We start from the raw sequence: 56,587 nt of genomic DNA, 5'->3' as shown, positions 1-56,587 counted from the left end.
TTCCTCGATATGATGCTCCAGCAACTCTTTCATCACCTTGACCCGGCCTGCAAACTCGACCGTGCCGGTGTCTGTGCCTTCAAGGTCAGGCAGCACCAGTGAATCGACGGTACGGTGCTCTTCCTTGGCCTCGTAGTACATCTTTTCCTCTTCCTTGCCGCCAGCCTCTTTAATGGCCGGGTACAGGATTTCCTCCTCCAGCGCGGTATGGATAGTGACTTCCTGCTTGATGCGTTCCAGCAGTTCGGCACGCTTTTTCACCGCGCGCTCCGTTGTCGAAGACAACTCTTCGAGCAGTTTCTTGACCAACTGGTGGTCCTGGGTCAGCAATTCGATGGCGTTCATGGATCACCTCTGCAGGTTGTTGTAATCACGGTTGCCATGGGTTGAGTCGAGCGCCAGGCCATCAGTTCCGCTGCGCAGATGACGTGCCTGGCGTGTACCCTCATCTACACGGTGCGCGGCCACCCAGTGCCAACGCTGCGCGCAGCGCCGCCAGGTGCGTGAGGCCTTGCGGCAGGTTGCCCAGGTACTCTCCCGTGCCAGGGTCGACCATCTCCGAATAGATGCCTGCGCCATGGGCAAGGCCTTGCAAGGCAGCTTCATAGGCGTGCTGCGCGCGTTCGTGTTGGCCGAGCAGTACCCAAGCCTCTACCAGCCAGAACGTGCACGCCAGGAAGCAGCCTTCCTCCTCGACCGCACCGCTGTAGCGGTAGTGGAAGGGGCCTGCCGACAAGCTTTGCTGCACAGCCTCCAGGGTGCTTTGCAGCCTCTCAGGCGCCGGATAGCCGAAGCGCACCGCCAGGGCGATACCTGCGTCCAGCCGGTCGCTGCCTGGGTAGAACACATACGCCTGGCGGCCCTCATGCCAGCAATGGGTTTCGATCCACTCGAAAACACGGTCACGCTCGCGCGCCCAGCGCTGCCGGCAGGTTGTGGGTAGATGGCCGCCGTCGGCCAGTTCGATGGCCCGGCTCAGGGCCTGCCAGCAGCTGATCTTCGACAGGGTGTAGTGCCGCGTTTCTGGTAACTCCCAGATACCGGCATCGGGCTGGCGCCACTGGTCTGCGCATTGATCGGCCAGCCGTGACAGCAGCACTGCACTGCTGCCGTCCAGGATGTTGCCGGTGTCGATGAAACAACGGGCAGTTTCGAAAATGTCGCCGAACACGCCGTGCTGCAACTGGTCGCGGGCGTCGTTGCCCACTACGGGCGGGGATTGCTTGTAGCCCGGCAGGTCGATGGTGCGTGTGCAGTCACCGATGGCCCCGTCCAGGGTGTAGAAGACCTGCGCGCCGTGCTCGGCCAGCCTGCGCAGCAACCAGGTAAACGCAGCCTTGGCTTCAGGCTGAGCGCCAATGCCGAGGAAGGCTTCGATGGTATACCCGGCATCGCGTATCCATGCGAACCGATAGTCATAGTTCTTGGTGCCGCCTATGCGCTCTGGCAACGACGTGGTGGCAGCCGCCATGATCGAACCGCTGGGTGATGACAGCAACAACTTGAGCGCCAGCGCGTTGCGTATCACCACTGACTGATAGGGGCCTTTATAGATGAGGCTTTTCGACCACTGCCGCCATTCACGATCAGAGCCGTCGATGCGTTCATCGATCAGGCTCAGTGGCGGCACCACCAAGGGCTCGTCACGCCCCGCGATCAGGGCCACCACGGTGCGTTGCCCCGGCGAGGTGTCGAGTGTGGCGCGCACGCCTATGTCGTCCTTGCGCCGCACGCTGATCTGTTGATCATGCAGGAACATCCCGAGAATATGGCCTGCGTGAAAAACGCAGCCGTTGTCGTTGGGCGTGAGGTACGGGCTAACCGTGTCGGCCTGGGTACCAAAATCGATGGCGATCTCAAGCGTGACCGACCCTTCGATGCCCTCGATACGGCGAGCCAGTTCCGCCCAGGGTAAGCGCCCGGCAGGCCCGCTGTTTAGCGATTCGGTCAATCGCACGCTGCCGGTAGAGGTGATGTACTCGGTTTCCATCACATTGCTGCCGGGGCGATAGCGACGCTTTGCCTGATAGGGCTGGGTTGGGGTGATGGCAAAGTAACCGCCGGTCCTGGGCGAGAGCAGTCGATCGAACAGAGGGGGGGAGTCCATGTGGGGCACGCACCACCAGTCGATGGAACCGTCCAGGCCCACCAGTGCTACCGAGCGCCCATCCCCAAGGGCCGCATACTGCTCCAGCGCCAGCCAGCCACCGGTATCTCGTTGGGGCTCGGCACATTGCCGCGGGCTTTCAGATACGTCTTCCACATTGCAGCTCCTGCACCTTTTGTACAGGTGTGACTGAAGCGAAGCGACAACAGTTCGGCACAAATGGGCAACGGCAAGACGATGACTGTCGGGTCAAAATAAATGGAATTTTTTGTTACGCCTTTGGCTCCATTAGGCTGAGTTTGATGGAGGAGAGTCCAATGGCAGGACAACAACTGTATGTAATCGAGTACGAGCTACACGGAGAATTCAGGACTTTCATCATTCGACTGGAACGCATGGACAACGCCGAGGCCTGGCACTGGGCGAGTTGCGATGCAGGCGTCGGTATCATCCCGCGGTTCGGTCAGCACAAGATCAAGAAAGTCAGCCGACCCATGGCTGAGCGCTATGGGTTGACCAACGTGCGGTGGCGGGTCTCGGGCAAAGGCCCGGAGTTCGTCGCGCCGGCGGTGGACATGACGAAATTCGCGGTTGCCACTGAGAAGTCCTGAATTAGATTGGCGACACGCCGGTGGCACGGGCCCCGGCGTGTTCGTGTTCAGGCGTGTGTGTTCAGCCGTTCAGGGCTACGGGTACAGGAGTGTCGATAGTCGCACGGCGCTGTTGGCGCCGGCCCGTACGTGACCTGTGACCTGACCAAGTGCTTCATGGCGCACGGTGAGGTGCAACGTGGCCAGCCCTGCTTCGTCTGTCGCCACTTCAACGAGCATTGCCTTCCCTTGGGTTTGAATGCGCAGCGGTTGCGGTTGCACGGTTTCGATGCTCGCCTCCTGAAGCATGCTGCCGCCGAGCTGAACCCAAAGCGGCTTGCTCGGCGCTCCCCTTACTTCAATCGTAAGATCGGCAGGGCTTGCGCTGCGAGTGAGTCGTTTGTATTGCACCTGCACCTTGCCATCGGCGCTGCTCGCCTGGGTATCGATCAGCCAGGTACTGGCCGGCATTGCGGCCATTACCACACCCAGGGGCAGCAAAAGTGCACACCACTTAATGCGTCCGGCGGGCCAAAAAGGGTGGTGCGCATTAGCGCTTTCGGGCGCTGGATAATGCTTGGAAATCATCGGGTGCTCATTCATCGAGATGTGATCAGGCTCGTTCGCCGCGTAGCCAGCGTTGGTGATAATGCGCAAGTTGCGACAACCCATAGACTGCCCCCTGGCGCATCACCTCTTCACGCTCGGCAAAAAAACGTTGGGTGCCGGTAAAAACGGCAAGCGGCTCACCCGCGAATGCCCAGGCAAAACACAGCGTACCTGGCGGAATTTTGCCTTGCGCGGCAGGCCCCGCTACGCCCGTGGTGGCGATGGCGACGGTAGCGTTGCTGTCTTTCAATGCGCCCAATGTCATTTCCCAGGCCACCGCTTCGCTGGTCAGGCCATAGCGCTCGATGGTCGTGGGGCTAACGCCTAGCAGACGCTGCTTGGCAGCGGGGGAGTAGACGACGTAGCCGCTCTCGAGCACCTCGGCTGTTCCTGGCAGGGCGGCCAGTGCCGCTACCATGGCGCCTGCAGTGCAGGACTCGGCAGTGGTCAGAACAAGGTCATGTTTTTTCAAATACTCGAAAACGGACTCAATCGGGTCAGTGACCATACCTGTAACTCGCGCAGCATTTTGCAGTGGACGCGAGCGCAAGGCTTTTGGTTCAGTGCACGTGTGCCCGCCCGTCCATCGCGCAATAATCGAGCTGAACTTAGCAGGACTTTCATGCTTCCTCTTTAAAGAGGTTGAAAAACCGATCAAACCTGGAGAGCGGTTATGAACGAGCCTGTGACGTACTTCTGGATTGCCGTGGCGGTCCTCATTCTACTGGTGGACTTGTGGGCGATCGTCAGCGTGTTTCGTAGTGACAAGACCGATGCCACAAAGGCGGCCTGGGCGCTGTTGCTCCTGGCGCTGCCTGTTGCGGGTCTGGCGATCTGGGGTATTTGGGGGCCGCGTGGCATCAAGCGCGGCACTGGACCTTCTTCCCCTGAACATAGCAAAGGCTGAGGTGTCTTCATGAGCACATCGAATGAGCAGGACGCCAACCGCGTTGAGCAAGCGCGTACCACAGGTGAAGAAGAGCGAGACAATGACGCTCACCGTCCAGACGGGTCTACGGGCACCGAACAGGACACTACGGCGCAGAAGACCGCCAGGGATGTGCCTGCGCACAAGCCGTAAAGCAGTGTTCAGCCAGCTTCGCTACATCGCGCGACGTCAACGGCAGTCAAGCGCTGTTGACTGGCGCGTGGGCATTGTCCCTGCCCGTGAATACTTTCTAGGAGCCGTACTGTGCCACGTATCATCACCCCAGCCACCCCGGAGCACGAAATCCAGGAGCATAATGCCCGCATGTTCGGCTCGCCCAAGGAGCGGCTGGACTTCTACCGACAGGAAATCCAGTACGAGACCAGCATCCTTGCCAATCGTACGGATGCTTATCTGGCTGCCCAGTCATTTCTAGTGATTGCCTACGCATCTGCCATGGGCAACACCAATCAGAGTTGGGGTGAAATGTTCACGTTGGTGGTGCCGCCGTTTCTGGCGCTGCTTGGCGTGCTCAGTTCACTGAACGCCTGGCCAGGTATTCACGCCGCCTACAAGATCATCGAGCATTGGCAGCTCAAACAGAGCCATCTGCTGCGAAGCGAACCCATGATGGGCCTGGCTTATGACGAGTCGCCCTTGTTCAGCGAGACCGAAACCTCCCAGGCCGGTCATCGCAAGTCCTTGCTGTTCTCGCTGCGTACACCCTGGATTTTCCTCGTGTGCTGGGTCTTGCTGGGGTCATACGCCATCTTTATTCAGTTGGCATAAAGACCAGGCCTTTCAACTCTTGGCCGCGGGGCCCATGATAGGCGCCTTTTGCGCAGCGCGACGTGCCCGGTGCCCGTGCTTGTACTCAGGAAGTTCGAGGTCGATCGATGAATCAACGTACCGCTGGTATCGATGCCAGTGGCCAGGATGATGCCGCGTTAACCGCAGAACGGTTGCAGCTTGCGCTGGACGCGGGCGCGATCATCGGCACGTGGGTATGGGATATACCCAATGACAGGGTTACGGCCGATGAGCGTTTTTCGCATTCGTTTGGCTTGCCGCTGTCCAAATGCCTGACAGGGATGCCTCTGGCAGAAGCGTTTGCCTCCATCTATCCCGATGACCGCGAACGCGTCGCGCAAGCCATTCAGGCGGCCACGGCCCTGGGCGGCCCGTTTCGCTGTGAATACCGGGTCCGCCAGGACGATGGCTGTTATCGGTGGGTTGAAGCCAACGGTCGAGTCGAGCTCGATGAGCAGGGCATTGCGGTGCGCTTTCCTGGTGTGCTGATGAACATCGAGTCACGTCGCAAGGCCCAGGCCGAGCGCGACCGCATGTCCACGTTGCTGCGTACCTTCACTGCCGCGGTTCCCGGCGTGGTGTACGCCAAGGACCTGGAGGGGCGCATGCTGGTGGCCAATCATGGCGCCACGCAGCTGATTGGCAAGCCGCCGGAATTCTACCTGGGCAAGACCGACCTTGAGTTCCTCGAGGATAAGGAGCAGGCCAGGCAGGTGATGGAAACCGATCAGCGTGTGATGGCTGGCGGGACGGCCGTGCAGGTCGAAGAGCGGGTGGACATGCCAGACGGGTCGGCCACGTATTGGCTCTCGGTCAAGGCACCGCTGCTCAGTGACGACGGGGAGGTGATCGGCTTGGTAGGATCCTCCATCGACGTCACGGCCCGCAGGCAGGTAGAGGAGCAACTTCTTGAGCTCAACCGAACGCTCGAGGCGCGTGTTGCCCAGGCGGTAGCCGAGCGGGAGGAGGCCGAAGCCGCTTTGCGTCAGGCCCAGAAAATGGAAGCGGTTGGACAATTGACTGGGGGCATTGCCCATGACTTCAACAACTTGTTGGCGGGCATTTCGGGCAGTCTTGACCTGATCAGGTCTCGCCTGGCCCAGGGCCGTCATGAGGACGTTGAACGCTACATGACCGTGGCTTACGGTGCTACACGCAAGGCCGCCGCGCTGACGCACCGACTGTTGGCGTTCGCCAGGCGCCAGACCCTGGTGCCCGTGCAGACGGATGTCCATGCGCTGATCGATAGTATGGCTGAGCTCGTGCGCCGCACGGTAGGCCCTTCCGTGAAGCTGGAGGTCCAGTTGTCCGCTTCGTTGCACACGTGTCTGGTCGATCCCGTCCAGCTTGAGAACGCATTGCTGAACCTTTGCATCAATGCGCGCGATGCCATGGACGGTAACGGCCGGATTTGCATTCGCACGGCAGACAAGCGCATCGATGGGGATGCAGACCCTGAGATCGCTTCGGGCGATTACCTGAGCATCTGCGTCACGGATGAGGGCATTGGTATGGACGCCGCAACCCTCTCGCGGGCGTTCGAGCCATTTTTCACCACCAAGCCGCTAGGTGCAGGTACGGGGCTGGGTCTGTCGATGGTGTACGGTTTTGCCCGCCAGACCGGCGGACATGTGCACATCGAGTCGGCGCCAGGGCAAGGCACTCGGGTGTTTGTGCAATTACCGAGTCACGGTGGGCCTGCCCGTGTGGTCAGCGACAGCGTTGCCCCTGCAGTGAATCACCGGGCGCGGCCGGGTGAAACGGTATTGGTGGTGGACGATGAAGCGTCGGTGCGCCTGTATGTCAGTGAAACGCTCAGTGGAATGGGCTACGTCGTCATCGAAGCAGCCGACAGCCTGGCAGGTTTGCAATTGCTGCGCTCGGACACGCGTATCGACCTGCTGATCACCGATGTCGGACTGCCTGGCGGGTTGGATGGCAGAAAGATGGTCGACGTTGCAAGGGGGATCAGGCCGCGGCTGCCAGTGCTGTTCATCACTGGCTATGCACCGCCCACCCCTGAGCAGCAGACCTGGCCCACCCATGGCGGGATGGTACTGAGCAAGCCATTCGATCATGACACGTTGGTCGGGGCCTTGAGCACCCTGATGCACGCGTGAAGCCGGGCTCGGCCCGCTAACCGCGGGCCAGGCCACAGACAGCGTGGAATGCCCTTAAATCGGTACCTCGGGAGCCAGCGTACCCGCCGCCGCACCAGGCACCAGAATCACCTTGCGGCAGTCATCCTTTTTCTGGTCGAACATCTTGTAGCCCATCGCCGCTTCCTCAAGCGCCAATCGATGCGTCACGATCAATTCAGGTTGCAGCCGGCCAGCCTCGATATGCTCGAGTAATTCTGGCAAGAACTTCTGAACGTGGGTCTGACCCATCTTGAACGTCAGGCCCTTGTCGAACGCGTCGCCGAACAGGAAGCCATGGATGAACCCGGCGTACACACCAGGGACGCTTACCACGCCGCCGCGCCGTACGGCAGCAATGCATTGACGCAGCGCCTTGCCGCTGCTGCCTTCGATCTTCAGGGCTGTCATGACGGTTTCGGTGGTGCTGCCCTTGGCCTCGAAGCCTACTGCATCGATGACGGCATCAACGCCGCGCATGCCCGGGGTTAGCCGAATGATGCTGTCGGCAGGGTCATCGTCCTGCTCGAAATTGATCGGTACTACCCCATAAGCGTCGCGGGCAAACGTCAGGCGGTAGTCGTTGTCGTCGACCAGGAAAATGGTGTGAGCGCCCAGCATGCGAGCGCAGGCTGCGCTCAACAAGCCGACGGGGCCCGCACCGTAGATAGCTACTGTCGAACCCTGGCCCACTTGCGCGTTGGTCACTGCCTGCCAAGCGGTGGGCAGAATATCCGACAGGAACAGCACCTTGTCGTCTGACAGCGAAGTGGGCACCTTGAAGGGGCCTACGTTGGCCTTGGGTACCCGTACATAGTCCGCCTGACCGCCCGGGATCCCACCATACAAATGGCTGTAGCCGAACAGCGCTGCACCTGGTGGAATGATCTTCTTGTTGATGATGGCGCCGCGGCCTGTGTTAGTCGTCTCGCAGGCGGCAAACAAGTCGTGCTGGCAGAAGAAGCAGCTGCCGCAAGCGATCACGAAGGGAATCACGACGCGGTCACCAACTTGCACATTGGTCACCCCGCGGCCGACATCCTCGACGACGCCCATGAACTCGTGGCCAAAAATATCACCCTGTTCGGTTTGTGGAATCTTGCCGTGATACAGGTGCAGGTCAGACCCGCAGATGGCAGTGGCGGTAACCCTCAGAATGATGTCGTCAGCGTCTTGCAGGATAGGGTCCGGAACCGTGTCGACTCTTACATCCTGTGCGCCGTGGTACGTCAATGCTCTCATGGTTCAACTCCTGCGAAGGCGAGTGTGTTATGCAGGGGAAACCACAGGACAAACAAAAGTTCAGGTCAAAAGCTCGGCGGGCATGCGGACACGCGCATACCCGTGCCGTCGTGCTCAGTCTGCCAGTAACGGTAGGCGTATCGTGAAAGTGGTACCGAGCGCCGCATCCGAAGCGACGGTGACATCGCCGCCATGGGCCAAAGTGATTTCGCTGACGATGAACAGCCCTAACCCGACAGAGCGCACCGAGTCGGCACGGTCCGTGCCCCGAGTCATAGGTGCAAACAAGGATGTAAGCAAGGTATCAGGAATGCAGGGGCCATGGTTGTGCACGCTGATGACGGCGCCATGCTCATGAAGATCAGTGGTAACGGTGACGGGATGGGTGAGGTCACCATAGGCCACACTGTTGGCCACCAGATTGCCAATCATTTGTTGCACGCGGTCTGGGTCCAGCGCACGTTGACCCTTGCCTTTGCATAGGTGACGAATGCGCGCCTGGGCGAAGGCGACTCTCAATTCGTTGACGCTTTGATCGACCGTCGAGCACAGGTCTATCGGTTGACGGCAGATGGTGATGCCTTGGCCAATCCTGACCGAGGCAAAGTCGAGCAGATCAGCGATCATGCGCCTGGCGCGCTCCGAAGAATGGCTGATACTGCCCAGCAGACGCCGTTCCTTGTCCCTGTGCTCACCGCGTTCGAGCAACTGCGTCGCCATCTTGATCGCAGTCAGCGGGTTTTTCAGGTCATGACTGGCGATGGCGACCATCTGTTCGGCAAAGGCTGCGCGTCGCTGGGCGCTCTGGTAGGCGTCGGCCAGCTCGGCCTTGGCCTGCTGCAACGCAGCCTCGGCCTCAGTGGTCTGCGCCAGCAATTGCTCGGCGCGGCGCCGGGCGGTGAGCAATTCACGCTCGTAGCGATCCCGCTCGATGGTGCCGAACAGCGCCAGCTCGTGGAACACGCCGTGGGCATATTGACGGCGCACGCCATTGAGCAACATGGTGATGACGTGACCGGTGCGGTGCCGTACTTCGAGCTTAACCTCGGCGACCGAACCCTGCATTCTCATCAGCGGCGCCCAATGGGTCTGGTGGAAAATTCGTCCGCCCATGGTCAACAGCTCCTGAAACCTGCACTGCGTCAGGTCCTCGGGCGCGTAGCCCAACCACTTGCAGAAGGTCTGGTTTGCCCTCACGATCACGCCCGTCTCGGTGGTGACCACCAGGCCGCAGGGTGCCCCTTCGAACAACGCGTCGACAGCCGGTATCTCACCCGCGCCGGTCATGGCCCTGGTGCCCAGGGTTGCAGGAAGGCGTCCATGGCCTGGGAGCAGGCTGTAGGGGCACTCATGTGCGGGCAATGGCCGATGTTGTCGATCAGGCACAGCGTGCTGTTGGGCAGCACGGCATGGAGGTACTGGCCCACGGAAACTGGCGCGATAAGATCGTCGATGGACTGAAGAATCAACACGGGCGTAGGCAGGCCCTGCACATCCAGCCGGTTGTCAGACAGGAACGTGACACGCGCGAACTGCCGAGCGATGTCTGGATCGGTGCGGCAGAAACTGTTGGTCAGCTCCTCGCTCAGCATAGGCTGGCCCGGCGCGCCCATGATCACCGGCGCCATGGTACTCGACCAGCCCAGGTAGTTGCTGTCCAGTGTTTCGAGCAGTTCGTGGATATCCTCCTGCTTGAAACCGCCGATGTAGTCGCCGTCGTCGATATAGCATGGCGATGGGCCGACCATCACATGAGCTGCAATGCGACCAGGTTGCTGTCGATCCGCCAGTGCACCAATCATGGCGCTGACCGAATGACCGACCAGAATCACGGCGCCTTGGCCGTATTCTGTGATTATCTCGTTCAGATCCGCTGCATAACCCGCCAAGGAGTCGTACCGGACGCGATCGTACGCCGATAAGTCCGATTGCCCAGCACCAACCAAGTCGTAGGTCACGATGCGAAAGCGCGCTTGAAAATGCGGCAACAGGTACTTCCACATCGATTGATCGCAGCCAAAACCGTGGGAAAAGATCAACGTGACAGGGCCAGCACCGGTGATGCGCACGTGGTTACGCGTAGATAAGGTCATGGCTTTCCAAGAGGGTGTGCAGCATCCGTGGCAGGGTGGGTGGGGCATGGCTTGGGCAACGTTGGCTGTTGAATCTACCGCTTACAAGCAAGCGTAGGCCGGAGATGACGAATCGACATTGGCCATCGAACAATAGTTTCGTAAGCAGCCGCTATTGGCGGAGCAATTTACCGCTTGGCGTTGTCAAGAAGTGACGAGTTGCACCATTGCCCAACCAGGAGAGTCACGTGACGGAAAAGAAGGCCCGCGTCAGCAATCAGGCGACCGGAGACATATCCAACCTGCCGCACGACATGTTCTTCGCTGCCGTGCAAACGACGCGCATGCCCATGATCGTGACCGATCCCAGCCGCGACGACAATCCTATCATCTTTGCCAACCGCGCGTTTCTGGAAATGACCGGTTATGAATCCGGTGAGATCATGGGGCGAAATTGCCGCTTCCTGCAGGGCCCCGAGACTGAGCGGTCGGTGGTCGACGCTATCCGTGAGGCGATCGAGAAGCGCGTGGATATCGCCACCGAAGTGCTCAATTACCGCAAGGACGGCTCCAGTTTCTGGAATGCGCTGTTCATCTCGCCGATTTTCAACGAGCGTGGCGACCTGATCTACTTCTTCGCCTCGCAGTTGGACGTCAGCCGTCGGCGCGATGCCGAGGATGCATTGCGTCAGGCGCAGAAGATGGAAGCTCTGGGTCAGTTGACGGGCGGCATTGCTCACGACTTCAACAACTTGCTGCAAGTGATGGGCGGTTACATGGGGCTGGTGGCCAGCGAGACCGACAAGGCGCAGCCGGACCTGAGCCGCATTCGCCGAAGCGTCGGGCATGCGCAAACGGCGGTCGATCGTGCCAGTACCCTCACCAAGCAGTTGCTGGCCTTTGCCCGCAAGCAGAAACTGCACGGCCGCGTGCTCAACCTCAATCATCTGCTCGATGACGTGAGCCCTATCATCGAGCGCACCTTCGGCGCCCAGGTGACGGTCGAATACGACTTGGAAGAGCACTTGCGCAACTGTCGCATCGACCCGACCCAGGCCGAAGTGGCACTGCTGAACATCTTCATGAACGCTCGCGACGCTCTGATCGGTCGCAAGCGCCCCCACGTATTCATCGAAACGCGAAACGTGCACGTAAGCGACATCAATCTGTCCTTCGACGGCCTATTGCCGGGCAGTTACGTGAGCATTTCCATTACCGACAACGGCATCGGCATGCCTGCGAGCATTCGTGATCGCGTCATGGACCCTTTCTTCACGACCAAGGAGGAGGGCAAGGGCTCGGGGCTGGGTCTGTCCATGGTGTATGGCTTCGCGCGTCAGTCCGGCGGCGCTGCCAGGATCTATACCGAAGAGGCTGAGGGGACCACGCTGCGCTTGTATTTCCCGGTGGACGAAGCCAGCCCGATTCAGGAAAAGCCCGTGAAGCTGGTCGAGCGCAGTTCCGGTACCGAGAGGATTCTTATCGTCGAAGACCGTCCAGACGTTGCGGAGCTGGCCAAGATGGTGCTGGAAAACTATGGCTACGACGCCGACATGGTGCTCAACGCACGCGAAGCGCTGAAGCTTATCGAAGCGGGTGAGCGCTATGACTTGTTGTTCACCGACCTGATCATGCCTGGCGGCATGAATGGGGTGATGCTGGCGCGCGAGGTGCGTCGCCTGCAGCCGCAGATCAAGGTGCTGCTCACCACCGGCTACGCGGAGAACTCGATCGAACGCACCGACATCGGTGGCTCTGAATTCGATGTGATCTCCAAGCCCTGCCAGCCCCATGATCTGGCACGGCGCGTGCGACAGGTACTGGATGGTCATACGGGTATCGTGTGAGGCCGGCTCGCTCGATTACCAACCGGAGTGAACCATCGGTCACTCCTTGGGTTCGATTGAAAAAGCGAGCACCAGGGAGACCGGCATGACGGCATTCATTGAGCAGCCTTCTACTGACCTGATGTACTTGGAGGCAATCAACCGTTGGTTTTCTACCTTCGATGATCACGTGGCACGCTGCGCCTGCCCCCGTGCCTCCCACCAGCAACTGCTGCGTCAGGCGGACGAGATGAAGCGGCTCGGGGTGATCGCTAGGCAGCAGTGGCGGGACCTTCGACAACTGGCTGACCGGTCGTTGCAGCAGGCACTGGAAGGCGCCCGCTGAAACGGCTCGGCCGCATCGATGCAGACTCACTTCCAAGGATCGGCAGCATGCGGTCGATCCGAACTGGCTGAACCTGGATCAAGCCGCAGGCTGAGCGCGAAGCGAAGCTGAACGCGCGAGCTGATCACTGATCACGCCGATGAAATGATCCAGGGTCCAGGGCTTGGGCAGGAATATAGCGCCAGAGGGGAGGGCACAGCTTGACGGGTCGTGATAACCACTCATGACCACGATGCGAGTGTCAGGCTGCGACTGGCCCACCTGGTAGGCCAGCTCCAGTCCGTTCACCGCACCAGGGGTGCGGACATCGGTGAGGAGCATCGAAAATGCCGAACGCGAGGTTATTTCCAGGCCTTCCTGTGCTGTTTCCACGCTGGTTACCGCTGCGCCCAGGTCCTCAAGGGCAATGGCGATCAGCTCACGGATGATAGGTTCGTCCTCAACCAGCAGAACGGTCGGACAGCTTGGGAATTCGCACGTTTTCATGGCAATACTCTGGCTCTGCGCACGCTGAATAAAGGGAACATCCGATGTAGACTTGCAGCCAGAGGTGCAAGCGATAGCTGTGCGCTACCGTTGTGACCTCGGGCTGTAGCAAAAAATTCCTTTGCGTAGCGTTTGCTGCTTTGCGATGCACAAACCAATGCTCAGGCGCCGGGTTCCTGGGCTAACCGTTTAAGCAATGCCTTGGCAGTTGCTGCTGAGGATGCCGGGTTCTGACCTGTTATCAGATGCCCATCCTCGACCACATGGCTCGCCCAGTCTTCGGCCTTGGCATAGTGTGCGCCATGGCCCCGCAGCATGTCCTCCACCAGAAACGGGACGACGTCGGTCAGACCCACGGCTTGCTCTTCACTGTTGGTGAAGCCCGTGACTTTTTTGCCCTTGACGACAGGGTGACCGTCAGGCGCCTTGACGTTTTTCAACACGCCCGGTGCATGGCATACCGCTGCGATGGGCTTGTTGGCGGCATAAAAGGCCTGCAGCAGAACGATCGAGTCCTGGCTTTCGGCCAGATCCCACAGTGGGCCGTGGCCGCCTGGATAAAAAACGGCGTCGAAATCATAAGGGTCGACTTCGCCAAGGGGGACGGTATCGGCCAGGGCAGCCTGGCCCTCGGTGTCTTTGGCGAAGCGTTGAGTGGCCTCGGTATGTGCATCGTCTTCGTCACTTTTCGGGTCCAGCGGCGGCTGCCCGCCCTTGGGCGAAGCGAGCGTGACGTCGGCGCCGGCATCCACGAATGCGTAATAAGGTGCCGCGAACTCTTCCAGCCAGAACCCGGTTTTCTTGCCGGTGTCACCCAGTTGGTCGTGGGACGTCAACACCATCAGGATCTTCTTCATGCAGGTTTGTCCTCCAGCTCAGGTTGTGCAGGGCCGCTGCCCTGATAAGGGTGGGAGTGCGGTAAACGGTGAGTGTTCCATGGACGTGAGCGTAAGGCATTGAAAAAATGCCGCAGCTCAATGGGGCGCAGGGCAGGGCAGGGCGTGGCGTGGAGAGGAGCGCGGTGCCACGCGGTGGTCACAAAGCTGTAACACAGCTGATGCAAAGTGTGCCGGCCATCACACGGAGCGCTTTCAATGATACGCCTGATGAAGTCTGCTGCACTCGCCGTCGCGGTCTCCCTTTGCGCCACATCGGCTTCGATCGCCGCAGAAAACATTCGCCTGACCGGTTCCGGGGCCAGCTTCCCCGCACCCATCTACCTGACCTGGTTCAAGGACTTCAGCAAGAAGTCCGACGGCGTGACCGTCGACTACCAGTCCAAGGGCAGCGGCGCCGGGGTGCAGGATTTTCTGAACAGGACCGTGGACTTTGCCGCCAGCGACTCGGCCATGAGCGAAGCTGACATGGCCAAGGTGGGCGAGGGCGTACAACTGCTGCCCATGACCGCCGGCGAGATTGTGCTGGCCTACAACCTGCCTGGTAACCCGAAAGGGCTCAAGCTGCCGCGCGAGGTGTACTCCAATATTTTCCTTGGCAACATCACCCGCTGGAACGACCCGCAGATCGCGGCCGCCAACCCGGAGCTCAAGCTGCCCGATACCCCCATCACCGTCGTGGTGCGTGCCGACTCCAGTGGCACGACAGCGGTGTTCACCAAGCACCTCTCGGCTATCAATGCCGACTTCAAGCAAAAGCTGGGTGAGGGCAACACGGTCAACTGGCCGGCTACCGACAAGTTCATCAAGTCACCTAAAAACGATGGTGTAACCGCCACCGTACGCCAGACCCCAGGCGCCATTGGCTACATTGAGTACGGTTTTGCCAAGTTGGCCAAGGTGGACTTCGCCCAACTGCAAAACAAGGCCGGGCAGTACGTGGTGCCCAATGCCGAAAGTGGCGCCGAGGCCCTGGCCGCCGTGAACATGCCGGAAAACCTGGTGGCCTGGCTGCCTGATCCGGACGGCGCCAAGTCCTATCCCATTACCTCCTACACCTGGATGATCTTCCGCAAGGACAATGGCAACCCCGCCAAGGCCAAGGCCATGCGCGACATGGTCGAGTACAGCCTGACCGAAGGGCAGAAGATCGCCGACTCGATGGGCTACATCCCGCTGCCGCCTTCGGTGGTCGAGCAAGTGCGCAAAGCCTCCGCCAACATCAAGTGATACCGGCGTCCCCGGCGTGCGCCTGATACGCCGGGGGTGTCAGCACCCTGTCCCGGAACCTGCCAATGAACACACCCTTCGACCTACCGGATAACCCCGACTCCGCCTGCCGGCCGCCGTCTGCCAGGGACGTGCTGGTGGACCGCACCTTCCGTGCGCTGGCCCGCATTGGGGTTGTGCTGGTCCTGGCACTGGTCTTCGCACTGGTTTACGAGGTAGGCCGCAAGGCTTTGCCCGGCATCGAGAAGCATGGCTTCGACGTGCTGCTGGGCAGTGTCTGGGACGTCAACCAAGGCCAGTACGGCATTCTTCCTGCCATCTGGGGCACGCTGTACAGCGCATTCATCGCCTTGCTGATCGCCGGTTTCTTCGGCGTCAGCATGGCCATCTTCCTGACCCAGGATTTTCTGCCGGCCAGACTCGCGGCGGTGTTTCGCACCATCGTCGAGCTGCTGGCCGCCATCCCCAGCGTGGTGTACGGGCTGTGGGGCATCTATGTGGTGATTCCGGCCATACGGCCACTGACCACCTGGCTCAACAGCGAGCTGGGCTGGATCCCGTTCTTCGGCACGTCCCTGAGCGGGCCGGGATTGCTGCCTGCAGCCTTGGTGCTGGCGATCATGATTCTGCCGACCATCGCCGCGGTCTCCCAGGACGCGTTGACCAGTGTGCCGATGAAAACCAAGCAAGCCGCCTATGGCATGGGCACGACGCACTGGGAGGCGATTCTCAAAGTCATGGTGCCCTCGGCTGCGACCGGCATCTTTGGCTCGCTGGTGCTGGGCCTGGGCCGCGCCCTGGGCGAGACCATGGCACTGGCCATGCTGGTGGGCAACGCCAACACCCTCTCTGTGTCACTGTTCGCGCCGGCCAATACCCTGGCAGCGTTGCTGGCCCTGAACTTCCCCGAAGCCGGACCAAACGAGGTGGAAGTGCTGATGTACGCCGCCCTGGTGCTGATGTTCATCACGCTGCTGGTGAACGTGCTGGGCTCGATGATCATGCTCTACGCGCAACGAGGTAACCGCTGATGACCGATCTCTCTACACCAGTGGCCGCGCTGCCAAGCCTGCAGCGCAAGCTCGAGGGCCGGGCGCTGCGCAGCGTACTGCTGACCACACTGGCCTGGCTCGCCGCCCTGGTGGCCAGCGTGCCGCTGATTTCGGTGCTGTACATGCTCATCACCCGTGGTGGCGCACGGCTGAACCTGGAAGTGTTCACCGAGCTGCCGCCAACCGGCTTCGAAATGGGCGGCGGCTTCGGCAACGCCATGGTCGGTACCCTGGTCATGGTCGGCATTGCAGCAGCCATTGCTGTGCCGGTGGGCATCCTGGCGGCCGTGTTTTTGGCCGAGCTCGGGCCTGACAGCAAGCTGGCCAACGCCGCACGCTTCGCCGCCAGGATGCTGACCGGCTTGCCGTCCATCCTGGCTGGCGTGTTTGCCTATGCGCTGGTGGTGATGACCACTGGGACCTACTCGGCGCCGGCGGGCGGCGTGGCGCTGGCCGTTTTGATGCTACCAATCGTGGTCCTGACCGCCGAGGAAGCCATGAAGATGGTGCCCAAGATCATGAAGGACGCCGCCTACGGGATGGGCTGCACCCAGGCCCAGGTGATCTGGAAGATCGTGCTGCCCACCGGCCTGCCCGCCATCCTGACCGGCGTCATGCTGGCCGTGGCCCGGGCGGCGGGTGAAACGGCGCCGCTGCTGTTCACCGCGTTGTTCAGCAACTACTGGATCTACCACGATGGCAGCCTGGCGGTGATGAACCCCACCGCTTCGCTGGCGGTGCTGATCTACAACTTCTCCGGCATGCCGTTCGACAACCAGTTGGAGCTCGCCTGGGCGGCGTCGCTGGTTCTGGTAATGATCGTGCTGGTCATCAACATCCTGAGCCGTGTATTCGGCAAGCCCAAGTACTGATAAGGGAGCATTCGACGTGAACGTATCCACCGCCCAAAGAGTCGCTCCCCTGGCCAGCGAAACCCCCATCGTCATGGATTGCAAGCTGGACAAGATCTTCTACGGCAACTTCATGGCCGTGCGCGACAGCCACGTGCCGATCCGCAAGAACGAGATCACCGGTTTCATCGGCCCGTCCGGTTGTGGCAAAAGCACCGTGCTGCGCAGCCTCAACCGCATGAACGACCTGGTCAAGGGCTTTCGCTTCGAAGGGCATGTGCACTTTCTGGGGCAGGACGTCTACGGCAAGGGGGTCGATCCAGTCGTGGTGCGCCGCTACATCGGCATGGTGTTCCAGCAGCCCAACCCGTTCTCGATGAGCATTTTCGACAACGTGGCCTTCGGTCTTCGGCTGAACCGCTACAAGGGCGATATCGGTGACCGGGTCAAGCATGCCTTGCAAGGCGCTGCGTTGTGGGATGAAGTGAAAGACAAGCTCAAGGTCAGTGGCCTGTCCCTGTCCGGTGGCCAGCAACAGCGCTTGTGTATTGCCCGGGCCATCGCCACCGAACCCGAGGTGCTGTTGCTCGATGAACCCTGTTCGGCGCTGGACCCGATTGCGACCCGGCGGGTGGAGGAGCTGATGGTGGAGTTGAAAAAGGACTACACCATTGCGCTGGTGACCCACAACATGCAGCAGGCCATTCGCGTGGCTGACACCACGGCGTTCTTTTCGGTCGACATTTCCCAAGGCACGCGCACGGGCTACCTGGTAGAGATGGGGCCCACCACCCAGATATTCCAGGACCCTCGTGAACAGCTGACTGCCGACTACATCAGTGGCAAGTTCAGCTGAGCCTCGCTTGAGAACGCCCGCGCGCCAGTGCCAGGACGGCCAAGGCCCGCGGTTGTCTTTACCCCAATACCGCAATCAGGGATAACCGATGCCAGCGACGCCCCGCCTGGATCTCAACGCCGTCGAGCACGCCCTGCGCCAAGTGCAGGCGCATTTCGCCGAGCTCAGCCGCCACTTCACCGAACCTCGCGACCCGTTCACCGACGAGGTGCTGTGCAACGTGCTGGAGGGCTACGCGTTGGTCGATCACTACGTGGCGCGCGGTATCGACCTGTTTCACCTGCAGCAGGTGAACCTGATGCTGGAAATCAACGCCACGGTGCTCTGTGGCACCGACGCCGCCCGCCGCCAGGAGTTCGCTGCGCACCTGGCGGCTACCGAAACCCATTTTTTCAACAACGTCGAAGGCGGCATCAAGGACTTGTACAACTGGTACTGCGGTTATGGCAGCGATTCGATATGGAAGCGCGCAGCTGGCGTGTACGTGCGCATCCTCAGCAAGCCGCAGCTGTTCATCGAAGGCAACAACCGTACCGGCTCGCTGATCGTCAGTTATCTGCTGATGCGCGCAGGCTTGCCGCCATTCGTACTGTCGCTCGAGAACGCCGAAGGCTACTTCAATCCCTCGTCAGTCATCCGCAACTCGGCCAAGCATGGCGTCAAGGCGCTGTACGAGCTGCCCAAGATCAAGAAAAAGTACGCCGCCTTCCTGGAAGCCCATGCCCCGGCGCCCGAGACGTTTTTCCTGCCAACCCCCCTGCGCGAGAGGAGCCTTCGATGAGTCGCGGATTAGCCTGGCAGCGCTGCCGAGCGGTGCTCGAAAGCACTGTACGTCAAGCGCGAGTGCGCATCTCGTTCGATATCGACGATACCTTGGCCTGCCTGCCCGAGCACGCCGAAGCCGAGCCGGACCGGCTGCCGAGCTTCGTCCACCGCTGGTTGGGCGAGCCACTGCGCAGCGGTACCCGCGAATTGATCAGCGACCTGCGCCGCCAGGGTTGCAGCGTGTGGATCTACACATCGTCCGGACGCACGCCGGCCTACATCCGCCGATGGTTGCTGCTGTACGGTATCCGCGTCGATGGCGTGGTCAACAGCGACCGCCACCAGCACATGCTGGGCCAGCGGGGGCTGGTCAACTCGCCCTCCAAGCTGCCCTCGGCGTTTGACATCGACCTGCATGTGGACGACTCCGAAGGTGTACGGCTCGAGGGGCTCGAGCATGGTTTTCGCGTGGTAGTGGTCTGCCCCAAAGACGACCAATGGACGCAGAAGGTCAAGCAGGCGGCTACCGATGTTCAGGCCACGCTGGCCTGGCAGCAACCTCATCGCTTTACCACAGCACGTGCGCAGCGGGGATCGATGCTCGCTTCCTGACCCGCCAGAGGCCAGGCAGGCCCTGTCTGGTCAGCTGTCCCGTTCATACGCTCGGCCACTTTCGTGCCGATCTTCGGTGTCCATCATTGATGCGTAAGCCCTAGGTCGCATGACCCGGCCTAGCCCGTAGTGGTCCCAAACCACCGGGCCTTGCACGCCCTTCGCAAGCAGGCTCGATGCTGCGCCAAAGCAGCGTTTCTGACCGCTACCCACCTTTCGATAATCGCCTCCGACCCTCTGTCCCCCGTTTGGAGCGCGCCATGCACAACAATAAAAACAAGTCTCTGCGGCCTCGTTACCTGGCAGTTGCCATCGCCAGCCTTGCGGCTGTCAGCCTGAGTTCCCTGGCGCAAGCCGAGATCATGCTGTACGACCAGAACCAGACCACCTTTTCCACCGACGGCTATATCAACGCGTTCTACGTCAACAGCAAGGTCGACCGTGAAGGTGAGCAGTTCGACCGCCGCCAGTCTCGGGTGAAGATGGGCTTTCTGCCCAATTACCTGGGGTTCAACATGGGCAAGCAGGTCAATGACCTGAAGCTCGGTGCCCGTGCCTCGTTCTGGGTCACCATCAACGACAGCGAAAGCACGGGTACCGACACGGCCATCGATGTCCGGCAGTTCTACGGTACTGTGGCCAACCCTGAATGGGGCGAGGTGCTCATCGGCAAGGATTTCGGGCTGTTCGCCCGCTCGAACATCCTGCTCGACGAGCTGCTCGCCGGTTACGGCCAGGTCAGTGACACGCTGGGCCTTGTCGATGGCGGTGGAGTGTCGTTCGGCAACATCGGCAGCGGCTACCCGTATCCGTTCCCGACTTCGCAAATCACCTATCGTACCCCGGTCATGGAGGGCCTGCGTATCGCCGTGGGGATCATGGACCCGGTCGACACCAATGACAGCAGCCCCACGGGCAAGGCCTACCAGAAGAACCCCCGCACCGAGTCCGAGATCACGTACCAGTTCGACCTGGCAGGCGCACACATCTACAGCTGGCTGAACGGCAGCTACCAGACCTCCGACAACACTGACGACGCGGTGCGGTCTGTCACCTCAAAAGGGCTTGGCTATGGCGTGCAGGCCAAGCTGGGCGGGCTGTCCCTGACCGGGTCCGGCTTCCAGGCCAAGGGCATCAACCCGTTCTTCACCAACAATGCCGGCGAACCGGTGTTGCGCAACGTGGACAGCGACGGCTACCTGCTGCAAGCCTCTTACAAGGTCGGCAAGAACCGAGTTGCGCTTTCCTACGGCAAGACCAAGGACGACGGCAACGGCGCGGTAGGCAGTGGTGCCGATTATCAAACCCGCGGGGTGGCGCTGTTCCATGACATCAACGACAACCTCAAGCTGGTGGCCGAGTACAACCAGTTTTCCATTGAGGGCCATGAGACTCGCGAGCAGAACGAAGACACCGATACGTTTGCCGTGGGTGCGGTGCTGACGTGGTAGCGATGTGGCGCAGGCCCCGTGTTCAACGGGGCTTGCGCGGTATTCGAAACCTTCAGGTCAGGCCCCTGACAGCGGGGCAGCGCCGCCGCCGAATGATGCTTGCACGCACAACGATGTGACGCTCACTTGCCTGCCGGACGTTTCCCAGTCGTCAGGACAGCATCAAATTCCTCCGGCAAGCTAATAAAGCCAGCAGTTTAGTGCCGGTTTTTTTAGAACCATGCAGTTAGTCAGCATTTTTTTACCGGTTATTGACCCGTACGCGACGGTGCGCTATACGCTGATGCAATGCTTGCCGATAACCAAGCGCGTCAACACTGGCTGATCAAGTTCGCGCGCAATAAAGGGAGTGAGCGCGATAACGATATCCTGCGCACCGAGTTCCATTACTACAACGCGGTGGCGGCCCTGGGACTTGATACGGTTCCCACTGAGGGCTTGATGCTCGAGGAGGCAGTCAAGCCCAGCCTGTGGATGCCGCGCTTTGATCGCCGAGTCGTGAATGGCGTAGTGGAGCGGGTGCCACTGGAGTCGGTGTATTCAATCTGCGGCATTACCGGTTATGGGCAGGTGATGGCCCATGCTGAAGTCGTTCACCGATTGGTGGAGCTGTGGACCCACAACGGCCAGCAGGATGAGATAGAGGACTTGGTGTTCGAGTACGTACGGCGCGATCTGCTCAATCGCATTCTGGGCAATACCGATAACCACGGACGAAACATCTCCATCATCCGTGAAAATGGAAAGTTTCGTTTGGCCCCGATCTATGACCTTGCGCCAATGATCCTTGACGAAGAGGGCGTCACACGGACGACGAAGTGGGTGGCCGAGCGCAAGGGTTCCTCCAACTGGAGGGACAATTGCGCTGAACTGGCCGGTTACACCGATCCCGATGTGCTGCTGCAACGGTTGATGAATGCGGCTGATGGCTTCAGGGCGTTGCCCGATCTGCTGACGGGTGTCCCCGAGTCGGTACGCAATGCAGCCTCTTTGCCGGTCAATGACCTGGACAAGCGACTCGCACAGTGGGGGTTGAGATGAAAAAATTACAGCCCGAACAGCGTGCTCAGCTTGTGGAGGAGATCGCCCAGCGCAACGCCTTGGGGCTTGATTCGATCGGAGCATCCATCCGCCGCTTGCGGCTCGAAGTCACCGGTCTGGATCAAGAGACCTTTGCAACGATGTGCAAGATGTCCACGAAAAGCTTGTATGAACTCGAAAGTGGGAAATCCAACCCCAAACTCGGCACCCTGGAGGCTGTGCTGCGTCTTTTTGGGCTGCGGATGGGTATTGTGCTCAATCCCCGGGGGGGAATTAACCCGGTGTCGTTGACCGATACACCCGCACAGGCTGAACCGAAACGAGGAAGAAGCCCTGCGGCAGCTAAGGCAAAACGGGGAGGATCCAAGCAGGAAACGCCCAAATTGCCGTCACGCGACGACGGACAGTCAAAGGGCGGTAGCTGAGCGTGCGAGAGGCGCTCTGACGACCGCCTGGATGATCTTGCGATGGTGCGGGGATCGTTTCGCCAGTGCATGGAGGCTCGGGCAGTGCTGCTATCGGACGTTCTGGGCCACCCAGGGCATTCGCCTCCTCCAGCAATAGCGTGCGTCAGTAGCTCACCACTACGCCCATCGACGCGTGCACCCGCTACGCAAGTAGCATTCGAACCCTGGCCCATGCTTCGTACACTCACCGCTCAGCCAGACCTTGCCGGAGACCCCGATGCAGCAGGCACATAACGAGGGCGTGGTCAGCGCCATGTCCCAGGCCAGCGATGCACGCGTGGCGGCTCAGGAACTGGCGCGGCAACTGCTGCATCCGCACTTGGGCTTCGTGCTGTTCTTCTGCACCGCCGAGTACGACCTGCAGGCCTTGGGCCAGGCCCTTGAACAAGGCTTTGGCGGCATCCCGCTGGTCGGGTGCACCAGCGCGGGAGAGATCACGCCGCTGGGCTATGGGCGCAGTTGCGTGACGGCCGTGGGTTTTGATCACCGGCATTTTTCCATCGCCACCGAACTGATCGACGAAATGGAACGTTTCAGCCTGATCGACGCCCAGCAGATGGTCGAGCGGTTGGTCGGCAGCTGTCGCGGCAACGCCTTGGCCCAGATCAAAGGGCACAGCTTCGCCTTGACCTTGCTCGATGGCTTGTCCAGCCGTGAAGAGACGGTGCTGGCGGCCCTGAGCGCAGCGTTGGGCGATATCCCGCATTTTGGCGGCTCGGCCGGGGACGACAACTACCTGACCCGGACCCACGTCTTCTATGGCGGGGCGTTTCACCACGGTGCTGCCGTGGTGGTGCTGGTCAATACCTGGCTGGACTTCGAAGTGTTCACCACCCACCACCTTGAGCCACGGCAGGAAAAACTGGTGGTCACCGGCGCCGACAGCGCCCAGCGACGGGTGTATGAGCTCAATGCCGAGCCTGCGGCCGAAGAATATGCACGCCATATCGGGGTGCCCGTCAGCGCCCTGGACCACAGGCTGTTTGCCGCCCACCCGCTGGCCGTGCGCATGCACAACCGGTACTACGTGCGGGCCATCCAGCAGGTGCATGCCGATCTGAGCCTGAGCTTCTACTGTGCGGTAGAGAACGGCATTGTGCTCACGCCCATGACACCCGGCCCGTTGCTGCCGAACCTGCAGCAGCTGTTCGATGGCCTGCAGCAACGCCTGGGTCCGCTGATGCTCACCATCGGCTGCGACTGTTTTTTGCGGCGCTTGGAGCTGGAGACCCAGCAAGGCCTGGCGGCGGTGGGTGATTTTCTGCGCGAGCAGCGGGTGATGGGCTTCAACACCTATGGAGAACAGTTCAATGGCATGCACATCAACCAGACCTTCACCGGGGTTGCCATTGCCCGCAACCGAACCCGCCCCGGGCAATGACGTGCAGGCCGAACTGGCGCAGCTTCGCTATGAAAACCGCAAGCTGCAACGGATCAACGCCGCGCTGATCGAGCGCATCGAGTCGGGTGTCACGCGCGGCAGCGATCCCTATGCGGCGTTCCAGCATTCGGTGGTGCTGGCCGAGCAGGTGCGCGAGCGCACTGATGCGTTGAACCAGGCCATGGCCGAACTCAAGGCGGGCAACCAACTGCTCAGCGAAGCACGTCTGCGCGCTGAAACCGCGCACCAGCACCTGATCGATGCCATCGAAAGCATTTCCGACGCGTTCATCCTGTTCGACCGAAACCTGCGCATGGTGCTGTGCAACAGCCGCTTCAAGGCTTTCTGGGAGAACCGCCGCGTGCGCATCATTCCCGGCATGCGCCTGGTCGACGTGCGCAGGCTGATGACCAGCAGCGGCCTGTTCAGCGAGGATCCGCGCGGCCCTGCCGACGAACATCTGTTGTACCGACAGCACAATGGCCGTTGGCTGCAGGTCAACGAGCGCCCCACCTGCGAGGGTGGCCGGGTGATCCTGTTCACCGACATCACCGAGGTCAAACTCAGCGAAACCCTGCGCAGGGAACAGGCGGTGGCGCAGAAATCGCACCTGTTGCAGCGGGCGGTGGACAACCTGTCCCAAGGCGTGGCCATGGTCAACGCGGACGGTCTCCTGGAGTTGTGGAACCGCCGGTTCCTGGAGCTGAGCGGGCTGGCCCCGGTCGCTGCGCACCGTCCCTTCGCCGACGTGATTGCCGACAGCGAGCTGCGTTTGCTCACGCCCGAAAGCCGCGACGACAACGGGCGTATCGTGCACGAGTGCGAGCAACGCCTGTTCGACGGGCGCATGCTGGAGATCCGCACGCATCCACTGCCCACTGGCGGATTCGTCAACACGTTTACCGATATCACCGAACGCTACCTGCATGCCGAGGCCCTCAGCGAAAGCGAGCGCTGGATCCGGCTGATCACTGACCATGTGCCGGCACTGATCGCCTACCTCAATGCCGACCTGGTGTATGAGTTCACCAACAAGGTCTATGAGCAATGGTATTGCTGGCCCAGTGGGCTGATGCTGGGCCAGAGCCTGCGCCAGGCCCATAGCGAGCAGCATTATCAGCGCCTTGAAGCCTATGTGGCGCGGGCGCTGGCAGGGGAGAGCGTCACGTTCGAATTTCCGGAAACCAACATCAACGGCCAGGAGCGCCACATGCTGCGCTCCTATGTGCCCAATCGGCTGGCCTCTGGCGAGGTGGTCGGTATCTTCGTGTTGATCCGTGACATCACCGAACGGCGCAACACCGCCCAGGCGCTGCACCAGGCTTATCAGCACCTGGAGCTGCGGGTCCGTGAGCGTACGGCCGAGTTGACCAGCCTCAACGAACAGTTGTTACGGGAGATCGAAGAACGGCGACGTGCCGAGGCGCGTTTGCGCGAGGCCAAGCACGAGGCTGACCAGGCCAACCTGTCCAAGACCAAGTTCCTTGCCGCGGTCAGCCATGACCTTCTGCAGCCACTGAACGCGGCGCGCTTGTTCACCAGCGCCTTGCTCGAGCGCCGCGATCCGCTGGCCAGTGCACAGCTGGTGCGTAATGTCAGCAACTCCCTGGAAGACGTCGAGAACCTGCTGGGAACGCTGGTGGACATCTCCAAGCTCGATGCCGGCGTCATCACAGCCGACGTGGCACCCTTCGCCCTGGCGGAACTGATGGACAACCTGGCGGCAGAGTATGCCCACGTCGCCCGCAGCGAGGGGCTGGCCCTGCACTTCGTAAGCTGCTCGGTCGTGGTGCGCAGCGATATTCAGCTGCTGGCGCGGATCCTGCGCAACTTGCTCAGCAACGCCATCCGCTATACCCCCAGCGGGCGCGTGGCGCTAGGCTGTCGCCGCCAGGCAGGTTGCGTGCGCATCGAGGTGTGGGACACCGGTATCGGCATTGCCGAGGAGCATCTGGAGGAAATGTTCCAGGAATTCAGGCGTGGCGCCGTGCAGCGGCCGGATCAGGATCGCGGCCTGGGCCTGGGGCTTGCCATCGTCGAGAAGATTGCCGGCATCCTCGGCCACCGTATTGCCGTGCGCTCCTGGCCCGGCAAGGGGTCGGTATTCGCCGTGGAAGTGCCGCTGAGCACCGCCGTCCCGATTGCACGGCCCGAGCATGCCGTATGCCAGCCGATGCTCGAGTGCCTGCGTGGGGCCCGGGTGTGGGTGCTGGACAACGACGCTGCCATCTGTGCCGGCATGCGCACACTGCTCGAAGGCTGGGGCTGTTGCGTGATCACGGCACTGTCGGAGCAGGACCTGGTCCGTCAGGTGGAGAACTACCACGCCGATGCCGACCTGCTGATTGCCGACTATCACCTCGATGACGACTGCACTGGCGTCGACGCCGTGGCACGTATCAATGCCCGCCGTGCCCGGCCGCTGCCTGCGCTGATGATCACCGCCAACTACAGCAATGAACTCAAGCAACAGATCCGTGAGCGAGGCCATACGCTGATGCACAAGCCCGTACGGCCCATGAAACTCAAGACCGCCATGAGCCACTTGCTGGCCTCCCGGGCCCCTTGGGGGTCAGCGCCGTAGATAGTCAGCGAAGTCGATGTCGCCGGCGCTGAGGATGGCCTGCACCCGGTTGTGCACGTTCAGCTTGCGCAGGATGGCCGAGACGTGGGCCTTGACGGTGGTTTCGGCGATGTCCAAGGCATAAGCGATCTGTTTGTTCGATTCGCCCTTGGTCATGCGTTCGAGCACCAGCAACTGCTTGCGCGTCAGGGCCTGGAGCATTTCCGGCGGGAAGCTTGGGGCATCGCTCAGGCGGCGGCTGCTGCTTTTCTGCGCGCGGATGATATCCGGCGGCAGGTACACGTTGCCGTTGAGGATCTGCTCGATCGCCTCGATCATCTGCGCGCGCGGCGAGGACTTGGTGATGAAGCCCACCGCACCGTAGGTGATGGCTTGCAGCACCACCTGCTTCTCCTGCTCGGCCGAGACGATCACCACCGGGGTGGTAGGTGCCTCGTTGCGCAAGGTGATCAGCCCGTTCAGGCCATGCATGCCCGGCATGTTCAGGTCGAGCAGGATCAGGTCGAGGTCGTCATGGTCCTGGGTCAGCGTCAGCGCACTGTCCAGGTCGGCGGTTTCCATGATTTCACTGCCCTGAAACCCGTCACTGATGACGTTGTGGATCGCTTCGCGAAACAGCGGGTGATCGTCGGCAATCAAGATTTTGTACATGGCCTTTTCACCTTGTTCTTGTTTGAATAATTAAGCGCGCAGGGGCAAGCAAGCTGTCAGGGAAACGCTGCTGGCTGGGCCGTCTGCACGGGCAGGTCGGCCTGCTGCCAGGCGTCTAGCCCGTCGCGGTACCAGTAGAGGTTGGTGTAGCCCAGGTGTGCTGCGCGTTTTACCGCGTTCCAGCTCAACCAGCAATCGGACCGACAATAGAAGACGACAGGGTAATGAGGCTGCCCCCCTGTGGCCTGACGCAGGTGATGCTCGAAGTAACCTTGCCAGGCAGGGCTGAGCACGCCGTCGCCGGTGTTGGGCAGCCACAGGCTGCCAGGCAGGTTGGCGTGGGGCTCGTCTTCGATGAAGCGTTCATGCAGCCACTGGCGGCGGTAGACGTCGATCAGGACAGGGGCCGGATGCCCCCGCATCATCGATTGCAGCGCGGCAGTGTCTATCACCTTGCCACCTTCGACCTGCGGCGGGGTCGGGCTGCGGTACAGCGTGGCGCGGTAGCCATCTGGCGTGAACGTCGGTGGGGCGGCGGCCTGGGCATGGCCCAGCAGAAGGCTCAGCGAGGCGGCGGCCAGCAAGCACAGGGGCAGCCTTTGGAGGGCACGTGGCATGGTCTGTTCCTTCTTGTTATAGGCGCATTACATGCCAGTGCCACGGCTTTGTGAATGCGACCATAGACACCCTGGGCAGTACCAAAGTAGTAGAGGCGAGCCTCCCCTGCAGCGCAGGGTCCACCGGGGCACCTCACCGTGGTTTGCGCAGGGCGGCGTGCTGCGGGTTGAAGGTGACGATAGCCAGCAGCGTGAACAGCATGCTCAGCGTCAGGCATACCGCCAGCGCCAGCAGGCTCAGCCGCTCGTAGAGCGCAAAGCGCACCAGCTCGACGGCGTGGGTGAACGGGTTGACCGCACACAGCCAGTAAAGCCACTGGCTGGCCTCCTGCATTTTCCAAAGCGGATAGAGCGCCGACGACAGAAAGAACAAGGGGAAGATCACGAAATTCATCACCCCGGCAAAATTCTCCAGTTGGCGGATGGCATTGGACAGCAACAGCCCCAGTGCGCTGAGCATGAACCCCACGAGCAGTACCGCGGGCAGGGCCAGCCCCAGGCCGCCGACCGGGGGCTGAATGCCGTAAAGCCAGGCGATGGCGATGAAGATGTACACCTGTAGCACAGAGATAAGCGACGTCGCCAAAAGCTTGCTGCACAACAGAAAGGCCCTGGGCAGCGGGCTGGTCAGCAGCACCCGCATGCTGCCCATCTCCCGGTCGTAGACCATCGATAGCGAACCTTGCATGCCATTGAACAGCAGGATCATGCAGGCCAGGCCCGGCACGATGTAGACCTCGTAGGGAATGTAGCTGTCGTATGGCTCGATGATGGCGATGCCCAGTGCAGCACGAAACCCGGCAGCGAACACCACCAGCCACAACAAGGGGCGCACCAGTGCGCTGATCAGACGCGTGCGTTGGCGCACGAACCGCAGGGCTTCACGCATGAGGATGCCGCTAAAGCAGTACCAGTAGGCGTTCATCAGGCGGGCGCTCCAGCCGTGTTACACGTGTGATAGGCGAACGTACGGCCCAGATCGCCGCCGTGGGGCTGCATCATGGCCTCGGCAGGCCCATTTGCCACCACCCGACCCTGGTGCAGGATGACCAGGTCATCGGTCGCCTGCACTTCATCGAGCAGGTGAGTGGTCCACAGCACGCTTAAGCGCCGATCGCTGTGGCACAAGCTACGCACGTGCTGGTTGAGTGCTTGCCGGCCGGGCGGATCCAGGCCAACGCTGGCTTCGTCGAGTAGCAACAGGCGGGGCCCGTGCAGCAGTGCCCGGGCGATTTCGACGCGGCGCCTGTGCCCAACATTGAGTTCGCGCACAGGGTCACGGCGCCGCTCTCCCAGCCCTTGGCGGGCCAGTTCGGCGTCCACGCGGCGCTGGGCCTCCCGCCGGGGCATCCCATGCAGCGCTGCGTGATAGCGCAGGTTCTGTTCCACGCTAAGGTCCAGGTCCAGCGTGCTCTGCTGAAACACGACGCCCAGCTGCCCTAGCGCTGCCCGAGGCTGACGGCGCAGCGAATAACCCAAGACCTGGATATCGCCGTGCTGCACGTCATACAGGCAGGTCATCAAGGCAATCAAGGTCGACTTGCCGGCGCCGTTGGGCCCCAGCAAGGCGGTGAAGTGGCCGGGCGTCAGGCTGAAGGTCACGTCCCTGAGTGCCGCGCGCTGACCATAGGCGAAACTGACCCCCTCAATGTGCAGCGCGTTCATGGCGTGACCACCACACCCCATGGATAGCGGCCGACCTTGATCGATTTGAGCACCTTGAGGCTGGCCACGTCGATCACCGACACGTCGCCGCTCACGCCATTGGTGGCCAGCAGTTGCTGCTGGTCAGGGGTGAAGGCCAGCTGCCAGACGCGACGCCCCACCAGCAGGTAGTCCAGCACTTCGAACGTCCTGGCATCGACCACCGCCACATGATTGGCCGGGCCCAGTGCCACGAACGCGTACTTGCCATCGGCGCTGAGCTTGATGCCCACTGGCTGGACTTTGTCAGGGTGCACGCCCTTGATGGCGAAGTTCAGGGTCTTGAGCACCTTACGCGAAGCCACGTCCAGGATGGTGACCGTGCCGCCGATTTCTGCCGACGCCCACAGGTGCTTGCCATCCTGGCTGAATTCCACGAAACGGGGGCGCTGGTCCACCGGGGTGCTGTCGGCCAAGGTCTGGGTCTGTGTGTCGATCCAGTGCAGCATGTTGGTGGTTTCGCTGGTGTTGACCGCCCATCTGCCATCCGGGCTCACGGCCATGCCCTCAGGTTCGATGCCCACATCCACCTGGGCCAGCACCGTGTCGCTAACGGTGTCGATGACCGTGACCAGGGCATCGTCTTCGTTTGACACGTACAACCAACGGTCGTTGGGATGCAGGGCGAATTGCTCGGGGTCTTTGCCTGACGGGAGTTCCTTGACGAGGGTGCGGCTGGCCACGTCCATCACCTGCACCCGATCCGAATCGCTGGCGCAGATGTACAGCAGCTTGTTGTCGTGCGACAGCAGCAGGCCGCGCGGGCGTTGGCCGACGGGCAGGGTGTCGGTCACCGTCAAGGTCTGCAGGTCGATCAGGCTCAGGGTGTTGTCCTTCTCGTTGGACACCCAGGCGGTGGCGGCCAGAGCAGGCTCGCCGGCCAGGGCCAGTACGACCGGCAGAAGACGGGCGCACAGCAGGCAGCTTGATGAGGGGCGGCGGCGCATGACAGGTTCCTTGTTATTGTGTGGGCGTGTCAGGGGTAAGTGCAGGTCACATCGGCCTTGTCGAATCCCAGGCTGTCCATCTCGTTGGAAGGGTGCAGGAAGCCTTCCTGCGGTGAGGTGCTGACCAGGGCTCTGGGCTGCACCAGGGGGATGGGTTGGCGCAGCTCGCCATTCCAGGGCCTGTAGCTGAGCTTGCGCCCCTTGAAACCGTCGAGTGGCAGTTGTTCGCTCACAAGCAGTTGCTGCAAGGCCCTGGGCTTGGCCTCGCGCAGCTTGCTGACGGCCGTGGCGATGCTGCGCACGGCCATCCACGCTGCGAAATCGCGGTCGTTCATCCAACGGCCGGCCTGCGCTTCGAAGCGTTTTTGCAATTGCGCGGCGCCAAACGTTTCTACGGTCTTGTGCCAGCCGGTGGGCGTCAGGCCCTGAGTGCCGGCGACCGGGCGTGGCAACCAGGTCTGGTAGGGCACGTATTCGCCGAAGTCGCCCCGTTCATCAGCCACCAGCACCACGTCGTATTCGCGCGCCTGAGTGAACAGCGGCATGTCGGCCTGGGCGCTGCGGCGCTGGTCGTTGTCGAACGTCCAGCGCTTCTCGGCCACCAGTTGCAGGCCAAAGCGCTTGGCCGCGCGGCGCAGCGCGGCGGCGTAGGCTTCATCGTCCGGGGTCTGCCCGACGATCAGCAACCCGCGCTGCCATTTGCGCAGCACCAGAAACTGCACCAGCGCATCGGCCAGCATCGCCCGCCCAGGCAGGGCGTGCAGCACATTGCCCAGGCACTGCACGCTGCGTATGGCGTCATCCGGGCTGCCGGCATTGAACAGCAGGCTGTCAGGCAGGGCCGCAGACAAGGCCCGCAGGCTGGCGACCGGCGCGTTGATGACGAACAACCGCACGCCATCCCCATGCTGGGCCTGGGCGGCATGCAGCAGTTGCTCGGCGGAGTCGGCACGTGCGCTGACCAGCGCGAACTGCTGCTTGAGAAACCGCCCGGTGGTATTGCTGTCGGCAACGGCTAACTGTGCCCCTTGCAGGCCGGCATCGTTCGGTTCAGGCCAGATAGTGGACAACAGCGGGCCGCTGTCAGGGCGATAGCTCAGGTAGCCGATACGGATCTGCAAGGGGCTCACGGCCTGTGTGTCGGCCCTTTCGTTCTGAGCCCAGGCCGTCGGCGCAAGCAAGGTCAGCAGGCAAGTCAGGACAAGGTGGGCAGGCTGGCGCATATCGCACTCCACGGCAGATGGCGCCAGCATAGAAAGCCTGCCGGGGCCGGGGAATATGCAGAAAGTAGCGCCCAGCCGCTACCAAGGTAGTAGCGGGTGCGCTGGCGTGGCGCCCTAGGATGGCAGCAGTTGCCCTGGAGCCCGGTCATGCATGCTGTCAATCTGTCTGCCCTCTGGCGTATCAACCTGTGGGTCGCTGGCTGTTTCGCGGTGTTGACCCTGGCCTGCGCGGGGGTCGTGCTGCACCAGGCATCAGCCGATGTGAAGCGGGAGTTGCAGTCGGCCGAAGCGGTGATGGCGTACATGGCCCAAGCCGCCAGCCACGACCCGGCGAGCCTGCAACCCGTGCTGACCGAGCACCTGCGCCACGTGCGCGTGCATTGGCTGAACCCTGGCGAGCCTGAAAAAACGGCGGTGCCGTCCGAGGCCGGGCTCGATGGCTGGTTGGGCACGGTGCTGGCAGGCGAGCATTACGACAGCACCCGTATGCTGGTACTCGATGATGGCCGCCGCGTCGCGTTGAGCGTGGACGCACGCGATGAGGTCGATGAAGTCTGGGACTCGCTGCAACAGCTGCTGGCGGTATGTGCTGTCGCGTTGGCCATGAGCCTGCTGTCCATCAGTTGGGCCGTGCAGCGCGGGCTGCGCCTGCTGGCTGCGCTGCTGCGTGCATTGCGCCAGGTGTCGCAAGGGCAGTTGGACGTGCGTCTGCAAGTGACCGGTGGCCCGCAAGCGCGCCAATTGGCCGGGCACTTCAACCAGATGGCCGCGGCGATCGAGCAGGCCCAGGCCGACAACCAGCAACTGACTGGCGCTTTGCTGGCGGTCCAGGAGCAGGAACGCACGCGGCTGGCTCAGGCGCTGCACGACGACCTGGGCCAGTACGTGGCCGGCATCCGCGCCCAGGTGTGTCTGTTGCAATTGTGTGCCCACCAACCTGAGCAGGTGCGACAAACCACCCAGACGCTGGAGCGCAACTGTGCAGGCTTGCAGTTCGGTTTCCGAGCCTTGATACGGGACTTGTACCCGGTTGCGCTGCAGCACCTGCCCATGGCCGAAGCCCTCGACCAGTTGGTGAGCCAATGGCGTGCCAGCCAGGCCATCGAGTGTCATTTGCGGGTCGGGGCCCAGTTGCCGGCGCTGTCATCTACCCAACGCACGCACCTGTACCGATTGTTGCAGGAAGCGCTGACCAACGTCGCTCGCCATGCCCACGCCCGTCAGGTGCGGATACGCCTGCAACGGGGCGCCAACGGGCTGCGCCTTCTGGTTCGCGACGACGGCTGCGGCGCCAGCCAGCCTGGGCGGCCCGGGGTAGGTTTGCATTCAATGGCCGAGCGCGCCCGCAGCCTGGGCGGTGAACTGCGCATTCTCACCCGTCCCGGTGCCGGGTGGGCACTGGCCCTGACGATTCCCCTGGAGGTGTCATGAATATCGTGCTGGTCGACGACCACGCCGTGGTTCGCCAAGGCTACGCCAGCCTGCTGCGCGCCGTGTTGCCATCGATGCAGGTGCGTGAGGCTGCCAGCGGTGAAGAAGCCCTGGCTCGCGTGCAGGAGCAGGTACCGAATCTGGTGATCATGGACTTCGGCCTGCCCGGCATCAGTGGGCTGGAAACCACCCGACGCCTGCGCCAGCGCCTGCCGCAGTTGCGGGTGCTGTTCTTCAGCATGCATGACGAGCTGCCACTGGTACGCCAGGCGCTGGACGCCGGCGCGGCCGGCTATCTGACCAAGAGCTCGGCCCCGCAGGTTCTGGTCGAGGCCGTACAGCGCGTGCTTGCCGGATACGCGTACATCGAGCAGGGGCTGGCTACCCAACTGGCCTGCAGCTCGACGCACGATGCTTGTGATCCCAGGCTGCAACGCCTGACCCAGCGGGAGCTGGAAATCTTCGTGATGCTGGTTCGCGGCACACCGGCCCGGTCGATCGCCGAGCAGCTGTGTATCAGTGCAAAGACCGTCTCCAATCACCTGACCATGCTCAAGAGCAAACTGCAGGTCGGCTCCCATGCTGAACTGGTGCACGTGGGCATCGACCTGGGTCTGGTACGTGTAGCGGGTTAGCCGAGTGCTCGAAGTCAATGTTCCCAGGTGGCTGGGCAGCCGCTGCAGCCTTGCATGTTGGCGTCCTGGAAGTTGCCGTAGTGAAGGCGCGCGCCTTCCAGCTTGGCTTGTTCGAGGTTGCTCTGCCCAAGCTTGGCTTCCTGGAGGTTGGCATCGTTCAGATGCGCGCCGCGCAAGTCGGTCTTGTTCAGCCAGGCCATTTCCAGGTCGGCAGCCTGCAAGTTGGCCTGCTGCATCCTGGCGCCCGAGAGCCGGGCGAATTGCAGGTAGGCAGCGCTCAGGTCGGCGTTGGTGAACTGGGCGCCTTGGGCAAACAGCCCCCAGCCCTGGATGGCCATCAGCCGTGCACTGCTCAGGTCGGCCAGGCGCAGGTTGCTTTGCTGCAGGCTGGCGCGGGTCAGGTTGGCGCCCTGCAACCGGGCTTTTTCGAGATTGGCCAGGTCCAGCCGGGCGTGACGCAGGTCGGCATCGCGCAGGTCGGCGCCGGCCAGGTTCATCTTGCGCAGGTCCTGATTGGCCAGCTTGGCGCCCCGCAGGTTGGCGCCGGGGCATTGGCTGGCTTCGGCGATCACGCAGCCGTTGATGCTCAACGGCGTGTCGCCGTCATCGCTATCAATGGCCAGCGCCAACGCGGGAGTGATGGCCAGCAACAAGGCCAGTGGTAGAAAGGTCATGATCGAGTTCCCTGGACAGACGCAAAAGGGCGGGGCGCAGCCGGAGCGCGCCCCGCTGTCGGTCAACGTTGAGCAGTCGTGGTGTCCCAACTCGGTATCTTGAACACCCAGAACGAACCGCCTTGGGCCACTGGCTTGGTCAGTTCGGCCATGTCGCCGCCCCACAGCGGCACCGCCCCGCCATAGCCGACAGTGACACCGATGTATTGCTCCCCATCCTGCTCCCAGGTAATGGGCGGGGAAACGATGCCGCTGCCCGTCTGGAATTTCCAAAGCTCTTTGCCGGTCTTGGCGTCGAACGCCTTGAAGAAGCCGTCACCGGTTCCGGTGAACACCAGGTTGCCCTTGGTCGCCAGCACCCCGGCCCACAGCGGCAGGTGCTCCTTGTGTTCCCACACCAGCTTGCCGGTGGTCGGGTCCATGGCGCGCAGGGTGCCTACGTGGTCGTCGTACATGCGCTTGATGCGAAAGCCCATGCCCAGGTAAGCGGAGCCTTTCTTGTAGTTCACTTCCTCGGTCCAGTATTCCTCTTTCCACTGGTTGCCCGGGATGTAGAAAAGACCGGTGTCCTGGCTGTAGGCCATGGGGTTCCAGTTCTTGCCGCCCAGGAAGGGTGGCGAGACTTCCACCGGCTTGCCCTTGGTTTCTCCCGGCAGCGGCTTGGCGGGCCGTTGCCCTGGATTTTCCACGGGACGGCCGGTCTTGAGGTCGATGTGACTGGCCCAGGTGATGTTGTCGACGAAGGGGAAGGCGTTCTGCAGCTTGCCGTCGTTGCGATCGACCACGTAGAAGAAACCGTTGCGGTCGGCATGCCCCGTGGCCTTGATCACCTTGCCTTGCTTGTCCTTGTAGTCGAACAGCACCAGCTCGTTGTTGCCAGAGAAGTCCCAGGCGTCGTTGGGGGTGTGCTGGTAGAACCATTTGACCTCGCCAGTGCTGGGGTCCACGCCCACCTGGCCGGAGGTATAGAGGCTGTCGTAATCGTGCGGGTTGCCGTCCTTGGCGGTGCGTGCCCAGGTGTTCCAGGGGCCTGGGTTGCCGGCACCAACGATGATGGTATTGCTTTGGGCATCGAAGCTTGCACTCTGCCAGGGTGCGCCGCCGCCGTGGCTCCAGGCCTCCACCTTGCCGGTTTCGGTGGTCGGGTCATCCGGCCAGGACGGTGCCTTGACGTTGCCAGTAGGGGTGCTGTCCTTGCCATTGAGGCGGCCCATGTGGCCCTCGACGAAGGGGCGCATCCACACTTCCTCGCCGGTTTCCGGGTCACGGGCGAACAGCTGGCCCACCACGCCGAATTCGTCACCCGAGCTGCCGTGGATCAGCAGCACCTTGCCGCTGGTCTTGTCTTTGACCAGCACAGGCGCCCCGGTCATGGTGTAGCCGGCGCTGTGGTCGCCGAATTTCTTGTTCCACACCACCTTGCCGGTGTGTTTGTTCAGCGCGATGACCCGGGCGTCCAGCGTGCCAAAGTAGACCTTGTCGCCGTAAATGGCAGCGCCACGGTTTACCACGTCGCAGCACGGGCGAATGTTGTCCGGCAGGCGGTGGTTGTAGGTCCACAGGCGTTTGCCGGTCTTGGCATCGAGGGCGAATACCCGCGAGTAGGAGCCGGTGACGTACACCACGCCGTCGCTGACAATAGCCTGAGACTCCTGGCCACGTTGCTTTTCGTCACCAAAGGAGTAGGACCAGGCCGGGGTCAGCTTGAACACGTTCTTGTCGTTGACCTGGGCCAGCGGGCTCCAGCGCTGGGCGTTGGTGCCCATGCCGTATTGCAGGACGTCCCCAGTCGTGAGGTGGTCGTTGGCGATGTCTTCCCAGGTCACGTTCTTGCTGGCAGGTGCCGGGCTTGTGGTTGCCGCCGTGGCCACTGTCCCGGTGGCCAGGCTTGCGGCCAGCAGCAGGGCCTTCACGCTCAGGGCCAGGGGAGACGGGGCGGGTAGCGATCTTGTTGTCATGGTTGCAATTCCCTGTGGAGTTTGGCCCGCACAGCGTGGTCCGTCCGGACGCTGCGCAACAGGGAGAAAATCCCGCCGAGGCCGGGAAAACTTCCCACCGCCAACCTCTTTTCGCACGTCGTCGCAAGCCCTACTACCAAGGAACGAGCACCCGACCACCAAAGCAGCATACGGCCCCGGCGCCGCGGTTTCTAAGATGGCGGCACGGCCTCTGTGGTTGAGGCCTTGCGTGCAACCGTGAGGGCATAACAATGACAATCAAACGCAACGTCGTGCTGGCTGCCGGCCTGTTGGCCGGTGCCGTGTTGACCGGGTCGGCCTGGGCCCATGGCAACGTGGTGCCGCAGGCGGTGGAGACCCAGGGGCTGACCCCGATCAAGGAGGCTGGCGTGAGCCTGGATGCCGATGGCTGGGCGGCGGTCAACCCTTACCGCGAGTCACCCGAGCACGACAAGGCGGTCGAAATCGGGGCGTCGGCGTACAACCAGAACTGCGCGGCGTGTCATGGTCTTGAAGCCAAGTCCGGCGGCATCGCGCCTGACCTGCGCATGCTCGACGTCGGCGAAGCGGGCGATGAGTGGTTCGTCGAACGTGTGCGTCACGGTGCCGTGCGCGATGGCCGCGTATACATGCCCAAGATGGCGGACTACCTGAGCCAGGAAGCGCTCTGGGCAGTGCGCACTTACCTGGACAGCGTGCACGTGGAGGAATGAACGTCGTGCGCCACTGGGCGGCCATGTTCTGCGCCATTGCCGGTCTGCTGCTAGGGGCGGCGGCGGTGCAGGCGCAGGTGCGCAACTACGATTCGATCATCGCCGCAGGCGAGCTCAAGGTGGCGGTCTACAAGGACTTTGCCCCCTACAGTTTCCAGGACCACGGCCAGGCCCGTGGGGTGGACGTGGAGCTGGCGCAGGCGCTGGCCGACGGGTTGGGCGTACGCCTGCAACTGATCTGGGCACCGCCTGGCGAGAAGCTCGACGACGACCTGCGCGATTACATCTGGCGAGCAAGCCCCCTGCGTCACCAGCAGCTGGCCGATGTGATGATGCGCGTGCCCTACGACCAGGCCTATACCCAGAAGCGCAACGAATTGGGCGAGCTGGAAAACGGCCAGGTGGTGATGTTCGGCCCTTACCAGCAGGAGCGCTGGCAGGTGGCGTTCGATCGCAGGCGCCTGCCTGCGGTCAGTAGTATCGCGGCGCTAGAGGGTCACCCGGTCGGGGTCGAGGTGGACAGCGTGCCTTCGTTCTACCTGACATCGGTGTTCGACGGGCTACTGCGTGCCAGCGCGCGCCACTACCCCAGCGTGCAGCGAGCGTTCGCGGCCATGGGCAAGGGCGAGGTGGATGCGGTGATGGCCATGCGCGGTGAAGTGGATTGGCAACTGCACCAGGCCCGCGATCGGCACCTGCAGGTGGCTGAAAACGCCTACCCCAGCCTGGGCAAGCAGGTTTGGGACATCGGAATGGCGGTGCACGAAAGCAACCGGCAGCTGGCCTATGCCCTGGAAGAAACCCTGGAAACGATGATCCGCGAGGGGCGCATGCAGGCGCTCTACGCGCACTACGGGCTGCGCTACGAAGTCCCGGAGATGTACCAATAGGAGCGGACGATGAACTGGCGAGCGGGATTGGGGCTGGTGTGCATCCTGAGCGGGTCGGCTCATGGGCTGGGCGGTACACCTGTCAGCAATGCCGACCCTGTCCCTTCGGTGATGTGGGCGTTCTACCACAAGCAGATCTTGAACCAGGCGCCGTTCGTCTTCGATGATCGGGTCAAGGTGCTGGCGCCGCCTTTTGCCGAGGATGCTCGCCAGGTCCCGCTGGAGATCGATGCTCGGGCCTTGCCTGACGTGGTGCGGATTCTGGCCTGGGCCGAGCTCAATCCGTTGCCGCGCATCGTCGACTTCGAACCTGGGGAACAGGTCATGCCCTGGTTGTCGGTGCGCATCCGGGTCGAGCAGGCTACGCCGTTACGCGCAGCGGCGCTGACCCGCGACGGCACCTGGCATGTGGGATCGGCCCTGGTCGACGCAGCGGGTGGGGGGTGCACCGCACCCAGCGTGGTGCGCACCCAGCCTGGATGGGAGGAGCACTTGGGTGAAGTGCTCGGGGGGCGCTATCGGCGCCAGGATGGCAGCCGCTTGCGCCTGCAGATCGCTCACCCCATGGACAATGGCCTGGTCAGCGGGATTCCCGAGTTCTTCATCAACCAAGCTGAGTTGCTGGATGAACACGGGCAGCAGATCGCGACCTTGGTGCTTTATCCGGCGGTCAGTGAAAACCCAAGCCTTGGGTTCGATGTACGCGCACCGGGGCCTATCCGCCTGGTGCTTCAGGACAACAGCGGCAATCGGTTCGAAGCCGCCGTGCCTTGAACGTGGCCGGCGTGGTTTCATGCCCATGGGAGGTACCTGATGCGATGGATGATGCTCTTGCTGCTGGGCGTGGGCCTGCCGGCGCTGGCCGACTTCGACTACCGGCTAGCGCCGCGACAGATCGCCCAGGGCACCTGGGTACTTGAAGGCAGTACCGACAATTTCCAGAAGGCCAACGGCGGCAATGTCGTGAACACGGCGTTCATCGTGACCGACGCCGGTGTGGTGGTGATCGATAGTGGGCCGTCCAAGCGCTATGGGGAGGCCATGCGCCAGGCAATCGCCGGGGTCACGGACAAGCCCGTCATCGAAGTCCTGTTGACCCATCACCACCCGGATCATGTGCTGGGCAACCAGGCATTCGCCGAGGTGCCGATCGCTGCACTGGCCGGTACGACCGAGCTGTTGCGCCAGCAGGGCGATGCCATGGCCGAGAACATGTACCGTCTGGTCGGTGACTGGATGCGAGGCACCGAAGTGGTCTTGCCGACCGAGGTGGTACAACCCGGCAGGCGTGAAGTGGGCGGGCATCGACTGCGCCTGTTGGGCTTGGCAGGGCATACCGGCGCTGACCTGGCCATTTTCGATGAAACGACCGGCGTGCTGTTCGCGGGCGACCTGGTGTTCTACGAGCGTGCCCTGACCACGCCCAACAGCCCGGGGCTGGACGTCTGGCAACGTGACCTGGACACGTTGCAGGCCTTGCCCTGGCAGCAACTGGTACCGGGCCATGGCCCTGTCGCAAGCGATAGCAGGCCCTTTGCCCAGATGCACGATTACCTGCGTTGGCTGGATGGCCTGATGCGCGAAGGCGCCGAGCAGGGCGCCGACATGGTCGAGATGATCCGCAGCCCTGTGCCCGAGCGGTTTGCCGCGATCAGCCTGACGCGCTATGAGCTGATTCGAAGTGTCAGTCACCTGTACCCACGCTATGAAAAGCAGGTGATGCAACGGGTGGATGTGAGGCCCTGATAACGGCCAGGCCCTGTTCCCTTGTACCAAGGAACTAGGGTTTTGCGCATTGCGGTCAATTGCTGGCAGCCAGGGCGGGAACAAGAATTCCCGCCACACCGGGAAAATTTCCCGGCATAACAAAAAGCCAAAGGTAGCTGCCATGACCCGTACTCCATGCCGTCCCGTGTTTGCCTTGAGCCTTGTGTTCAGCGCCTTGCTGCTTGCCGGCGCAGCCCACGCCGGCGTCACCGATGCCGAGATCCTGCAAGACCCCAAGAACCCCCAGCAGATCGTGACCAACGGGCTGGGTGTGCAGGGCCAGCGCTACAGTCCGCTGGACATGCTCAACACCCGCAACGTCAAGGAGTTGCGGCCGGTTTGGGCATTCTCGTTTGGCGGCGAGAAGCAGCGCGGCCAGCAGGCGCAGCCGTTGATCAAGGATGGGGTCATGTACCTCACAGGTTCCTACTCACGGGTATTCGCCGTCGACGCACGCACCGGCAAGAAGCTGTGGCAGTACGATGCCCGCCTGCCCGACGATATCCGCCCTTGCTGCGATGTCATCAACCGAGGGGTTGCGCTGTACGGCAACCTGGTCTTCTTCGGCACCCTGGATGCCAAACTGGTGGCCCTGAACAAGGACACCGGCAAAGTGGTCTGGAGCAAAAAAGTGGCCGACCACAAGGAAGGCTACTCCATCAGCGCGGCGCCCATGATCGTTAACGGCAAGCTCATCACCGGCGTTGCCGGGGGCGAATTCGGGGTGGTGGGCAAGATCCAGGCCTACAATCCGGAGAATGGCGAGTTGCTCTGGATGCGGCCCACGGTCGAGGGCCACATGGGCTATGTCTACAAGGACGGCAAAGCCATCGAGAACGGCATCTCGGGCGGTGAAGCCGGCAAGACCTGGCCGGGCGATCTGTGGAAGACCGGCGGCGCGGCTCCCTGGCTGGGCGGCTACTATGACCCGGAAACCAATCTGATCTTGTTCGGCACCGGTAACCCCGCCCCCTGGAACTCGCACCTGCGTCCCGGCGACAACCTGTATTCGTCCTCGCGCCTGGCACTGAACCCGGACGATGGAACGATCAAGTGGCACTTCCAAAGCACGCCCCACGACGGCTGGGACTTCGACGGCGTCAACGAGCTGATAGCGTTCAACTACAAGGACGGGGGCAAGGAGGTGAAGGCCGCCGCCACGGCTGACCGCAACGGCTTTTTCTACGTGCTAGACCGCACCAACGGCACGTTCATCCGCGGCTTCCCCTTCGTCGACAAGATCACCTGGGCCACGGGCCTGGACAAGGACGGTCGCCCGCTCTACAACGACGCCAGTCGCCCGGGCGCACCGGGCAGCGAGGCCAAGGGCAGCTCGGTGTTCGTCGCGCCGGCCTTCCTGGGCGCCAAGAACTGGATGCCCATGGCCTACAACCGTGACACCGGGCTGTTCTACGTGCCTTCGAACGAATGGGGCATGGACATCTGGAACGAGGGCATCGCCTACAAGAAAGGCGCAGCGTTTCTGGGCGCAGGCTTCACCATCAAGCCCCTGAACGAAGACTACATCGGCGTACTGCGTGCCATCGACCCGGTCAGCGGCAAGGAAGTCTGGCGTCACAAGAACTACGCCCCGCTGTGGGGTGGGGTGCTGACCACCAAGGGCAACCTGGTCTTCACCGGCACCCCCGAGGGGTTCCTCCAGGCCTTCGATGCCAAGACCGGCGAGAAGGTGTGGGAGTTCCAGACCGGCTCCGGTGTCCTTGGCTCACCGGTGACCTGGGAAATGGATGGCGAGCAGTACGTGTCGGTGGTCTCCGGCTGGGGCGGGGCTGTACCGCTGTGGGGCGGGGAGGTGGCCAAGCGGGTCAAGGACTTCAACCAGGGCGGCATGCTCTGGACCTTCAAGCTGCCCAAGCAATTGCAGAGCGCCAGCGCAAACGCGCAGCGCTGAACCCTACTACCAAATGACGAGCGCCCCGCTGCCAACGATGCATTCGCCTGGCAAGCGGGGCTTTTTACCATCGTCGTATCGCCTGTCGCAGGCAGGCATCGACCCGCAGAGGCTCAGCATGATCTACGCACAACCCGGAACCCCAGGCGCCGTCGTGTCCTTCAAGCCACGCTATGGCAACTTCATCAACGGCCAGTTCGTACCGCCAGTGGCGGGGCAATATTTCACCAACAGCTCGCCGGTCAACGGCCAGCCGATCGCCGAATTTCCGCGGTCCACCGCCCAGGATGTGGACAAGGCCCTGGACGCCGCCCACGCCGCGGCCGATGCCTGGGGCAGAACCTCGGTGCAGGACCGCGCGCTGATGCTGCTGCGCATCGCCGATCGCATCGAGCAGAACCTGGAGGTGCTGGCGATTACCGAAACCTGGGACAACGGCAAGGCCGTGCGTGAAACGCTCAATGCCGACGTGCCGCTGGCGGCGGATCATTTCCGCTATTTCGCCGGCTGCATCCGAGCCCAGGAGGGCGGCGCCGCCGAGATCAACGAGGGCACCGTCGCGTACCATTTCCATGAACCGCTGGGTGTGGTGGGGCAGATCATCCCTTGGAACTTCCCTTTGCTGATGGCCGCCTGGAAGCTTGCCCCGGCACTGGCCGCTGGCAACTGCGTGGTGCTCAAGCCCGCCGAGCAGACGCCGCTGTCGATTACCGTGTTTGCCGAACTCATCGCCGACCTGCTGCCCGCTGGCGTGCTCAATATCGTCCAGGGCTTTGGCCGTGAAGCCGGAGAGGCCCTGGCCACCAGCAAGCGCATCGCCAAGATCGCCTTCACAGGCTCCACGCCAGTGGGCGCGCACATCATGAAATGCGCTGCGGACAACATCATCCCCTCGACGGTAGAGCTGGGCGGTAAGTCGCCGAACGTGTTCTTCGAGGACATCATGCAGGCTGAGCCCGCCTTCATCGAGAAGGCGGCAGAAGGGCTGGTCCTGGCCTTCTTCAACCAGGGAGAGGTGTGCACCTGCCCGTCGCGGGCGCTGATCCAGGAATCGATCTACGAGCCGTTCATGGCCGAGGTGATGAAGAAGATCGCCAAGATCAGCCGTGGCAACCCGCTCGATACCGACACCATGGTCGGCGCGCAAGCCTCCGAGCAGCAGTACGACAAGATCCTGTCCTACCTGCAGATCGCCCAGGACGAAGGCGCGCAATTGCTGGCCGGCGGCGCTGCCGAGCGCCTGCAGGGCGACCTTGCCAGCGGCTATTACATCCAGCCCACGCTGCTCAAGGGCGACAACAAGATGCGCGTGTTTCAGGAGGAAATCTTCGGGCCCGTGGTGGGTGTGACCACCTTCAAGGACGAAGCCGAGGCGCTGGCCATCGCCAACGACAGTGAATTCGGCCTGGGCGCTGGCGTGTGGACCCGCGATATCAACCGTGCCTACCGCATGGGCCGCAGCATCAAGGCCGGGCGCGTCTGGACCAACTGCTACCACTTGTACCCGGCGCATGCTGCGTTCGGGGGCTACAAGAAGTCGGGCGTGGGCCGCGAAACCCACAAGATGATGCTCGACCACTACCAGCAGACCAAGAACCTGCTGGTGAGTTATGACATCAATCCACTGGGCTTCTTCTAAGGCTCAGGCACCCTCGTCGATGGGCGCCGTGAGTTCGTTCCAAAGTAGCATTTGGCCCCGCGGCTGCCCGTGCATTAATGGCTGTACCGGAATCGTCCGGCCCAAGAAGAGGACACGCCATGTGGACCAAACCCACCTTCACCGACTTGCGCATTGGCTTTGAAGTGACGATGTACTTCGCTAACCGTTGATCCGCACGCCGGCCACCCTCGCGGTGGCCGGCGTCTTTCTACCCGCCAGGAACATGTTGAGCCGTGGAGCCGATCAGCCGTCAGCAGGCCTTGCAAGTGCACCGGCGGGCACGCTTGCGCTGGGAGCCGAGTACCGGCATGCATGTGCTCCAATGCCCGGGCATGGTCATCGAACTGACCGGCAGTGCCGGTTGGGTGCTGGAACTGCTGGACGGGCAGCGCAGCGTGGCCGTTGTGATCGAGCACTTGCGTCAGCGCTATGGGGACGTGCGAGGCCTTGAGGAGGATGTGCTGGGCTTTCTCGAGCTCGCCAGGGTCAGGGCCTGGGTCGAGTGAGCAACGATGCCACCTAGGTCTGGTTGCTTTCGTGGATGGATGCATTACGCTGGCACTCACCTTCCAGAACAATAAGATCAGGCTTGCCCATGAGCCAGAGTTTCAGCCCGCTACGCAAATTCGTTTCGCCTGAAATCATCTTCGGTGCCGGCTGCCGGCATAACGTGGCCAACTACGCCAAGACCTTCGGGGCCCGCAAGGTGCTGGTGGTCAGCGACCCCGGGGTGATCGCTGCCGGGTGGGTGGCCGACGTCGAGGTCAGCCTGCAAGCCCAGGGCATCGACTATTGCCTCTACAGCGCAGTGTCGCCCAACCCCCGGGTTGAGGAGGTGATGCTCGGCGCCGAGATCTACCGGCAAAACCATTGCGATGTCATCGTCGCAGTCGGCGGGGGCAGCCCGATGGACTGCGGCAAGGCCATCGGCATCGTGGTGGCGCACGGACGCAGCATCCTCGAATTCGAGGGTGTGGACATGATCCGCGTGCCCAGCCCCCCGCTGATCCTGATCCCGACCACGGCCGGCACCTCGGCGGATGTGTCGCAGTTCGTGATCATCTCCAACCAACAGGAGCGCATGAAGTTCTCCATCGTCAGCAAGGCGGTGGTGCCCGACGTGTCGTTGATCGATCCGCAGACCACCCTGAGCATGGACCCGTTTCTGTCGGCCTGTACCGGGATCGATGCCCTGGTGCATGCGATCGAGGCGTTCGTCTCCACCGGCCACGGCCCCTTGACCGACCCCCATGCCCTTGAAGCCATGCGGCTGATCAACGGCAACCTGGTGCAGATGATCGCCAATCCGACCGACATCGGCCTGCGCGAAAAAGTCATGCTGGGCAGCATGCAGGCGGGGCTTGCCTTTTCCAATGCCATCCTCGGCGCCGTGCACGCGATGTCCCACAGCCTGGGCGGCTTCCTGGATCTGCCCCACGGGCTGTGCAACGCGGTGCTGGTCGAGCATGTGGTGGCGTTCAACTACAGCTCGGCGCCAGAGCGTTTCAAGGTGATTGCCGAGGTGATGGGCATCGATTGCCGGGGCCTGAACCACCGGCAGATCTGCGCGCGTCTGGTCGACCACCTGATCGCCTTGAAATACGCCATGGGCTTCCATGAAACACTCGGGCTGCACGGTGTGCGCACCAGCGATATTCCATTCCTGTCGCAGCACGCAATGGACGATCCGTGCATCCTGACCAACCCACGTGCCTCCAGTCAGCGAGACGTCGAGGTCGTTTATGGCGAAGCCCTCTGAAGCGCAGCAGCGAGCACTGGCCGGGCTGCTCGGGCTGGGCGACCAGTCCGCGCGCAAGAGTCATTACCCGGAGCTGGCCGCGCGGCTGGAGGAACTGGAAGCTGAGCGCAACCGCTACAAGTGGTTGTTCGAAAATGCCGTTCACGGCATCTTCCAGGCCAGCCTGCAGGACGGCATGCGTGCTGCCAACCCGGCCCTGGCGCGGATGCTGGGCTACGACGACCCTCAGGCCGTACTGTTCTCGTTGACCGACCTTGGCGCCAACCTCTTCGTCGGGGGTGCTCAGGAACTGCACGCCATCACCACGACCTTGGCGCGCGAGCATAGCCTGCACGGTTACGAAACCCGCCTGCGGCGCCGTGATGGCAGCCACATCGACGTGCTCATGAACCTGTTGCGCAAACCCGGGCATGAGGGCTTGGTGGAAGGGTTCGTGGCCGATATTACCGAGCGCAAGCTGGCGCAGCAGCACTTGCAGCAACTCAACGATGAGCTTGAGCAGCGGGTGGCCGACCGGACCGACCAACTGCTCGAAGCCAATCGCAACCTGCACCAGCAGATCACCGAACGCAAGCAGATCGCCCGGGCCCTGCGCGACGCCCGGGACGCCGCACAACTGGCCAATCGCAGCAAAGACAAGTACCTGGCGGCGGCCAGCCATGACCTGCTGCAGCCGCTCAATGCCGCCCGCTTGCTGATCTCGACCCTGCGCGAGCGGCCGCTTGCGCAGGCCGAACAACTGCTGGTGGAGCGCACTCACCAGGCCTTGGAAGGGGCCGAAGACCTGCTGACTGACCTGTTGGACATCTCGCGACTTGATCAGGCCGCCGTGAAGCCGGACATGGGCGTGTACCACCTGAGCACCGTGTTCGCGCCGCTGGTGTCTGAGTTCGAGCCAGTGGCCGACGCCGCAGGGCTCAAGCTCAGGGCGCGCATTCCCGACGTTGCCGTGGGCACCGATCTGCGGCTGATGACCCGTATCCTGCGCAATTTTCTCAGCAATGCCTGCCGCTACACGTCAACGGGCGGCGTGCTGTTGGCGGCGCAGCGGCGTGGCCATTACCTGGCGCTGCAGGTATGGGATACCGGGCGCGGTATCCCGGAAGATCGCCTGGAGTCGATCTTCCTCGAGTTCAACCAGTTGGATGTGGGCCGTGCAGCCGAGCGCAAGGGGGTTGGCCTGGGCCTGGCGATCGTCGAGCGCATCGCCAAGATACTCGAGCATCCGGTACGGGTGCGGTCGCGGCCCGGACGAGGGTCGGTGTTCACGATTGAGGTGCCAATGGCAAGCTGCCTGCCGGCTGCTACCCCAGTGGTCCTCCTGCAGCCGAGCATGGGGGACCCACTGCCGGGGCGGCGGCTGCTGGTGCTGGATAACGAGTCGAGTATCTTGCACAGCATGGGCGCCTTGTTGAGCCAATGGGGGTGCGAGGTCGTCACGGCTTTGGATCAGCACGCGGCCTGTATCGCGCTGCAGGGTCGGCCGCCAGAATTGATTTTGGCCGACTATCACCTGGATCATGGCGTTTTGGGGTGCGACGTGGTTGAGCGGTTGCGTGAGCAATTCGGGTGCACGATCCCTGCGGTCATCATTACCGCCGACCGCAGCGACGAAGGCAGGCGGGCGTTCCAGGCGCTGGGCATGCCGGTACTGAACAAGCCGGTAAAACCCGGGAAACTGCGCGCGGTGCTCAGTCAACTGCTGACCTGACCGACAATCGGGCAGCGTATTTCACGGAATTTAAGCGTTGGCACGGATATCTCATGGAAGTTGGCCATGCCCGGGTCGGGTGGGTCATGCGACCACGCGTTGGTGAACAAGAACAACAAGGGGGCTTACATGAGCTGTCTGATATGCGCAGGACAAGCAGAGTCCGTCGAATGTGCCGGCGGGTGGGAGCAGCGCCAGTGCGCCCAGTGTGGGTGTTACCGAATGTCCCAGGCATTGATTCTGACGATGATGGAAGAAGGCCAGATATTCGACACTGCTCGCATGCGCCAGTGGCTCATGGTGAGCAGGGACAGCATGCCGGTGCCTTGCATTGACCACGCTCAGGCGATTCTGATGCCGTGAGGTGGTGGAGGGCTCTGCGGGTGCAGAGCCCTGCGTCAGTCAGAGAATGGGCTTGCCGCCTGTCACTGCATAGCGCGAGCCGCTGATGTAGCTCGCTTCGTCCGAACCCAGCAGCACGTAGATCGGGGCTACTTCCACCGGTTGGCCCGGGCGGCCCATGGGGTAGCTGGAGCCGAAATTCTTGACTGCTTCGTCGGGCATGGTCGCGGGGATCAACGGCGTCCAGATCGGGCCTGGCGCTACGCTGTTGACGCGTACCCCTTTTTTGGCCAGCAGTTGCGCAAGCCCTGCGGAGAAGTTGGCGATGGCGCCTTTGGTCGCCGCATAGGCCAACAGCGAGGAAGACGGATCATCGGAGTTGACCGAGCTTGTGTTGATGATCGAGCTGCCTTTGGGCATGGACGGCAAGGCGGCCTTGCAGATGCGGAAGATCGCCGTGATGTTGGTGTCGAAGGTTTTCACCCACTCGTCGTCTTCGATTTCCTCGAACGTTTCGTGGGCCATCTGGAAGGCGGCGTTGTTGACCAGGATGTCGATGCGGCCGAATTCGGACACGGTTTTTTCCACGATCGCATGGCATTGCTGCTTCTGCGCCAGATCGCCTGGCAGCAGTAGGCACTTGCGCCCGGCTGCCTCGACCCAGCGCGCGGTCTCCTTGGCGTCTTCGTGTTCGTCCAGGTAGGAGATAGCGACATCGGCGCCTTCACGGGCATAGGCGATGGCCACTGCGCGGCCAATGCCGCTGTCGCCGCCAGTAATCAGCGCTTTCTTGCCCTCGAGCCGGCCATGGCCGACGTAGGTCTGCTCGCCGCAGTCCGGTACCGGGTCCATTTTCGGCTGGGAGCCGGGCACTGTCTGGGGTTGGGAGGGGAAGGGCGGGGTAGGGTAGTCGCGCATGGTAAAAGCTCCTGCAGTTGAGAATGCTCGTACCTGTTCGAAAGGTCCCGTTGCCCTGGGTTGACTCGGATCGATGATTGGGACGACGAGCGGCTCTTGGCAAGCCTTAAGCGTGTTTCCCCATGCGCGTGAGCATGGGGAAACAGCGTCGGCGCTACCTGTGTTTACCGCGCACGCGCCACGCGCCCCATGCCAGGCCCAGCGTGGCCGCAACCACCGAGCCTGCCAGCACGCCCAACTTGGCCGCACCCAGCGCCGCTGGGCTGGCGAACGCCAGGTTGGCGATGAAGATGGACATGGTGAAGCCAATGCCGGCCAGCAGCCCGATCAAGGTGATGCCGCTCCAGTTGACCCCTGGCGGCAGCGAGCACACGCCCAGGCGCACCATCAGCCAGCTGATGCCGACGATGCCCACTGGTTTGCCGATGACCAGCGCCGCCATCACCGACTCCATCACCCAGCGCGGCGTCTCGCTGTCCAGGTTGACGCCCGACAGGCTCACCCCGGCATTCGCCAAGGCAAACAGCGGCATGATCCCGAATGCCACCCAAGGGTGCAGCGCGCTTTGCACACGCACCACCGGCGGCAGCACTTCACGTTGGGCCACGCGCAGCTGCTTGAGGGGCGTCAGCAGTTCGCTTGCGTCTTGGGCCGCGGCTTTGGCGCGGCCGACTACCTCATCGCTCAGGCGCGACACGGCTTCTACGGGGCGCTCCCACATGGGTCGGCTGGTGACAGGGGTCATCAGGCCGAGTACGACGCCTGCCAGGGTAGGGTGGGCGCCGGTCATCAGCACACCCACCCATGTGATCGCGCCTGGGATGACGTAGGCGAAGGCCGAGCCGACGCCAATGCGCTGCATGAGCAGGACCAGCAGCACGCCCACTGCCGCGACAGCGAAGCCTAGGTAGTCCAGGCCACCGGAATAGAACACGGCGATGATCAGCACGGCGATGATGTCGTCGATGATCGCCAGGGCCAGCAGAAAGACGCGAATATTCGACGGGATCGACTTGCCCAGCAACGCCAATACGCCGACCGCAAAGGCGATATCGGTGGCTGTCGGCACGGCCCAGCCTTGCTGTTCGCTGGGCGCATGGCCGAAGCCCAGGTAGACCATGGCAGGCACGGCGACGCCGCCCATGGCTGCCACCATGGGCAAGGACGCCTGGCGCAGGCTGGAAAGGGCGCCTTCATGAATCTCGCGGCGAATCTCCATGCCGACCACGAGGAAGAAGATCGTCATCAGGCCGTCGTTGATCCAGAAATGCAGGGACTGGGAATAGACCAGCGAGCCGATGCCCAGCGTGATTGGCGTATGCCAGAGGGCGTCGTAACTGGCGGCGGCCGGGGAGTTGGCCCAGATCAGGGCGGCGATGGCGGCGATCAGCAGTACCACACCACTGACGGCTTCGATGTGCAGGAAACGTTCGAGGCTGGCCAGCGCGCGCTCGGCCAGTTGCTGTGCTTTGGGGACCATCGTGTTTTGCATAGGCGCAATAACTCCCGCATGGCGGCCCGACCTGCGTAGCTTGTTTAACCTGCTTCACTGCCCCAAGCAGCTAGCACCCGGGCGCGATTGTAGCGCAACTGGCCACGTGTGGGGAGACTGAGGTCGGTGACGCCGGGCTAAGCACCGCGCTGCATGTGGGTGGCGTTAGACAACTACCTCAAAGACAGGTCTCGAAGCTGGCTGAGTGACGCTTTTGCGACTCACAGGTGCTTCATGACAAACTCGCCGTTCTCCGATGATTCCGTGGATGCATTCATCGCCGACCGACTGCCACCCTGGATGACTGATGCCACGGTCGAGCAGCTCCAAGTCCTGCATCAGGCGCTGCTTGACCAGCAACGGGCGCGTGAGCAGGTTCAGGCCGTTTTCGCCCAAGTGCAGCCTCTGGACGACTTCGCCAGCACATTACTTGAGGCGGCATTGCAAAGGCTCTTGCACCGGCCGGTGGACGTCCGAGCTGCCAGGCTTCATCGCGTGGTGCATGTACGTTACCCGTCCGGTGTAACCGCCATTCCTGATCGCGTGGTTCCCAAGACGCTGGAGCAACCCTTGCTGGCCTGTGCGTTACACAATTTTGATCGGCGAGAGACCGCCGAGGTAGCCTGGTTGCCACAGTCGAACGTGCTGGATGCGGATGGGACGGTGCTCCCCTTGCGTCCGCGGGCTTTCGCGGGGGTCTGTCGGTCCTTGGACCTGGGCGCTGCTTACCAGCAGCACCTCAAGCAGGTGCTGTTTGCCGACGACAAGCGCCGACGCGAAGTCAACGCGGACCTTGAAGAGGGGTGGCGCCGCAGCCTACTGGCCGCTGTAGAGCTCGCGCGGCTACAGGGCGTCGTGAAGGGTGCGGAGCTTGATCGCCTGGTCAGTGCTGTAGCCGGCGCTGTCGAGCCACTGCCAGGCGCGTTCAGCGAAATTCGGCTGTTTGGCCGAGTGGTGACCGGTGTTACGGTGTTCGAACCTGCGTCTGAGCACGGCTCATCCGCGCCACAGAATCTGATCGTGTGGATACCTGACGATCCCCATGGCGCCATTGGCGCTTACCCTTCGTGGTCGCAGTTGTTTCGCAGCCTTGGCACGCGTTTGCGCGACCCTGCGTACCGGCAGTTCTTCCAGCGCTTCATCAAGGAGCATGATCGCCTGCATTTCAGCCAGCGCTTCCAGCATGCGCTGGGCAGCGCAGCGGCTGAGGACCCCATCGAACTGGACGGTCGCCACCAAGTCATCCACGGTGCACTGATCGCGCACCTGCGCAGCGTCCAGGTCGACACCCTGCTCGAGGACGCGCAGTCCCTGGCTGTGCCCAGCACGGCGGTGGACAGTCAAGCGCGCGACCGGCGTAACCACTTACTCAAGGGTCTTGGGCTGGACCTGCTGGGCTTGGCCAGTTTCTTCGTACCCGAGCTCGGGTTGCCCTTGCTCGCACTGGCGGCGCGCCAGGTTACCGATGACGTGATCGATGGCTACCACGAGTGGGCGCTTGGCGATCGAGAGGCAGCGCTCGGTCATCTGATGTCGGTGGCGCAAAACGTCGTCATGATTGGGGTAGGCGCCGCTGTTGGTGCAGCCACGGGCCGGATGCTGGCGCGAGAGGGCGTCATCGATGAACTGGCACCTGTGCTGACGCCTGCGGGCGAGCAGCGCCTGGCCCGGGTCGACCTGCCAGGTTATGCGGTTCCCGACTCGCACCTGATGGCCGGGCAGCGGGGTTTGCTCAATGGGCGTTTACACGTGGCCGTAGAGGGCAGTGCCTACAGGTTGGGGCCTAGTGAGTATCGCGCGACGATTGAGCATCCGCAGCGTGTCCAAGCCCCTGCAGTTAGCCTGGAAGACAATGAGGCGGGCGGGATGCGCCATGCACTGGAGCGCCCTCAGGAGTGGTCCGACGTCGGCATGCTGGTGGCGCGTCTGGGCTCGAACCTGAGTTCGGTTAGCCCAGCAGCGGTGCGCGCGGTGCTGCGCAGTGTAGGGCTGGACGAAGCCGCGTTGCGTCGCTTGCATCTTGAAAACGCACCTGCACCTGCGCGGTTGTGTGATGCCGTGCACAGATACGAGCTGCATCGAGCGTTCCCCCGCCTGCGTGGACAAGCCTTCGAAGCGCATTGGCATGAGGCACAGGAAGTGCCCGCGCTGGCGGCCGAGCCGCTGCACCGCGATTTTCCAGCACTTTCCACGCGCGCTGGCCGGGAGTTGCTCACGGCCGCGGGCGATACCGAGCTCAGGCAGTTGCTGGAGCAACGCAAAGTGCCGCTTGCGCTGGCCGAGCGGGCACGATGGGCGTTGCATGACGCACGCCTGGATCGTGCGTGTGCCGGTTTCGAGCAGGCCAACGCCGTTAACAGGGATACCGAGCGGTTGGCTTTGGCATTGCTGCACCGCGACTGGCCTTGGGCTGCGGCAGTCAAGATAGAAGTGCACGAGGCGCAATTCGGGGGCGACATGCGAGCCAGCGTAGGCGCTGACACGGCACCCGAGACCCGCTGCCTGATTCATAAGGCACAGGGGTACCTGATAACCGATCATGCAGGACGTCCCCTGCACGGTGCTGTGGCCAGTGATGATTTTTTCCAGGCATTGCTGCGCACCCTTGACCCCGAGCAGCGCGTTGCCATGGGGGCGGCCTCGGGGGCCCCGGCCGATCTTGCCAGCGCGCTGGCAGACCGTGCCTTTGCTGACCGGACACAGGCTGCGCGGCTCTTGGGCATGGTGCCGGTGGGCAAGCCAAGGCCTGCGATGCGCCTTGGCGATGGACGTATCGGCTATAGGCTGAGTGGCCGTCCGGAAGGGTCGCGGCAAGCCATGCTTCGGGGCTACCAGCAGATCTTCCCGACGCTGAACGAGATGGAAATCGAAGTGTATCTTGAGCGGGTGCGGTTGCAGGGCGAGCAACCGTGGGATCACCTGCGCCAATTGCAGCAGTGCCTTGTCGATCTGGGTGAAAACCTGGCAGCCTGGCGCCGAGAAGCAACCACTGCGCCTTTGCCTGAGCGCCGTCGACAGATTGCTCGTCGCATCCGCCAATGCTGGCGGCGTAAGCGACCCGATGCCGATGGCGAGTACCGCCTGGTCATCGACAGCGAGCGCATCGAAAGTCTTCCGCTGTTGCCTGAGCAAGCGTCGTTCGATCACGTCACCCACCTGACAATTCGCCGCGCCTACTTGTCGGGCATCACCGAGGGGTTTCTCCAGCGATTCCCCAATGTACGCACCCTGGACTTGAGCCACAACTTGCTAAGCAGTGTTCCAGAAGGCTTGCAGGCACTGACCCAGCTCACCGAGCTGCGCCTGACGCGCAACCAGATCGTGATCGACGACGCAGGCCTGGCCAGGCTCAGTGCATTGACCAGGTTGCGCATCCTTGACCTGTCGCATAACCCTATCGATCGGCTGCCACCGCTGGGACGGTTGCTGGATCTACAACGGCTGCACTTGCGTGGCACGGGCTTGAACGAGTTGCCGATAGAGGTATACATGCACCCCGCGTTGGAAGACATCGACCTTCGCGACAACCATATCGCGGGCATGAGCCCGACCCTTGCTCACTCCCACCGGCGTCTGGCTGGGCTAAGCCTGCACGATAACCCTGTGCCCGAACCCACGCAGACCGCGCTGCGCAGCACTCTGGGCGAAGTCGGGGCAACGGCCTTGCCTGTGCGCCGTCATGGCCCTGGCGGGCAAGAATCCCTTGAGCGCTGGTTGGCGGACTCCAGCCCTGAGGAGCGTGGGATTCGCTCCGAGCATTGGGCGGCGCTGACCGACGAGCCTGGCAGCGATGACCTGATGCGGTTCTTCAACGACCTTGGGCGCTCGAACGACTATGACTTTCAAGGCATCGATCTGCGCAGGCGTATCTGGGCGTTGATCGAGGTGTGTGTCGAGCATTCGCAGGTCCGTGAAGCTGTCTTCCAGCAGGCAGCGGGCCCGCGCACCTGTGCTGATCAGATGCTGCTGATGCTTAGCCTGTTCGAGGTGCGTGCCCTGGTCGAGACCCGCACCGCAGGGCTTGCCGCCGCAGACACGGCGCCTGCTCTCGTGCGCATTGGCCGCGAGCTGTATCGCCTGGACGAGGTGGATCGCGTCGCAGCCCAGCACATTGCCAGCGAGCGGGCCAGCAACCCCTACGGCCTGATCGATGAAGTGGAGATACACCTGGCATATCGGGCAGGGTTGGTCCGGCCGTTGGGACTGCCGGCTCAATCACGCTACATGTATCACCGGGTATTTTCCGACGTCGACGATGTGCGTCTGCGTGAAGCCGCACGCAGTATTCTGCTGGCTGAAAGCAACGCGCGGATTGCCGATTCGCTACTGCAGCGCACGTTTTGGATGGATTTTGTGCGCACTTCGTATGCAAACGAATACGAGACATTGAACCAGCCCTACCACGTCCAGCTCGAGGCACTTTTGCAGGGCCAGGAAGGTATGACCGAGCAGCAGATCATCGAGGCCGTGGGTAAACTTGCCGATGAGCGCAGCGCGGCCGAGCGCCAGCTGACCCTGTCATTGACCTTGCGGCTGCTGCTGGAGCATCCCTGGGAGGGAGAACTGGCGTAACTACCGGGCCCGTCATTGATGGGCCCGCTTATCCGCTGGCGGGTGTGGGCCTCAGAAGTTGTAGCGCAGGGTTGTCATGACGTTGCGTGGTGCGCCGTAGATGCCACCCGCCGTGGTCGTCAGGTAGTGCCTGTCGAACAGGTTACTGACGTTCACACTGGCTGAAAGCTGTGGAGTGACCTGGTAGCGAGTCATCAGGTTGACCAGCGCATAACTGCTCTGGGTGGTGGCGTAGCTCAAGGCGTAGCCCGTTTCACTTTGCCAGTTGACCCCGCCGCCGACAGTCCATTTATCCAGCTCGCCCGGCAGGCGGTAAGTGGTGAACAGCTTCACGCTGTTGCGCGGAATCTCGGTGACGATGCGCTCGTCGTTGGTATCGAAGCTGACGTTATAGGAATAGCCCGCCATTACCTGCCAGCCTTCAGCCAGCTCACCGTTGACCTCAAGCTCCACACCTTCGCTCGTGGTGCCGCTCTCGGCGCGATACGCCTGAAACCCGTTAGGCTGGAGCAGGCGCCCATCGGCGATTGCCAGGTTGTCCTGCTCTACTCGGAACAGGGCCAGGCTCGCGGTCAGGCGTTCGTCGAGCAGGTCGGCTTTCAATCCTACTTCGTAGCCTGTGCCTTCCTGTGGGTCGAGGGGCGAGCCCTTGACGTCGCGGATCTGGTTACCTTGCGGGTTGAAGATTTGGGTATAGCTGGCGTAGGCAGCCCAGGTATCGTTCAGGTCATAGACCAGCCCAGCATAGGGGATGACCACACCATTTTCGGTGCGCTCGGTGCGTTGACGCGAGCCACTATAGAGCGCGCTCTTGTTCACCCTGTTCCAGTCGACCACGCGCGCCCCGAGGATCAGCCTGGCGGCGTCGCTCAGGTGCAGCCGCGAGGTCAAGTAGCCGGCGTACTGGGTTTCGGTCATGTCGGTGGTACCGATTTGGGTGAACACTGGCTTGGGGGACGACCCGTTCCAGTTGAAGATGTTGTCGATGGTGTCGTCGTAGCCTGTTCGAGCGCTCTGCCAGCCGCCGAAGTTGGAGGTGCCTCTTTCCTCGGTCCGCGACAGGGTCACGCCACCGATCAATTCGTGCTCGCGCCCCAGGGCGTCGAAGGTGCCGGTGAGATAGGCGTCCAGGCTGTCCTGGGTGGGCGCTGCCTTCCAGCGTGTCGGGTTGATCGTTGCACCGGCACCGGTTGCTGGGTCGATTTCGCCATCGACGTAGGCGATCACGGTGTCGTAGTCGTTGCGCGCGTGGGTGTACTCCACCTTGCCGCTCCACCCGTTGGCGAACTGATGTTCAAGCGAGGTGAAGAGGGTACTTTGCTGCCGATCATAGTAGCTCCAGTTTGGCGCGGTATTGAACGAGCGGGAGAAATGTGTGCGTGCCCCGTCCGTGGTGAACAGCGGGAAGCCGGTGCGAATGGGGGCGGTACTGTGGGTGACCTGATGGCTGAGGCCCAACGTCAGCAGGGTCGTGTCGCTCAGGTCCAGTTCGGTGATGCCATATAGGGTCGAGATTGCTTGGCTAAAGCGGTCGATCCAGGCGTGCTGGTCCTTGTGATCGGCCACCAGGCGGCCGCGCAGCCTGCCGCTTTCATCGAGCGCGCCGCTCACATCAACACCCAGGCCATAGCGATCCCAGCTACCAGCCTCGGCGCTCAGTTGCACGTGAGGATCAACGGTGGGGCGTTTGCGAATCAGGTTGATGGTGGCCGATGGGTTGCCCATGCCACTGATCAGGCCCGTGGCGCCGCGCACGATTTCCACGCGGTCGTACATGGCCGTGTTCTGGGTGTAGTTGTCCATGTTCGCCGACGTGGGGACGCCGTCGATCTCGAAGTTGCGGATGGCAAAGCCCCGTGACAGGTACGCCGTACTGTCGGCGCCCAGACTTTCGCGAATGACGGTGATGCCGGTGGTCGCGTCCAGTGCGTCGGTGAGGGTATCGAGCTTCTGGTCGTCCAGGCGCTGGCGCGTCAGGACCGTGATCGATTGTGGGGTTTGCTTGAGTGACAGGTTCAGGCGCGTGGAGCTGCTGGACGATTCGGTCGTGTAGGCGCCTGAACCTTCGGTGAGTGCGCCGGGGGCCTTGCCGGAAATGCTCAGGGCGGTCAGTTCCATCGCCCCGCTGTTGCTCGGGGCGGGGGGGAGCACTAGGTAGCCACCATTGGTGTCGCGACTGAGGCGCAGGCCAGTGCCTTGCAACAGGTGATTAAGCCCTTCCCATGCGCCGTAGCGTCCTTGCAGGCCGCTCGAGCGCAGGTCGGCGAGGGCGTTACGATCGAACGACACCGAAAGGGCGGCGCGCTGGGCGTATTCGTTCAGTACGCTGTCGAGGGGGCCTGGGGCGATATCGTGGCTGATGGTCTTCACCTGATCAGCTGCCAAGGCGGGTAGGTGGTCAAGCGGTGAGAGGGCAACGGCTAGCAAGGTTAGGCGCAATATCTGGGTACGTGAAAGTGATTGGGTGCGAAGTGTCATGGCGTGTCCTTTCGTCCTAGGCGTGATCGCGGGTTATTCCGCCGCTTTTTTATATGAACGAACGAGCACGATGATTCACCAGGGTTGTTGGGGATGAGCCTTGGCTAGGGTGATATTCTATGGCCCTACAAGACTAATTTCAGTTGCAATACATCTTGCAGGGCGCGCGGCTTGCAGTTGCAGTTGCAGTTGC

At 62.3% G+C, this 56,587-nt stretch carries 51 protein-coding genes and 1 pseudogene (1 of these 52 cut by a window edge); 32 read left to right on the top strand and 20 right to left on the bottom strand.

Translation table 11 applies throughout. The annotated features are described in order from the left end of the window. Together B2Y33_RS19325 and B2Y33_RS19320 are read right to left on the bottom strand one after the other, a co-directional pair. Positions 1-345: the 5' portion of a hemerythrin domain-containing protein gene (locus B2Y33_RS19325; RefSeq protein ID WP_027914745.1), read on the bottom strand. The gene continues 126 nt to the left of window position 1, outside the view; the window shows 345 of its 471 coding nt (coding positions 1-345); its start codon is at positions 343-345; the stop codon falls past the left edge of the window. Between the two features lie 100 nt (positions 346-445). After that, entirely contained in the window at positions 446-2,200 is a 1,755-nt protein-coding gene (locus B2Y33_RS19320; protein WP_082693216.1) for a glycoside hydrolase family 15 protein, read from the bottom strand. 224 nt (positions 2,201-2,424) lie between these two features. Here B2Y33_RS19320 and B2Y33_RS19315 point away from each other — a divergent pair, with 224 nt between their 5' ends. After that, on the top strand, positions 2,425-2,718 hold the full coding sequence (locus B2Y33_RS19315) for a DUF6555 family protein (RefSeq protein ID WP_027914747.1): 294 nt from the start codon (positions 2,425-2,427) through the stop codon (positions 2,716-2,718). Between the two features lie 75 nt (positions 2,719-2,793). Here B2Y33_RS19315 and B2Y33_RS19310 read toward each other — a convergent pair whose 3' ends face one another. Together B2Y33_RS19310 and B2Y33_RS19305 are read right to left on the bottom strand one after the other, a co-directional pair. Continuing rightward, on the bottom strand, positions 2,794-3,177 hold the full coding sequence (locus tag B2Y33_RS19310; protein WP_132578778.1) for a hypothetical protein: 384 nt from the start codon (positions 3,175-3,177) through the stop codon (positions 2,794-2,796). A gap of 133 nt (positions 3,178-3,310) precedes the next feature. Then, entirely contained in the window at positions 3,311-3,814 is a 504-nt protein-coding gene (locus B2Y33_RS19305) for a CinA family protein (RefSeq protein ID WP_206405269.1), read from the bottom strand. A gap of 165 nt (positions 3,815-3,979) precedes the next feature. On the opposite strand from B2Y33_RS19305, the gene B2Y33_RS19300 reads away from it, so the two are divergent. From B2Y33_RS19300 to B2Y33_RS19285, 4 genes are all read left to right on the top strand, one after another. Beyond that, positions 3,980-4,213 (top strand): PLDc N-terminal domain-containing protein, encoded by a 234-nt coding sequence (locus B2Y33_RS19300; RefSeq protein WP_028687006.1) that lies wholly within the window; start codon positions 3,980-3,982, stop codon positions 4,211-4,213. Positions 4,214-4,222: 9 nt separating this feature from the next. After that, entirely contained in the window at positions 4,223-4,387 is a 165-nt protein-coding gene (locus tag B2Y33_RS19295; RefSeq protein ID WP_165919250.1) for a hypothetical protein, read from the top strand. Positions 4,388-4,498: 111 nt separating this feature from the next. Next, on the top strand, positions 4,499-5,023 hold the full coding sequence (locus B2Y33_RS19290) for a hypothetical protein (RefSeq protein WP_023536033.1): 525 nt from the start codon (positions 4,499-4,501) through the stop codon (positions 5,021-5,023). Between the two features lie 107 nt (positions 5,024-5,130). Continuing rightward, positions 5,131-7,164 carry a hybrid sensor histidine kinase/response regulator gene (locus B2Y33_RS19285; protein WP_206405268.1) on the top strand — a complete coding sequence of 678 codons (2,034 nt, stop codon included), beginning with the start codon at positions 5,131-5,133 and terminating at the stop codon, positions 7,162-7,164. A gap of 54 nt (positions 7,165-7,218) precedes the next feature. Here B2Y33_RS19285 and B2Y33_RS19280 read toward each other — a convergent pair whose 3' ends face one another. From B2Y33_RS19280 to B2Y33_RS19270, 3 genes are all read right to left on the bottom strand, one after another. After that, positions 7,219-8,424 carry a zinc-dependent alcohol dehydrogenase gene (locus B2Y33_RS19280; protein WP_027914752.1) on the bottom strand — a complete coding sequence of 402 codons (1,206 nt, stop codon included), beginning with the start codon at positions 8,422-8,424 and terminating at the stop codon, positions 7,219-7,221. A gap of 114 nt (positions 8,425-8,538) precedes the next feature. Continuing rightward, the gene (locus tag B2Y33_RS19275) at positions 8,539-9,711 is read right to left on the bottom strand and encodes a PAS domain-containing sensor histidine kinase (RefSeq protein ID WP_110606778.1); all 1,173 of its coding nucleotides are present in this window, start codon (positions 9,709-9,711) and stop codon (positions 8,539-8,541) included. After that, positions 9,708-10,517, bottom strand: coding sequence for an alpha/beta fold hydrolase (locus tag B2Y33_RS19270; protein WP_027914754.1), 810 nt, complete (start codon positions 10,515-10,517; stop codon positions 9,708-9,710). Before B2Y33_RS19270 ends, B2Y33_RS19275 begins: the two co-directional genes overlap by 4 nt. 227 nt (positions 10,518-10,744) lie before the next feature. Here B2Y33_RS19270 and B2Y33_RS19265 point away from each other — a divergent pair, with 227 nt between their 5' ends. Together B2Y33_RS19265 and B2Y33_RS19260 are read left to right on the top strand one after the other, a co-directional pair. After that, entirely contained in the window at positions 10,745-12,343 is a 1,599-nt protein-coding gene (locus B2Y33_RS19265) for a histidine kinase famiy protein (RefSeq protein ID WP_206405267.1), read from the top strand. 85 nt (positions 12,344-12,428) lie between these two features. Then, positions 12,429-12,668 carry a hypothetical protein gene (locus tag B2Y33_RS19260; protein WP_206405266.1) on the top strand — a complete coding sequence of 80 codons (240 nt, stop codon included), beginning with the start codon at positions 12,429-12,431 and terminating at the stop codon, positions 12,666-12,668. A gap of 78 nt (positions 12,669-12,746) precedes the next feature. Here B2Y33_RS19260 and B2Y33_RS19255 read toward each other — a convergent pair whose 3' ends face one another. Both B2Y33_RS19255 and B2Y33_RS19250 read right to left on the bottom strand, forming a co-directional pair. Further along, positions 12,747-13,154, bottom strand: a complete 408-nt coding sequence (locus B2Y33_RS19255) for a response regulator (protein ID WP_027914757.1) — start codon at positions 13,152-13,154, stop codon at positions 12,747-12,749. A gap of 161 nt (positions 13,155-13,315) precedes the next feature. Next, positions 13,316-14,011: a type 1 glutamine amidotransferase domain-containing protein gene (locus B2Y33_RS19250; RefSeq protein WP_027914758.1), complete on the bottom strand. Its 696-nt coding sequence runs from the start codon at positions 14,009-14,011 to the stop codon at positions 13,316-13,318. 237 nt (positions 14,012-14,248) lie between these two features. On the opposite strand from B2Y33_RS19250, the gene pstS reads away from it, so the two are divergent. From pstS to nahK, 11 genes and pseudogenes are all read left to right on the top strand, one after another. Further along, positions 14,249-15,280: a phosphate ABC transporter substrate-binding protein PstS gene (gene pstS / locus B2Y33_RS19245; protein WP_027914759.1), complete on the top strand. Its 1,032-nt coding sequence runs from the start codon at positions 14,249-14,251 to the stop codon at positions 15,278-15,280. A 65-nt stretch (positions 15,281-15,345) separates the two neighbouring features. Further along, positions 15,346-16,311, top strand: a complete 966-nt coding sequence (gene pstC, locus B2Y33_RS19240; RefSeq protein WP_028687012.1) for a phosphate ABC transporter permease subunit PstC — start codon at positions 15,346-15,348, stop codon at positions 16,309-16,311. After that, positions 16,311-17,204, top strand: coding sequence for a phosphate ABC transporter permease PstA (pstA, locus tag B2Y33_RS19235; protein WP_027914761.1), 894 nt, complete (start codon positions 16,311-16,313; stop codon positions 17,202-17,204). Before pstC ends, pstA begins: the two co-directional genes overlap by 1 nt. Positions 17,205-17,277: 73 nt before the next feature. After that, complete coding sequence (pstB, locus tag B2Y33_RS19230) at positions 17,278-18,039, top strand: phosphate ABC transporter ATP-binding protein PstB (RefSeq protein WP_042139286.1); 762 nt, start codon at positions 17,278-17,280, stop codon at positions 18,037-18,039. An 88-nt stretch (positions 18,040-18,127) separates the two neighbouring features. Then, positions 18,128-18,820, top strand: a complete 693-nt coding sequence (locus B2Y33_RS19225; protein ID WP_027914763.1) for a hypothetical protein — start codon at positions 18,128-18,130, stop codon at positions 18,818-18,820. Further along, on the top strand, positions 18,817-19,416 hold the full coding sequence (locus B2Y33_RS19220; protein ID WP_042139284.1) for a hypothetical protein: 600 nt from the start codon (positions 18,817-18,819) through the stop codon (positions 19,414-19,416). The genes B2Y33_RS19225 and B2Y33_RS19220 overlap by 4 nt, the downstream gene beginning before the upstream one ends. Positions 19,417-19,676: 260 nt before the next feature. Further along, complete coding sequence (locus tag B2Y33_RS19215) at positions 19,677-20,867, top strand: porin (protein WP_027914764.1); 1,191 nt, start codon at positions 19,677-19,679, stop codon at positions 20,865-20,867. A gap of 267 nt (positions 20,868-21,134) precedes the next feature. Beyond that, a pseudogene (locus B2Y33_RS19210) lies at positions 21,135-21,908 on the top strand (HipA domain-containing protein); the annotation flags it as partial. After that, on the top strand, positions 21,905-22,333 hold the full coding sequence (locus B2Y33_RS19205) for a helix-turn-helix domain-containing protein (protein ID WP_111475342.1): 429 nt from the start codon (positions 21,905-21,907) through the stop codon (positions 22,331-22,333). The pseudogene B2Y33_RS19210 and the gene B2Y33_RS19205, both read left to right, overlap by 4 nt. 259 nt (positions 22,334-22,592) lie before the next feature. Continuing rightward, positions 22,593-23,756 carry a nitric oxide-sensing protein NosP gene (nosP, locus tag B2Y33_RS19200; protein WP_028687015.1) on the top strand — a complete coding sequence of 388 codons (1,164 nt, stop codon included), beginning with the start codon at positions 22,593-22,595 and terminating at the stop codon, positions 23,754-23,756. Beyond that, positions 23,686-26,340: a hybrid sensor histidine kinase/response regulator NahK/ErcS' gene (nahK, locus tag B2Y33_RS19195; protein ID WP_288633282.1), complete on the top strand. Its 2,655-nt coding sequence runs from the start codon at positions 23,686-23,688 to the stop codon at positions 26,338-26,340. Before nosP ends, nahK begins: the two co-directional genes overlap by 71 nt. On the opposite strand, the gene B2Y33_RS19190 is transcribed toward nahK, so the two are convergent. The 6 genes from B2Y33_RS19190 to B2Y33_RS19165 all read right to left on the bottom strand — a co-directional run bounded on the left by B2Y33_RS19190 (position 26,329) and on the right by B2Y33_RS19165 (position 31,482). After that, positions 26,329-26,991 (bottom strand): response regulator transcription factor, encoded by a 663-nt coding sequence (locus B2Y33_RS19190; RefSeq protein ID WP_027914768.1) that lies wholly within the window; start codon positions 26,989-26,991, stop codon positions 26,329-26,331. The two genes, nahK and B2Y33_RS19190, sit on opposite strands and share 12 nt — an antisense overlap. A 56-nt stretch (positions 26,992-27,047) precedes the next feature. Then, on the bottom strand, positions 27,048-27,608 hold the full coding sequence (locus B2Y33_RS19185) for a PQQ-dependent catabolism-associated CXXCW motif protein (RefSeq protein WP_027914769.1): 561 nt from the start codon (positions 27,606-27,608) through the stop codon (positions 27,048-27,050). Between the two features lie 133 nt (positions 27,609-27,741). Next, positions 27,742-28,533: an ABC transporter permease gene (locus tag B2Y33_RS19180; RefSeq protein ID WP_027914770.1), complete on the bottom strand. Its 792-nt coding sequence runs from the start codon at positions 28,531-28,533 to the stop codon at positions 27,742-27,744. Beyond that, a complete protein-coding gene (locus tag B2Y33_RS19175) occupies positions 28,533-29,273 on the bottom strand; it encodes an ABC transporter ATP-binding protein (protein ID WP_206405264.1) in 741 nt (246 codons plus the stop codon). The genes B2Y33_RS19180 and B2Y33_RS19175 overlap by 1 nt, the downstream gene beginning before the upstream one ends. Further along, positions 29,270-30,259: a YVTN family beta-propeller repeat protein gene (locus B2Y33_RS19170; protein WP_241194877.1), complete on the bottom strand. Its 990-nt coding sequence runs from the start codon at positions 30,257-30,259 to the stop codon at positions 29,270-29,272. Before B2Y33_RS19170 ends, B2Y33_RS19175 begins: the two co-directional genes overlap by 4 nt. A 29-nt stretch (positions 30,260-30,288) precedes the next feature. Beyond that, a complete protein-coding gene (locus tag B2Y33_RS19165) occupies positions 30,289-31,482 on the bottom strand; it encodes an ABC transporter substrate-binding protein (RefSeq protein WP_027914773.1) in 1,194 nt (397 codons plus the stop codon). A gap of 147 nt (positions 31,483-31,629) precedes the next feature. Here B2Y33_RS19165 and B2Y33_RS19160 point away from each other — a divergent pair, with 147 nt between their 5' ends. Together B2Y33_RS19160 and B2Y33_RS19155 are read left to right on the top strand one after the other, a co-directional pair. Next, positions 31,630-32,913, top strand: coding sequence for a HAMP domain-containing sensor histidine kinase (locus B2Y33_RS19160; protein WP_059183105.1), 1,284 nt, complete (start codon positions 31,630-31,632; stop codon positions 32,911-32,913). After that, a complete protein-coding gene (locus B2Y33_RS19155) occupies positions 32,910-33,548 on the top strand; it encodes a response regulator (protein ID WP_027914775.1) in 639 nt (212 codons plus the stop codon). Before B2Y33_RS19160 ends, B2Y33_RS19155 begins: the two co-directional genes overlap by 4 nt. Positions 33,549-33,562: 14 nt before the next feature. Here B2Y33_RS19155 and B2Y33_RS19150 read toward each other — a convergent pair whose 3' ends face one another. Then, positions 33,563-34,222, bottom strand: coding sequence for a pentapeptide repeat-containing protein (locus tag B2Y33_RS19150; RefSeq protein WP_206405263.1), 660 nt, complete (start codon positions 34,220-34,222; stop codon positions 33,563-33,565). Between the two features lie 62 nt (positions 34,223-34,284). Then, the gene (gene exaA / locus B2Y33_RS19145; RefSeq protein WP_027914777.1) at positions 34,285-36,180 is read right to left on the bottom strand and encodes a quinoprotein ethanol dehydrogenase; all 1,896 of its coding nucleotides are present in this window, start codon (positions 36,178-36,180) and stop codon (positions 34,285-34,287) included. 251 nt (positions 36,181-36,431) lie between these two features. Between exaA and pedF the strand changes: the two genes are divergently transcribed. The 11 genes from pedF to B2Y33_RS19090 all read left to right on the top strand — a co-directional run bounded on the left by pedF (position 36,432) and on the right by B2Y33_RS19090 (position 46,955). After that, positions 36,432-36,893, top strand: a complete 462-nt coding sequence (gene pedF / locus B2Y33_RS19140) for a cytochrome c-550 PedF (protein ID WP_027914778.1) — start codon at positions 36,432-36,434, stop codon at positions 36,891-36,893. Then, entirely contained in the window at positions 36,890-37,783 is an 894-nt protein-coding gene (locus B2Y33_RS19135; protein ID WP_140174380.1) for a substrate-binding periplasmic protein, read from the top strand. Before pedF ends, B2Y33_RS19135 begins: the two co-directional genes overlap by 4 nt. A 9-nt stretch (positions 37,784-37,792) precedes the next feature. Further along, entirely contained in the window at positions 37,793-38,557 is a 765-nt protein-coding gene (locus B2Y33_RS19130) for a quinoprotein dehydrogenase-associated SoxYZ-like carrier (protein ID WP_206405262.1), read from the top strand. A gap of 39 nt (positions 38,558-38,596) precedes the next feature. Further along, positions 38,597-39,529, top strand: a complete 933-nt coding sequence (locus B2Y33_RS19125) for a quinoprotein relay system zinc metallohydrolase 1 (RefSeq protein ID WP_128610561.1) — start codon at positions 38,597-38,599, stop codon at positions 39,527-39,529. Between the two features lie 142 nt (positions 39,530-39,671). Then, the gene (pedH, locus tag B2Y33_RS19120) at positions 39,672-41,462 is read left to right on the top strand and encodes a PQQ-dependent alcohol dehydrogenase PedH (RefSeq protein ID WP_206405261.1); all 1,791 of its coding nucleotides are present in this window, start codon (positions 39,672-39,674) and stop codon (positions 41,460-41,462) included. 118 nt (positions 41,463-41,580) lie between these two features. After that, positions 41,581-43,101, top strand: a complete 1,521-nt coding sequence (locus B2Y33_RS19115; RefSeq protein WP_206405260.1) for an aldehyde dehydrogenase family protein — start codon at positions 41,581-41,583, stop codon at positions 43,099-43,101. A 119-nt stretch (positions 43,102-43,220) separates the two neighbouring features. Beyond that, entirely contained in the window at positions 43,221-43,292 is a 72-nt protein-coding gene (gene pqqA / locus B2Y33_RS19110; protein ID WP_080672057.1) for a pyrroloquinoline quinone precursor peptide PqqA, read from the top strand. Positions 43,293-43,355: 63 nt separating this feature from the next. Then, positions 43,356-43,628, top strand: coding sequence for a pyrroloquinoline quinone biosynthesis peptide chaperone PqqD (gene pqqD, locus B2Y33_RS19105; RefSeq protein ID WP_027914784.1), 273 nt, complete (start codon positions 43,356-43,358; stop codon positions 43,626-43,628). An 89-nt stretch (positions 43,629-43,717) separates the two neighbouring features. Then, positions 43,718-44,881 carry an alcohol dehydrogenase-like regulatory protein ErcA gene (gene ercA / locus B2Y33_RS19100; RefSeq protein ID WP_206405259.1) on the top strand — a complete coding sequence of 388 codons (1,164 nt, stop codon included), beginning with the start codon at positions 43,718-43,720 and terminating at the stop codon, positions 44,879-44,881. Next, positions 44,865-46,592: a PAS domain-containing hybrid sensor histidine kinase/response regulator gene (locus B2Y33_RS19095; RefSeq protein WP_111475338.1), complete on the top strand. Its 1,728-nt coding sequence runs from the start codon at positions 44,865-44,867 to the stop codon at positions 46,590-46,592. Before ercA ends, B2Y33_RS19095 begins: the two co-directional genes overlap by 17 nt. A 222-nt stretch (positions 46,593-46,814) precedes the next feature. Continuing rightward, positions 46,815-46,955: a hypothetical protein gene (locus tag B2Y33_RS19090; RefSeq protein ID WP_165919249.1), complete on the top strand. Its 141-nt coding sequence runs from the start codon at positions 46,815-46,817 to the stop codon at positions 46,953-46,955. A 39-nt stretch (positions 46,956-46,994) separates the two neighbouring features. Here B2Y33_RS19090 and B2Y33_RS19085 read toward each other — a convergent pair whose 3' ends face one another. Then, positions 46,995-47,852 carry an SDR family oxidoreductase gene (locus B2Y33_RS19085; RefSeq protein WP_027914787.1) on the bottom strand — a complete coding sequence of 286 codons (858 nt, stop codon included), beginning with the start codon at positions 47,850-47,852 and terminating at the stop codon, positions 46,995-46,997. A gap of 154 nt (positions 47,853-48,006) precedes the next feature. Next, positions 48,007-49,344 (bottom strand): Na+/H+ antiporter NhaA, encoded by a 1,338-nt coding sequence (nhaA, locus tag B2Y33_RS19080; protein WP_206405258.1) that lies wholly within the window; start codon positions 49,342-49,344, stop codon positions 48,007-48,009. Positions 49,345-49,578: 234 nt separating this feature from the next. Between nhaA and B2Y33_RS19075 the strand changes: the two genes are divergently transcribed. Next, positions 49,579-53,916, top strand: a complete 4,338-nt coding sequence (locus B2Y33_RS19075; RefSeq protein ID WP_206405257.1) for an NEL-type E3 ubiquitin ligase domain-containing protein — start codon at positions 49,579-49,581, stop codon at positions 53,914-53,916. Between the two features lie 51 nt (positions 53,917-53,967). Here B2Y33_RS19075 and B2Y33_RS19070 read toward each other — a convergent pair whose 3' ends face one another. Further along, positions 53,968-56,394 carry a TonB-dependent siderophore receptor gene (locus tag B2Y33_RS19070; RefSeq protein ID WP_206405256.1) on the bottom strand — a complete coding sequence of 809 codons (2,427 nt, stop codon included), beginning with the start codon at positions 56,392-56,394 and terminating at the stop codon, positions 53,968-53,970. Positions 56,395-56,587 lie beyond the last annotated feature (193 nt).

It is taken from the genome of Pseudomonas sp. UBA5666, from assembly GCF_002420785.1.
GTDB classification, from domain to species: Bacteria; Pseudomonadota; Gammaproteobacteria; order Pseudomonadales; family Pseudomonadaceae; genus Aquipseudomonas; species Aquipseudomonas fulva.
Note: the sequence above shows the minus strand (reverse complement) of the source record. Positions and strands in the feature narration are given on the sequence as shown.

What these genes read in the sequence shown, in the direction of transcription:
- B2Y33_RS19315 (WP_027914747.1), top strand. Translation starts at nt 2,425, where the DNA reads ATGGCAGGACAACAACTGTATGTAATCGAGTACGAGCTACACGGAGAA.
- B2Y33_RS19310 (WP_132578778.1), bottom strand. Translation starts at nt 3,177, where the DNA reads ATGGCCGCAATGCCGGCCAGTACCTGGCTGATCGATACCCAGGCGAGC.
- B2Y33_RS19305 (WP_206405269.1), bottom strand. Translation starts at nt 3,814, where the DNA reads ATGGTCACTGACCCGATTGAGTCCGTTTTCGAGTATTTGAAAAAACAT.
- B2Y33_RS19300 (WP_028687006.1), top strand. Translation starts at nt 3,980, where the DNA reads ATGAACGAGCCTGTGACGTACTTCTGGATTGCCGTGGCGGTCCTCATT.
- B2Y33_RS19295 (WP_165919250.1), top strand. Translation starts at nt 4,223, where the DNA reads ATGAGCACATCGAATGAGCAGGACGCCAACCGCGTTGAGCAAGCGCGT.
- B2Y33_RS19285 (WP_206405268.1), top strand. Translation starts at nt 5,131, where the DNA reads ATGAATCAACGTACCGCTGGTATCGATGCCAGTGGCCAGGATGATGCC.
- B2Y33_RS19280 (WP_027914752.1), bottom strand. Translation starts at nt 8,424, where the DNA reads ATGAGAGCATTGACGTACCACGGCGCACAGGATGTAAGAGTCGACACG.
- B2Y33_RS19275 (WP_110606778.1), bottom strand. Translation starts at nt 9,711, where the DNA reads ATGACCGGCGCGGGTGAGATACCGGCTGTCGACGCGTTGTTCGAAGGG.
- B2Y33_RS19270 (WP_027914754.1), bottom strand. Translation starts at nt 10,517, where the DNA reads ATGACCTTATCTACGCGTAACCACGTGCGCATCACCGGTGCTGGCCCT.
- B2Y33_RS19260 (WP_206405266.1), top strand. Translation starts at nt 12,429, where the DNA reads ATGACGGCATTCATTGAGCAGCCTTCTACTGACCTGATGTACTTGGAG.
- B2Y33_RS19255 (WP_027914757.1), bottom strand. Translation starts at nt 13,154, where the DNA reads ATGAAAACGTGCGAATTCCCAAGCTGTCCGACCGTTCTGCTGGTTGAG.
- B2Y33_RS19250 (WP_027914758.1), bottom strand. Translation starts at nt 14,011, where the DNA reads ATGAAGAAGATCCTGATGGTGTTGACGTCCCACGACCAACTGGGTGAC.
- pstS (WP_027914759.1), top strand. Translation starts at nt 14,249, where the DNA reads ATGATACGCCTGATGAAGTCTGCTGCACTCGCCGTCGCGGTCTCCCTT.
- pstC (WP_028687012.1), top strand. Translation starts at nt 15,346, where the DNA reads ATGAACACACCCTTCGACCTACCGGATAACCCCGACTCCGCCTGCCGG.
- pstA (WP_027914761.1), top strand. Translation starts at nt 16,311, where the DNA reads ATGACCGATCTCTCTACACCAGTGGCCGCGCTGCCAAGCCTGCAGCGC.
- pstB (WP_042139286.1), top strand. Translation starts at nt 17,278, where the DNA reads ATGGATTGCAAGCTGGACAAGATCTTCTACGGCAACTTCATGGCCGTG.
- B2Y33_RS19225 (WP_027914763.1), top strand. Translation starts at nt 18,128, where the DNA reads ATGCCAGCGACGCCCCGCCTGGATCTCAACGCCGTCGAGCACGCCCTG.
- B2Y33_RS19220 (WP_042139284.1), top strand. Translation starts at nt 18,817, where the DNA reads ATGAGTCGCGGATTAGCCTGGCAGCGCTGCCGAGCGGTGCTCGAAAGC.
- B2Y33_RS19215 (WP_027914764.1), top strand. Translation starts at nt 19,677, where the DNA reads ATGCACAACAATAAAAACAAGTCTCTGCGGCCTCGTTACCTGGCAGTT.
- B2Y33_RS19205 (WP_111475342.1), top strand. Translation starts at nt 21,905, where the DNA reads ATGAAAAAATTACAGCCCGAACAGCGTGCTCAGCTTGTGGAGGAGATC.
- nosP (WP_028687015.1), top strand. Translation starts at nt 22,593, where the DNA reads ATGCAGCAGGCACATAACGAGGGCGTGGTCAGCGCCATGTCCCAGGCC.
- nahK (WP_288633282.1), top strand. Translation starts at nt 23,686, where the DNA reads ATGGCATGCACATCAACCAGACCTTCACCGGGGTTGCCATTGCCCGCA.
- B2Y33_RS19190 (WP_027914768.1), bottom strand. Translation starts at nt 26,991, where the DNA reads ATGTACAAAATCTTGATTGCCGACGATCACCCGCTGTTTCGCGAAGCG.
- B2Y33_RS19185 (WP_027914769.1), bottom strand. Translation starts at nt 27,608, where the DNA reads ATGCCACGTGCCCTCCAAAGGCTGCCCCTGTGCTTGCTGGCCGCCGCC.
- B2Y33_RS19180 (WP_027914770.1), bottom strand. Translation starts at nt 28,533, where the DNA reads ATGAACGCCTACTGGTACTGCTTTAGCGGCATCCTCATGCGTGAAGCC.
- B2Y33_RS19175 (WP_206405264.1), bottom strand. Translation starts at nt 29,273, where the DNA reads ATGAACGCGCTGCACATTGAGGGGGTCAGTTTCGCCTATGGTCAGCGC.
- B2Y33_RS19170 (WP_241194877.1), bottom strand. Translation starts at nt 30,259, where the DNA reads ATGCGCCGCCGCCCCTCATCAAGCTGCCTGCTGTGCGCCCGTCTTCTG.
- B2Y33_RS19165 (WP_027914773.1), bottom strand. Translation starts at nt 31,482, where the DNA reads ATGCGCCAGCCTGCCCACCTTGTCCTGACTTGCCTGCTGACCTTGCTT.
- B2Y33_RS19160 (WP_059183105.1), top strand. Translation starts at nt 31,630, where the DNA reads ATGCATGCTGTCAATCTGTCTGCCCTCTGGCGTATCAACCTGTGGGTC.
- B2Y33_RS19155 (WP_027914775.1), top strand. Translation starts at nt 32,910, where the DNA reads ATGAATATCGTGCTGGTCGACGACCACGCCGTGGTTCGCCAAGGCTAC.
- B2Y33_RS19150 (WP_206405263.1), bottom strand. Translation starts at nt 34,222, where the DNA reads ATGACCTTTCTACCACTGGCCTTGTTGCTGGCCATCACTCCCGCGTTG.
- exaA (WP_027914777.1), bottom strand. Translation starts at nt 36,180, where the DNA reads ATGACAACAAGATCGCTACCCGCCCCGTCTCCCCTGGCCCTGAGCGTG.
- pedF (WP_027914778.1), top strand. Translation starts at nt 36,432, where the DNA reads ATGACAATCAAACGCAACGTCGTGCTGGCTGCCGGCCTGTTGGCCGGT.
- B2Y33_RS19135 (WP_140174380.1), top strand. Translation starts at nt 36,890, where the DNA reads ATGAACGTCGTGCGCCACTGGGCGGCCATGTTCTGCGCCATTGCCGGT.
- B2Y33_RS19130 (WP_206405262.1), top strand. Translation starts at nt 37,793, where the DNA reads ATGAACTGGCGAGCGGGATTGGGGCTGGTGTGCATCCTGAGCGGGTCG.
- B2Y33_RS19125 (WP_128610561.1), top strand. Translation starts at nt 38,597, where the DNA reads ATGCGATGGATGATGCTCTTGCTGCTGGGCGTGGGCCTGCCGGCGCTG.
- pedH (WP_206405261.1), top strand. Translation starts at nt 39,672, where the DNA reads ATGACCCGTACTCCATGCCGTCCCGTGTTTGCCTTGAGCCTTGTGTTC.
- B2Y33_RS19115 (WP_206405260.1), top strand. Translation starts at nt 41,581, where the DNA reads ATGATCTACGCACAACCCGGAACCCCAGGCGCCGTCGTGTCCTTCAAG.
- ercA (WP_206405259.1), top strand. Translation starts at nt 43,718, where the DNA reads ATGAGCCAGAGTTTCAGCCCGCTACGCAAATTCGTTTCGCCTGAAATC.
- B2Y33_RS19095 (WP_111475338.1), top strand. Translation starts at nt 44,865, where the DNA reads ATGGCGAAGCCCTCTGAAGCGCAGCAGCGAGCACTGGCCGGGCTGCTC.
- B2Y33_RS19090 (WP_165919249.1), top strand. Translation starts at nt 46,815, where the DNA reads ATGTCCCAGGCATTGATTCTGACGATGATGGAAGAAGGCCAGATATTC.
- B2Y33_RS19085 (WP_027914787.1), bottom strand. Translation starts at nt 47,852, where the DNA reads ATGCGCGACTACCCTACCCCGCCCTTCCCCTCCCAACCCCAGACAGTG.
- nhaA (WP_206405258.1), bottom strand. Translation starts at nt 49,344, where the DNA reads ATGCAAAACACGATGGTCCCCAAAGCACAGCAACTGGCCGAGCGCGCG.
- B2Y33_RS19075 (WP_206405257.1), top strand. Translation starts at nt 49,579, where the DNA reads ATGACAAACTCGCCGTTCTCCGATGATTCCGTGGATGCATTCATCGCC.
- B2Y33_RS19070 (WP_206405256.1), bottom strand. Translation starts at nt 56,394, where the DNA reads ATGACACTTCGCACCCAATCACTTTCACGTACCCAGATATTGCGCCTA.